The 57,047-nt window shown below is 71.0% G+C and carries 52 protein-coding genes (2 of these 52 cut by a window edge); 38 read left to right on the top strand and 14 right to left on the bottom strand.

Annotated features, from left to right (window positions below):
- The 8 genes in view from ACFVWW_RS00995 to ACFVWW_RS00960 are tightly spaced (at most 37 nt apart) and all read left to right on the top strand, a layout consistent with a single transcriptional unit that may run on beyond the window.
- Positions 1-240, top strand: partial view of a TOMM precursor leader peptide-binding protein gene (locus tag ACFVWW_RS00995; RefSeq protein WP_386875118.1) — the 3' end only. Its footprint begins 1,707 nt before the window's first position; only the last 240 of its 1,947 coding nucleotides appear in the window; the start codon falls outside the window, past its left edge; it ends in the stop codon at positions 238-240.
- Between the two features lie 37 nt (positions 241-277).
- Positions 278-1,876 carry a nitroreductase family protein gene (locus tag ACFVWW_RS00990; RefSeq protein WP_386875116.1) on the top strand — a complete coding sequence of 533 codons (1,599 nt, stop codon included), beginning with the start codon at positions 278-280 and terminating at the stop codon, positions 1,874-1,876.
- 21 nt (positions 1,877-1,897) lie between these two features.
- On the top strand, positions 1,898-4,696 hold the full coding sequence (locus ACFVWW_RS00985) for a lantibiotic dehydratase (RefSeq protein ID WP_386875114.1): 2,799 nt from the start codon (positions 1,898-1,900) through the stop codon (positions 4,694-4,696).
- Entirely contained in the window at positions 4,684-5,787 is a 1,104-nt protein-coding gene (locus ACFVWW_RS00980; RefSeq protein ID WP_386875113.1) for a lantibiotic dehydratase C-terminal domain-containing protein, read from the top strand. The genes ACFVWW_RS00985 and ACFVWW_RS00980 overlap by 13 nt, the downstream gene beginning before the upstream one ends.
- Entirely contained in the window at positions 5,784-6,896 is a 1,113-nt protein-coding gene (locus ACFVWW_RS00975; protein ID WP_384189522.1) for a peptidase M50, read from the top strand. The genes ACFVWW_RS00980 and ACFVWW_RS00975 overlap by 4 nt, the downstream gene beginning before the upstream one ends.
- 29 nt (positions 6,897-6,925) lie before the next feature.
- Positions 6,926-7,906 carry an ABC transporter ATP-binding protein gene (locus tag ACFVWW_RS00970; RefSeq protein WP_384189524.1) on the top strand — a complete coding sequence of 327 codons (981 nt, stop codon included), beginning with the start codon at positions 6,926-6,928 and terminating at the stop codon, positions 7,904-7,906.
- Complete coding sequence (locus ACFVWW_RS00965; protein WP_384189526.1) at positions 7,903-8,658, top strand: ABC transporter permease; 756 nt, start codon at positions 7,903-7,905, stop codon at positions 8,656-8,658. The genes ACFVWW_RS00970 and ACFVWW_RS00965 overlap by 4 nt, the downstream gene beginning before the upstream one ends.
- Complete coding sequence (locus ACFVWW_RS00960; protein WP_386875110.1) at positions 8,655-10,616, top strand: TOMM precursor leader peptide-binding protein; 1,962 nt, start codon at positions 8,655-8,657, stop codon at positions 10,614-10,616. Before ACFVWW_RS00965 ends, ACFVWW_RS00960 begins: the two co-directional genes overlap by 4 nt.
- Positions 10,617-10,694: 78 nt before the next feature.
- Here ACFVWW_RS00960 and ACFVWW_RS00955 read toward each other — a convergent pair whose 3' ends face one another.
- Positions 10,695-10,871 carry a thiazolylpeptide-type bacteriocin gene (locus ACFVWW_RS00955; protein ID WP_066952405.1) on the bottom strand — a complete coding sequence of 59 codons (177 nt, stop codon included), beginning with the start codon at positions 10,869-10,871 and terminating at the stop codon, positions 10,695-10,697.
- 168 nt (positions 10,872-11,039) lie between these two features.
- Between ACFVWW_RS00955 and ACFVWW_RS00950 the strand changes: the two genes are divergently transcribed.
- Entirely contained in the window at positions 11,040-12,332 is a 1,293-nt protein-coding gene (locus ACFVWW_RS00950; RefSeq protein WP_386875108.1) for an amidohydrolase, read from the top strand.
- Between the two features lie 21 nt (positions 12,333-12,353).
- Here ACFVWW_RS00950 and ACFVWW_RS00945 read toward each other — a convergent pair whose 3' ends face one another.
- Positions 12,354-12,947 (bottom strand): helix-turn-helix domain-containing protein, encoded by a 594-nt coding sequence (locus ACFVWW_RS00945; RefSeq protein WP_386875106.1) that lies wholly within the window; start codon positions 12,945-12,947, stop codon positions 12,354-12,356.
- A gap of 48 nt (positions 12,948-12,995) precedes the next feature.
- Here ACFVWW_RS00945 and ACFVWW_RS00940 point away from each other — a divergent pair, with 48 nt between their 5' ends.
- The 16 genes from ACFVWW_RS00940 to ACFVWW_RS00865 all read left to right on the top strand — a co-directional run bounded on the left by ACFVWW_RS00940 (position 12,996) and on the right by ACFVWW_RS00865 (position 23,529).
- Complete coding sequence (locus ACFVWW_RS00940) at positions 12,996-13,865, top strand: class I SAM-dependent methyltransferase (protein WP_386875104.1); 870 nt, start codon at positions 12,996-12,998, stop codon at positions 13,863-13,865.
- 136 nt (positions 13,866-14,001) lie between these two features.
- Positions 14,002-14,904 carry a RimK family alpha-L-glutamate ligase gene (locus ACFVWW_RS00935; RefSeq protein ID WP_384327518.1) on the top strand — a complete coding sequence of 301 codons (903 nt, stop codon included), beginning with the start codon at positions 14,002-14,004 and terminating at the stop codon, positions 14,902-14,904.
- A complete protein-coding gene (locus tag ACFVWW_RS00930; RefSeq protein ID WP_384189538.1) occupies positions 14,901-15,707 on the top strand; it encodes a RimK family alpha-L-glutamate ligase in 807 nt (268 codons plus the stop codon). Before ACFVWW_RS00935 ends, ACFVWW_RS00930 begins: the two co-directional genes overlap by 4 nt.
- Before the next feature lie 237 nt (positions 15,708-15,944).
- On the top strand, positions 15,945-16,919 hold the full coding sequence (gene ligD, locus ACFVWW_RS00925) for a non-homologous end-joining DNA ligase (RefSeq protein WP_386875101.1): 975 nt from the start codon (positions 15,945-15,947) through the stop codon (positions 16,917-16,919).
- A 209-nt stretch (positions 16,920-17,128) separates the two neighbouring features.
- Positions 17,129-17,575, top strand: a complete 447-nt coding sequence (locus tag ACFVWW_RS00920) for an Asp23/Gls24 family envelope stress response protein (protein WP_384327512.1) — start codon at positions 17,129-17,131, stop codon at positions 17,573-17,575.
- A 61-nt stretch (positions 17,576-17,636) separates the two neighbouring features.
- Entirely contained in the window at positions 17,637-18,095 is a 459-nt protein-coding gene (locus ACFVWW_RS00915; protein ID WP_386875099.1) for an SRPBCC family protein, read from the top strand.
- A 74-nt stretch (positions 18,096-18,169) separates the two neighbouring features.
- Positions 18,170-18,490, top strand: coding sequence for a gas vesicle protein (locus ACFVWW_RS00910; RefSeq protein ID WP_384189546.1), 321 nt, complete (start codon positions 18,170-18,172; stop codon positions 18,488-18,490).
- Between the two features lie 34 nt (positions 18,491-18,524).
- Positions 18,525-18,980, top strand: coding sequence for a gas vesicle protein GvpJ (gene gvpJ / locus ACFVWW_RS00905; protein WP_384327509.1), 456 nt, complete (start codon positions 18,525-18,527; stop codon positions 18,978-18,980).
- Positions 18,981-18,983: 3 nt separating this feature from the next.
- Positions 18,984-19,730: a GvpL/GvpF family gas vesicle protein gene (locus ACFVWW_RS00900; protein WP_384189550.1), complete on the top strand. Its 747-nt coding sequence runs from the start codon at positions 18,984-18,986 to the stop codon at positions 19,728-19,730.
- A 1-nt stretch (position 19,731) separates the two neighbouring features.
- Positions 19,732-19,998: a gas vesicle protein GvpG gene (locus ACFVWW_RS00895; protein WP_386875096.1), complete on the top strand. Its 267-nt coding sequence runs from the start codon at positions 19,732-19,734 to the stop codon at positions 19,996-19,998.
- Positions 19,991-20,881, top strand: a complete 891-nt coding sequence (locus ACFVWW_RS00890; RefSeq protein ID WP_386875094.1) for a histone protein — start codon at positions 19,991-19,993, stop codon at positions 20,879-20,881. The genes ACFVWW_RS00895 and ACFVWW_RS00890 overlap by 8 nt, the downstream gene beginning before the upstream one ends.
- 6 nt (positions 20,882-20,887) lie before the next feature.
- Positions 20,888-21,853, top strand: a complete 966-nt coding sequence (locus tag ACFVWW_RS00885; protein ID WP_386875092.1) for an SRPBCC family protein — start codon at positions 20,888-20,890, stop codon at positions 21,851-21,853.
- 8 nt (positions 21,854-21,861) lie between these two features.
- Complete coding sequence (locus ACFVWW_RS00880; RefSeq protein ID WP_384189558.1) at positions 21,862-22,221, top strand: gas vesicle protein; 360 nt, start codon at positions 21,862-21,864, stop codon at positions 22,219-22,221.
- Positions 22,218-23,021 carry a GvpL/GvpF family gas vesicle protein gene (locus ACFVWW_RS00875; protein ID WP_386875090.1) on the top strand — a complete coding sequence of 268 codons (804 nt, stop codon included), beginning with the start codon at positions 22,218-22,220 and terminating at the stop codon, positions 23,019-23,021. Before ACFVWW_RS00880 ends, ACFVWW_RS00875 begins: the two co-directional genes overlap by 4 nt.
- Positions 23,018-23,254, top strand: coding sequence for a gas vesicle protein (locus ACFVWW_RS00870; RefSeq protein ID WP_384189562.1), 237 nt, complete (start codon positions 23,018-23,020; stop codon positions 23,252-23,254). The genes ACFVWW_RS00875 and ACFVWW_RS00870 overlap by 4 nt, the downstream gene beginning before the upstream one ends.
- Positions 23,251-23,529: a gas vesicle protein K gene (locus tag ACFVWW_RS00865; protein WP_384189564.1), complete on the top strand. Its 279-nt coding sequence runs from the start codon at positions 23,251-23,253 to the stop codon at positions 23,527-23,529. The genes ACFVWW_RS00870 and ACFVWW_RS00865 overlap by 4 nt, the downstream gene beginning before the upstream one ends.
- A gap of 16 nt (positions 23,530-23,545) precedes the next feature.
- Here the strand turns inward: ACFVWW_RS00865 and ACFVWW_RS00860 are convergent, their stop codons facing one another.
- Positions 23,546-24,565: a cation diffusion facilitator family transporter gene (locus ACFVWW_RS00860; RefSeq protein WP_386875088.1), complete on the bottom strand. Its 1,020-nt coding sequence runs from the start codon at positions 24,563-24,565 to the stop codon at positions 23,546-23,548.
- A gap of 187 nt (positions 24,566-24,752) precedes the next feature.
- Between ACFVWW_RS00860 and ACFVWW_RS00855 the strand changes: the two genes are divergently transcribed.
- The 10 genes from ACFVWW_RS00855 (at position 24,753) to ACFVWW_RS00810 (ending at position 36,923) form a co-directional block, all read left to right on the top strand.
- Positions 24,753-25,673, top strand: a complete 921-nt coding sequence (locus tag ACFVWW_RS00855) for an AEC family transporter (protein ID WP_386875086.1) — start codon at positions 24,753-24,755, stop codon at positions 25,671-25,673.
- Between the two features lie 88 nt (positions 25,674-25,761).
- Entirely contained in the window at positions 25,762-27,531 is a 1,770-nt protein-coding gene (locus ACFVWW_RS00850) for an MOSC domain-containing protein (protein WP_386875084.1), read from the top strand.
- A 151-nt stretch (positions 27,532-27,682) separates the two neighbouring features.
- Positions 27,683-28,912, top strand: coding sequence for a PP2C family protein-serine/threonine phosphatase (locus ACFVWW_RS00845; protein ID WP_384189572.1), 1,230 nt, complete (start codon positions 27,683-27,685; stop codon positions 28,910-28,912).
- A gap of 166 nt (positions 28,913-29,078) precedes the next feature.
- Entirely contained in the window at positions 29,079-29,582 is a 504-nt protein-coding gene (locus ACFVWW_RS00840) for a hypothetical protein (protein WP_386875082.1), read from the top strand.
- 89 nt (positions 29,583-29,671) lie between these two features.
- Positions 29,672-29,998, top strand: a complete 327-nt coding sequence (locus ACFVWW_RS00835) for a nuclear transport factor 2 family protein (RefSeq protein ID WP_384189576.1) — start codon at positions 29,672-29,674, stop codon at positions 29,996-29,998.
- Positions 29,995-30,795: a TetR/AcrR family transcriptional regulator gene (locus ACFVWW_RS00830; protein ID WP_386875080.1), complete on the top strand. Its 801-nt coding sequence runs from the start codon at positions 29,995-29,997 to the stop codon at positions 30,793-30,795. The genes ACFVWW_RS00835 and ACFVWW_RS00830 overlap by 4 nt, the downstream gene beginning before the upstream one ends.
- Positions 30,796-30,837: 42 nt before the next feature.
- On the top strand, positions 30,838-32,901 hold the full coding sequence (locus ACFVWW_RS00825; RefSeq protein ID WP_386875078.1) for a transglycosylase domain-containing protein: 2,064 nt from the start codon (positions 30,838-30,840) through the stop codon (positions 32,899-32,901).
- Between the two features lie 84 nt (positions 32,902-32,985).
- The gene (locus tag ACFVWW_RS00820) at positions 32,986-34,305 is read left to right on the top strand and encodes a hypothetical protein (RefSeq protein ID WP_386875076.1); all 1,320 of its coding nucleotides are present in this window, start codon (positions 32,986-32,988) and stop codon (positions 34,303-34,305) included.
- Positions 34,306-34,415: 110 nt separating this feature from the next.
- Complete coding sequence (locus tag ACFVWW_RS00815) at positions 34,416-35,639, top strand: NAD(P)/FAD-dependent oxidoreductase (RefSeq protein WP_386875074.1); 1,224 nt, start codon at positions 34,416-34,418, stop codon at positions 35,637-35,639.
- A 174-nt stretch (positions 35,640-35,813) separates the two neighbouring features.
- Positions 35,814-36,923, top strand: coding sequence for a PP2C family protein-serine/threonine phosphatase (locus ACFVWW_RS00810; RefSeq protein ID WP_384189585.1), 1,110 nt, complete (start codon positions 35,814-35,816; stop codon positions 36,921-36,923).
- A gap of 54 nt (positions 36,924-36,977) precedes the next feature.
- Here the strand turns inward: ACFVWW_RS00810 and ACFVWW_RS00805 are convergent, their stop codons facing one another.
- From ACFVWW_RS00805 to ACFVWW_RS00765, 9 genes are all read right to left on the bottom strand, one after another.
- On the bottom strand, positions 36,978-37,319 hold the full coding sequence (locus ACFVWW_RS00805) for a hypothetical protein (protein WP_384189587.1): 342 nt from the start codon (positions 37,317-37,319) through the stop codon (positions 36,978-36,980).
- Positions 37,320-37,354: 35 nt separating this feature from the next.
- Positions 37,355-39,085, bottom strand: a complete 1,731-nt coding sequence (gene ctaD / locus ACFVWW_RS00800; protein WP_384189589.1) for a cytochrome c oxidase subunit I — start codon at positions 39,083-39,085, stop codon at positions 37,355-37,357.
- Positions 39,086-39,440: 355 nt separating this feature from the next.
- Complete coding sequence (locus tag ACFVWW_RS00795; protein ID WP_386875071.1) at positions 39,441-40,373, bottom strand: TauD/TfdA dioxygenase family protein; 933 nt, start codon at positions 40,371-40,373, stop codon at positions 39,441-39,443.
- 390 nt (positions 40,374-40,763) lie between these two features.
- Positions 40,764-42,650, bottom strand: a complete 1,887-nt coding sequence (locus ACFVWW_RS00790; protein ID WP_386875069.1) for a DUF2264 domain-containing protein — start codon at positions 42,648-42,650, stop codon at positions 40,764-40,766.
- Positions 42,647-43,675, bottom strand: coding sequence for a hydroxyacid dehydrogenase (locus ACFVWW_RS00785; protein WP_386875068.1), 1,029 nt, complete (start codon positions 43,673-43,675; stop codon positions 42,647-42,649). Before ACFVWW_RS00785 ends, ACFVWW_RS00790 begins: the two co-directional genes overlap by 4 nt.
- Positions 43,676-43,711: 36 nt before the next feature.
- The gene (locus ACFVWW_RS00780; RefSeq protein WP_384327474.1) at positions 43,712-44,596 is read right to left on the bottom strand and encodes a carbohydrate ABC transporter permease; all 885 of its coding nucleotides are present in this window, start codon (positions 44,594-44,596) and stop codon (positions 43,712-43,714) included.
- Positions 44,593-45,570, bottom strand: coding sequence for a carbohydrate ABC transporter permease (locus ACFVWW_RS00775; RefSeq protein ID WP_384327471.1), 978 nt, complete (start codon positions 45,568-45,570; stop codon positions 44,593-44,595). The genes ACFVWW_RS00780 and ACFVWW_RS00775 overlap by 4 nt, the downstream gene beginning before the upstream one ends.
- Positions 45,571-45,612: 42 nt before the next feature.
- Entirely contained in the window at positions 45,613-46,962 is a 1,350-nt protein-coding gene (locus ACFVWW_RS00770; RefSeq protein WP_386875065.1) for an ABC transporter substrate-binding protein, read from the bottom strand.
- 101 nt (positions 46,963-47,063) lie between these two features.
- Entirely contained in the window at positions 47,064-48,230 is a 1,167-nt protein-coding gene (locus tag ACFVWW_RS00765) for a substrate-binding domain-containing protein (RefSeq protein WP_384327468.1), read from the bottom strand.
- 289 nt (positions 48,231-48,519) lie between these two features.
- Here ACFVWW_RS00765 and ACFVWW_RS00760 point away from each other — a divergent pair, with 289 nt between their 5' ends.
- Both ACFVWW_RS00760 and ACFVWW_RS00755 read left to right on the top strand, forming a co-directional pair.
- Positions 48,520-51,717: an alpha-L-rhamnosidase gene (locus ACFVWW_RS00760; protein ID WP_386875063.1), complete on the top strand. Its 3,198-nt coding sequence runs from the start codon at positions 48,520-48,522 to the stop codon at positions 51,715-51,717.
- A 148-nt stretch (positions 51,718-51,865) separates the two neighbouring features.
- Positions 51,866-55,192, top strand: coding sequence for a S8 family serine peptidase (locus tag ACFVWW_RS00755; protein ID WP_386875061.1), 3,327 nt, complete (start codon positions 51,866-51,868; stop codon positions 55,190-55,192).
- Positions 55,193-55,287: 95 nt separating this feature from the next.
- On the opposite strand, the gene ACFVWW_RS00750 is transcribed toward ACFVWW_RS00755, so the two are convergent.
- Positions 55,288-55,458 (bottom strand): hydrophobic protein, encoded by a 171-nt coding sequence (locus ACFVWW_RS00750; protein WP_384189607.1) that lies wholly within the window; start codon positions 55,456-55,458, stop codon positions 55,288-55,290.
- 224 nt (positions 55,459-55,682) lie between these two features.
- Between ACFVWW_RS00750 and ACFVWW_RS00745 the strand changes: the two genes are divergently transcribed.
- Entirely contained in the window at positions 55,683-55,862 is a 180-nt protein-coding gene (locus ACFVWW_RS00745) for a CsbD family protein (RefSeq protein ID WP_384189608.1), read from the top strand.
- Between the two features lie 100 nt (positions 55,863-55,962).
- Here the strand turns inward: ACFVWW_RS00745 and ACFVWW_RS00740 are convergent, their stop codons facing one another.
- A protein-coding gene (locus tag ACFVWW_RS00740; protein WP_384180223.1) for an ATP-binding protein crosses the window boundary here: on the bottom strand, positions 55,963-57,047 show its 3' portion. Its footprint extends 184 nt past the window's final position; the window shows 1,085 of its 1,269 coding nt (coding positions 185-1,269); its start codon lies off the right edge, out of view — the gene reads right to left on this strand; its stop codon occupies positions 55,963-55,965.

The following is a 57,047-nucleotide window of genomic DNA, read 5'->3' as shown; positions in this document are numbered from 1 at the left end:
GCGGTGACCGGCGCCGGCTTCGACGTCGTGGTCGTGGACCAGACGATGCCCGAGCAGCGCACGCTGGGGCTGCACACCGTCAGCGTCCTCGTCCCCGGACTGCTGCCGATCGACTTCGGCTGGTCCCGGCAACGCGCCCGCACCATGCCCCGGTTGCGCACCGCCCTGCGTACGGCGGGACTGCGCGACCACGACCTGGGGCCGGACGACTTCAACCCGGCACCCCACCCCTTCCCGTAACCCACGTCCAGCAGAGACCAGCAGAGAGGAGGGTCCAGTGGGCTACGCCCATGACTATGCGGAAGCGATCATGCATCGCGGCCGGATCCCGATGGAGCCCGCCGATTTCGTCCCCGACTGGGCGGATCGGCCGAGGAAGGCCAAGTTCTACCCCGGCGTCGAGTCGTTCCCGCTGCCGGACGCGGACGTCCCCGCCGCCGCGACCGCCGCGGCCGGCTGCCTGCCCGCCGGGGAAGCCGGGGAGCCGGCCGGGGAGCTGCCGTTCACGCTGGACTCGCTGTCCGGAATGCTGCGGGACTCCTACGGGCTGACGGGACGCCGGCTCGGCGTCCAGACCAACACCGACCTGGCGGCGCTTCCGCACTACTCCCAGGCCAACTGGTCACGCGGCACCGCCTCCGGCGGAGGGCTGTACCCGGTCAGTGTCTACTGGGTCTCAGGACCCAGCGGGCCGGCCGCCCCGGGCATCCACTACTACTCCGCGCCGCATCACTCCATGCAGCGCCTGCTCGCCGGTGATGTGACCGGCGAGGTACGCGCGGCGCTCGGCGAGGGAGCGGCCGGCACCGACAGCGACCAGTTCCTGGTCCTGGGCATCAAGTACTGGCAGAACGCGTTCAAGTACAACAGTTTCTCCTTCCACGCGGTCAGCATGGATCTCGGCGCGATCCTCCAGACCTGGCGTATCTGGGCCCGCTCGCAGGGGCTGAAGGTCGAACCCGCCCTGTGGTTCGACGAGGCGAGGCTGAGCCGTCTGCTGGGCGTGGACAACGAGGAGGAGGGCATCTTCGCCGTCGTCCCGCTGACCTGGGAGGGCGCGCGGCCCACCGCCGTCGAGCTCCCCGCGCCCCCGGCCATCGCGCACACCGACACCGAGCGCTCCCGCACCGTCCTGCGCTTCGAGACCCTCCAGCGCATCCACGCCGCGACCGCCGAAGCCGCCACCGACCGGCCCGCACCGGGTGCGCTCGACCCGGCGGCCACCGTCCTGCCGGCCGGTATCGGCGCGCCCGTGACGCTGCCCGAGCCCCAGCTGCCGCGGGTGAGCGTGCGCACCGCGCTGCGGGAGCGCCGCAGCAGCTTCGGGCGCTTCGACGCCAGTAGCGCCGTCACCCCCGCGCAGCTGTCCGCCACCCTCGGCGCCTGCGCCGCCGCCTCACTGGGCAGCGACGCCGAGCGGGCCGACGCGCCGGGACTCGTCACGCTGTACGCCTTCGTCAACCATGTCGAGGGCGTCGAACCGGGCGCGTACGCCTACGACCCCGCCACGCATGCCCTGCGCCTGGTGGTGCCGGGAGCGCCGGGACCGTTCCTCCAGCGCAACTACTTCCTGTCGAACTACAACCTGGAGCAGGCGGGCGCGGTGATCGTCCCCACCATGCGGACCACCGCCGTCCTCGACGCCGTCGGCGACCGCGGATACCGGCTGGTCAACGGCACGATCGGCGCCATCGCCCAGACCTTCTACACCGCGGCCTCCGCCCTCGGGCTCGGCGCGGGCGTGGCCCTGGGCTTCGACAACATCTCGTACATCGAGGAACTCGCCCTCGAGGGCAGCGGCGAGGCTCCCCTGCTGATCATGCTGCTGGGCAACGAGCGGCCGCAGCCCGCCGACTTCCGCTACGAGATCGCCTGACCGGGGATGGGGAAAACTGCCATGACACCGGGCACGAGTACGACCACGAGTACGACAGAGACCAGCTGGGAACCCGGCCGCCGGTTCATGCTGCGCGTCGCGGGACTCCCGGTCGAGTCCGTGCACGCCCTGCGCTGCGGGGACAGCCGCCGCTGGGCGGACGACGTCCTCGCCGCCGAGGAGCGGCTGCGCACCCGCGGAGCAGAACTCAGCGACATCCTGCACGAGGTGGTGAAGTCCACCGATGTCTCCCCGGACGGGGAGGGCGGGACGCAGCGCCGTGAACTGCTCGCCCTGCGCCGCCAGATCTTCAACAACCGGCTGCCCGCCGCGCCCGACGCCGCGGCGCGGCTGGTCGCGGGGCTCGACCCCCGCGCGGCGGAGCTGACCGCCGACTGGGTACGGGACCGGCAGCACCTGGAGAAGCTGCGCGCCGAGGGAGCGCCGCTGCTCGCCGCCGACTTCGACAGGACCAGGGCCGCGCTGCGCGGCCTGCTGGCCGAGGACCGGCTGCGCTGCGGTCTCCTGCTGGCCTCCCCGACCCTGGAGGGACAGCTCGACGCCTACGTCGGCAAGGCCGCCTCCGGCGTACGGCCCGACAAGCGGATGCGGAAGATCGAACGGTCGGTGCTGTCGTACCTGTACCGGACGGCGTGCAAGACCAGCCCGTTCAGCACCTTCACCGGTGTCGCCACCGGCGTCTTCGGCGAAGGCGGCGGCGCGGGCGCGGGCGACGACGCCACGATCCGGATCGACGAGGAGTGGTCGAGCCATCCGCGGCTCAACGTCGTCGTGCTGGGCCGGCTCGCCGAGCTCGTCCTCGCCGACCCCGCGCGCCGCGGCGACCTGCCCGTGCGGCTGGCCTCGGGCTGGGAGCGCGACGACGACCGGATCCGGTACGTACGCCAGTGGACGACCGCGGGCGACGACTCGGCCGCGGTCACCTTCGACGCGGTCAAGGACCGGCTGTTCTTCCTGCGCCGCAGCGGGACGCTGGACCGGCTGCTCGGTCTCTTCGACGGGCGCGCCGAGCTGCGCTACCACGAGCTGGTGGACTGGCTCCGCACCGAGCACGACGCCGAGCCCGCCCAGTGCGAGACCTATGTGGCGGCGCTGCTCCAGCTCGGCATGGTGCGGGTGCCGTGCCTGGACACCGATGTCCACAGCCCCGAACCGCTGCGTTCCTTCCAGAGCGCCCTGAGCGCCCTCGACCGCCCCTGGGCCGACGCTCTGGCCGCCGCGCTCGACGGTCCGCTGCGCACCATCGACCGCTTCCCCTCGGCGGGCCGCGCCGACCGGGTGGCCCTGCTGCGCGAACTGCGCGCCGGACTGCTGGCCGCCCAGGCGCTGCTGAGCACCGGAGAGACAACACTGCCGCAGACGCTGCTGTACGAGGACGTGAGCGCGGGCCGCGACGTGACCTGCGGTCTCGGCGCGTGGACCGAACCGGCCGGCGGCGCGCTGCGCTCCGTCGAGCGGATCCTCCCCGCCTTCGACCTGACGCTTCCCCAGCGCGTCACCTTCAAGGGCTTCTTCCTGGCGCGCTACGGCCGCGGCGGCCGGTGCGACGACCTCCTGGGACTCGTCCACGACTTCCACGAGGACTTCTTCGACCAGTACCTCTCGTTCGCCGGCAAGCGCCGGCCGTTCGACGACCAGGGCGAGTACACACCGGAGGAGAACTGGCTCGGCCTGCCGGGCATCCGCGCGATCGACGCGGCGCGGAAGACGTTCATCTCCCGGATGCGCCAGGCCTGGGCGGAGTGCGGTGACGCGACCGAGATCCATCTCGGGGAGAGCGACCTCGCGCCGGTGGCGGACGAACTCGCCCCGGTCGCGACGGACTTCGCACCGCAGTGCCACCATCTTCAGCTGACCCGCAGGGACGGCGACCCGCTGATCGTGCTCAACCGCTCGTACGGCGGTCTCTCCTTCCCCTTCAGCCGCTTCACCCATGTCTACGACACTGACCCGGACGGCTCACCGGAGACGCCGGAGGCACCCGGGGCCTTCTCCCCGGCCCTGCGGGACACCGCCTCGGCCATCACCCCCGAGGGGGCGGTCCTGGCCGAGATCACCGGGGGCGCCGTCACCAGCAACCTCAACCTGCACAGCCCGCTGACCGACTACGAGATCGTCTGCCCCGGCGAATCCAGTACCGTCCCCGAGGAACGGCGCATCCACCTCGACGACCTGTACGTCGAGCACGACGCGGACACGGACCGGCTGGTCCTGCGCTCCGAGCGGCTCGGCCGCGAGGTCGTCCCCGTCTACCTGGGCTATCTCGTGCCGCTCGCCCTGCCCGAGATTCCGCGCACCCTGCTGCTGATGTCCCCGACCTCGATGGCGCCCCTGGACCTGTGGGGAGGCGTCCCGGAGGGCGAGGCGCGGGGCGGAGTGACCTCACGGCCCCGGGTGCTGCACGGCAATGTCGTCCTCAGCCGCCGCAGCTGGGCCACGACGGCCGGCGCCCTGCCCGCCCGCCGGCCCGGCACCGGTGATCAGGACTGGTTCCTCGACTGGCAGCGCTGGCGGCGCGAGCACGAACTGCCCGACCAGGTCTTCGCCACCGTGTCCAGCGGACCGAGGGGCGGCGCCGGAGCCAAGCCCCAGTACGTGGACTTCCACAGCTGTCTCTCCCTCACCGCCCTCGAAGCGCTGCTGACGAACCCGGACGACCGCGTCGTACTGCGGGAGATGCTGCCCGCCGAGGACGGGCTGCACGTGCGGTCCGGGCGCGGCAGCCATGTCGCCGAGCTGGCCGTGGAGACCTTCACCTCGACCCGACGTACGAAGGGCGCACCGACATGCCAGAGCTGACCCCCGGTCCCAGTACCGGGACCGGCGCCGGACCCGAGACGGCGCGCGCCGCGGGCGACTGGCAGGCCATCCACATCTTCTACGCGGCCAACCCGCAGCCCCTGCTGGTGAACTGCGTCCGGCCGCTGGTGGCGGAACTGACCGCCGATTCCCTCCTGGCCGGCCATTTCTTCATCAACTACTGGCTGGAGGGGCCGCACGTCCGCCTCCGGCTCCGGCCGGTCGACGCGGACGCCACCGCGGAGGTGCGCCGCCGCGCCGAGGAGGCCATCAGCGGCTTCCTGCGCGCCCGGCCCGCCCTCTACGAGGTCGACTCCGGCTTCCTCAACGAGTTCTACAACACCCTCTTCGAGATCGAGTTCCCCGAGGGCGACCGCGGCGAGTTCATGGACGCGGACGGCAGGATGAACCTGCGGCCCAACAACTCCTTCTCGTACGAACCGTATGAGCCCGAGTACGGCAAGTACGGCGGCCCGGCCGGCATCGAGCTCGCCGAGTGGCACTTCGCCCACTCCAGCGACCTCGTCATGGACGCCTTCCGCACCATGAACCTGCATCTGCGCACCGTGCTGCTCGGAACCTCCGCCCAGCTGATGATGGTCATGGCGGGCTGCTTCCTGCCCGACCGGGAAGAACTCGGCGGCTATCTGGACCGCTACTACGAGTTCTGGCACAACGCCTTCCCCGGGACCGGCTTCATCGGTTCGAAGGAGTACGACAAGAACTACGCCGGGATGGCCCCCGGCCTCGGCCGCCGCTTCGAGGGGATCCGGCAGGCCGTCCACACCGGTGACCTGAGCCGGCTGCCCGCCTTCCTGCGCGGCTGGGCCGAGCACTGCCTCGAACTGCGCGCGCGGGCCGAGGACCTGATCACCCGGGGCGAGCTGGTGTTCCGCTCCTGGGACGGTACGCGCGACGAGCAGGTCACCGACCCCGCCGTGGCGCTGCCGCTGCTGCTGTCCCCGTACATGCATATGACGAACAACCGGCTGCATGTGACGATCCGCGACGAGGCCTACCTCTCGCACGTCCTCGGCAGGGTCCTGCGCGAGGACCCCGCCGGCGCACCCGCCCCGGCGGCGATCCCATGACCGCCACACCCGGGGAACTCCTCTCCCACCGTCCGGCGCTGCGCCCGGACATCCTGCTCAGCCCCGCCCTGCTGCACGGCCCGGCCACCGTCCACCTGATCAAGGAGCCGGACAGCGGCGCGGCCTTCGAGGTCGGCGTGAAGGAGTACTTCCTCATCTCCCGGCTCGACGGCGTCCGCAGCCTGGGAGAGATCGGAGGGGAGTACGCCGAGGCGTTCGGGAAGCGTCTCGCCGAGGCGCACTGGCAGCAGCTCCTGAAGCTGCTCGGCACCCGCGGGCTGCTGGCCGGGGCGCCGCCCCGGCCGGCGCCGGCCGCCCCGGCGGCCACCCCGCTCAACGGCACCCTGCTGCGGGGCACGCTGCGGCTGGTCGCCGACGCCGACGCCACCACCGGCCGCCTCCACCGGCGGCTGCGCCCCGTCCTGCGAGCCCCGGTACTGCTCCCGCTGACCGGGCTCATGGTGGCGATGGAGGTCCTGCTCGCGGCGAACCTGCCGGAGCTGGGCCGTGACACCTGGTGGCTGGTCCGGCAACCCGTCGCGCTGGTGGCGGTGTTCACCCTGCTGTGGCTGAGCACGGCGCTGCACGAACTGGCCCATGGCGTGAGCGCCCGGCACTACGGGGGCACCGTCAGCGAGATCGGGCTGCGCTGGCGGCTGCCGGCGGCCGTCATGTACTGCACCGTCGACAACTACCGCTATCTGCGCACCCGGTGGCACCAGTTCGCCGTCGCGGGCGCCGGCGCCTTCGCCAACCTGCTGTTCCTGCTGCCCTTCCTGGCCTGGTGGGCCGCGCTGCCCGAGGGTGACCCCACCCGCCGGGTGCTGTCCGGTCTGCTGCTTCTCGGCAGCGTCCAGGCACTGGTCAACCTGCTCCCCTTGCCTCCGCTCGACGGTTACACCATGCTCGGCCACGCCCTGCGCGTCTCCCAGCTCGGGCCGGAGAGCGGGCGGTACCTGCGGCTCTGCTTCAGCGACCGGCCGGCCGCCGCCGCGTACCCGCGCCGGGCCCGCGTCCTCTATCTCTGCTACGGGCTGGGATCGACTCTTCTCGTCGTCCTCATCCTCGCGGCCCTGGCAACAGGCCTCTACTTCCACCTAGTTCACTGACCCACAACCCCCGAGGGGCGCAAAACCACATGAGCGAGGCCAGGACCATGGCGTCCGTGCCGCACGAGGCAGCCACCGGCGCAGCGATCGTCGTCGAGGAGATACGCAAACGATACGGGGACCGGCAGGCGGTCGACGGGGTATCACTCCAGGTGAACCGCGGGGAGTTCTTCGGACTCCTCGGCCCCAACGGCGCGGGCAAGACCACCCTCGTCGAGATCATGGAGGGCCTGCGCCAGGCGGACTCCGGAACCGTGACGGTTCTCGGGCAGTCGCCCTGGCCCCGGAACGTGGCGCTGCTGCCGCGGCTGGGTGTGCAGACCCAGTCCTCCGCCTTCTTCGTACGCCAGACCGCGCGCGAACACCTCCGCACGGTCGCCGCGCTGTACGGGGCGGGCCGCGAGGACGCCGACCGCACTCTCGGCATGGTCGGGCTGGCCGAACAGCGCGACGTCATGGTCGAGAACCTCTCCGGCGGCCAGCGGCAGCGCCTGGCCATCGCCTCGGCGCTCGTCCACGACCCCGAGCTGATCTTCCTGGACGAACCCACCGCCGCCCTGGACCCGCAGGCCCGCCGCGATCTGTGGAAGGTGCTGCGCGAGCTCAAGAGCGAGGGCCGCACCATCGTCTACACCACCCACCATCTGGACGAGGCCGAGGCCCTGTGCGACCGGGTGGCGATCCTGGTCGCCGGCTCCGTCGTCGCCCTGGACTCCCCGCACCACCTGGTGAGCGCCGCCGCGGCGCCGACGCGGGTGATGATCCCCACCGAGCGGATGAGCGAGGCGGACGCGACCGCCATTCCCGGCGTCGACCGGGTCACCGTGCAGGGCGGCTCCCTCGTCCTGGAGACGGCGGTCTCCGGGAAGGTCCTCCAGGCGGTCGACGCGCTCACCGGCCTCGACGGCGTCCAGACCCGCACCGCCACCCTCGAGGACGTCTACCTCGAACTCACCGGCACCCCCATCGCAGCCACTGACGAGACCGACGACACGGAGCAGCAGGGATGAGCGCGTACGCAGCACTGACGGGGGCCGGCTACCGGGCGCAGATCCGGGACAAGGCCACTCTCTTCTTCACCTTCGCCTTCCCGCTGCTCTTCCTGGTCGTCTTCGGGCTGATCTTCCGGGGCCAGGAGGTGGAGGAGACCGGCCGCCCGTACATCTCCTACATCGCGCCGGGCGTCATGTCCTGGGGCGTCGCCAACGCCGCTGTCTTCGGGGTGGCGTTCACCCTGATGCAGTGGCGCCGCGACGACCTGCTGCGGCTGATCCGGATGACCCCCACCCGGCTGCCCTCGGTCCTGGGCTCCCGCTATGTCATCGCCATCGGGGTGGGCGTCGTCCAGGCGGTGGTGTTCATCGCGGTGGCGATGCTGCCGCTCTTCGGCATGCGGCTGGACGGCCGGTGGCCGCTGGCGCTGCCCGTGCTGGTGCTCGGCATCACCGCGTTCCTCACCATCGGTGTCGTCATCGGCTCCTACGCCGACACCCCCGAGGCGGTCGCCGCCATCGCCAACTTCCTCATGGTGCCGATGGCGTTCCTCTCCGGATCCTTCCTGCCGCTCGACATGATGCCGTCCTGGCTGCAGTCCGTCTCGCGCGTGCTGCCACTGCGCTACCTCAACGACGCGGTGTCCGCGGCCCTCTCCGGCCGCGGCGGTCTCGACGACATCGCCCTGGGCTGCGGGGGACTGGTCGTGTTCACCGTCATCTTCGGCGCGCTCGCGCTGAAGACCTTCCGCTGGAGCAACTCGACATGACGACGGACACGACCGCCTCGCCGGCCGCGGTACGGGACGGCACACCGCTGGAGACGGCACGGGCGCAGCTGCAGCTGGCCCTCGCCGAACGGCTCGCCCCGGCCGGCGGCCCGACGGTGGTGCCGCTGGGCGCCGGTGATGTCCTCGGCCACCGCGGCGACGACCGCTTCGCGGACGTGCGCGCCACCTCCACCGTCCATCTCACCGCCCAGGCGGTGCTGGTGGGGCCCTGGGGCGGCGACGGCAGCGCCCCCGCGTGCGGCCAGTGCCTGGCCATGCGCTGGCAGCGGCTGCGCACCCGCACCGAGCGGGACGCCCTGGAGACCGGAAAGCGGACCAGCGCGGCCGGCGACTGGCCGTGGCTCACCCCGTACGCCCTCGACGCGGTGGACGCCCTCTACCGCGCGGTCGTCCTCTCCGACAGCGTGCTCCCACCGGGGCCCGGCGCGGCCGACCGGAGCCTGCCGCAGGTGTCCCGGCTCGACCTCACCACGCTCGAGGTGCGGACGTACCCGCTGTTCACCGATCCGCTCTGCCCGCACTGCGGGCCGCGCGGCACCGACAGCCCCGACCAGGCACGCCTGGGACTGGTGAGCCGGCCCAAGCCCGCTCCCGACGCCTACCGGCTGCGCGCGGCGTCGTCCTACCCGATGCCGACCCTGGCCCTGGCCAACCCCGTCTCCGGGGTGCTCGGCTCCGGCACCTGGATCAATGTCACCTCGCCCACCACCGCGCCCGTCGCCGGCAGTGTCTTCATGCGCGGATACGCGGGCCTGACCGATGTCACCTGGAGCGGCCAGGCCAACGGCTTCGACGCCAGCCGTGACCTCGCCTATCTGGAAGGCCTGGAACGGTACGCCGGAACCCACCGGCGCACCGGCACCACGCTGCTCACCGCGGCCTACAGCGCCCTCGGCGACGACGCCCTCGACCCCGCCGAGTGCGGCTTCTACGCGCCCGAGACCTACCGCGACGACCCGATGGTCAGCCCCTTCGACCCCGACCGGCCCATTCCCTGGGTCTGGGGATACTCCCTGCGCGACGAACGGCCGGTCCTCGTACCGGCGCGGCTCGTCCACTACAGCGCGGGCCTGGCCTCGGACAACTTCGTCTTCGAATGCTCCAACGGCTGCGCCATCGGCAGCTGTCTGGAGGAGGCGGTCCTCGGCGGTCTGCTCGAACTCATCGAGCGGGACGCCTTCCTGGTCGCCTGGTACGGAGCCACCCCGCTCACCGAGATCGCACTCGACTCGATCGGTGACAGGACGGTCCGCACCATGATCGAGCGGGCCGGTCTGCAAGGCTATGACGTGCATGCCTTCGACAACCGGATCGACCTCGCGGTACCGGTCGTCACCGGCCTGGCCGTACGGCGCGACGGCGGCCCCGGCACCTTCTCCTTCGGCGCGGGCGCGAGCCTGGATCCCGCGGCGGCGCTGGAGGGAGCCCTGTCCGAGGTGCTTACCTACATCCCGCACCTGCCCCGCCAGGTCGAGGAGCGGCGCGGCGAACTGGAGGCCATGGCCGAGGACTTCGGGAAGGTCCTGCATCTGAAGGACCACGCCCAGCTCTACGGTCTGCCGCGCATGGCCGAACATGTCCGTACGTACCAGGAGCCGGCCGCCGTCCGGCCGATGGCGGAGGTCTACCGCAGCTGGGAGGAGCGGGACCGGCCGCGCACCGGCGACCTGCGCGACGATGTGACGCACTGCCGGGACGAGCTCGTACGGGCGGGGCACGATGTCATCGTCGTCGACCAGACCACCCCGGAACAGCACCGCATAGGGCTGCGCACGGTGTCCACGATCGTCCCCGGCCTGCTGCCGATCGACTTCGGCTGGACGCGCCAGCGGGCTCCGCACCTGCCACGCCTGCGCACCGCCGCCCACCGGGCGGGGCTGCGCGGCACGGAGCTGACCGAAGCGGAGATCCGCAAGGTGCCACATCCGTTCCCGTAACCCCCATGCACGCACAAAAACGAGCGGCCCCTGCGCGGAAGGTAGCAGGGGCCGCTCGTCGTGAGCGAAGCGCGAAAATCAGGCGCTGCAGGAGGTGGTGCTGGTGGTGGAGGAGCAGGTCGACGTCGAGCTGCAGCTCGTGGAGCCCGCGAGAACGACCTCGCTCGCGTCCGAGTAGTCCGAGATCTCGAAGGTCTCCGACTCGAGCTCCATGATCTCGTCGGCGAGGGAGGCGAGGATGCTCTTGTCAGCCATGGGGACTCCTTGGGGGAAGCCTGGCCACCGGGGGGCTCCCCGGGGGTCCGTCGTCGTGCTGCGCACCATTCCAGCCGACCCCGCTGGCAGATCGGCAGGTCTTCCACTGACCGCGCTCGTCAGTGGTCTGTTCGTCAGGTGCCTGGCCGGTGGCGCACCATGTACCGCGTGAGCCCCGTCGCGTACACCGCAGAGAACACAGCCGTCCTGGACGGGGTGCGGGAGGTCCTCCGCCCGGCGGTCGCCTTCTACCTGGATCTGCACCGCCACCCCGAACTCTCCGGCGAGGAGCGGCGCACGGCCGCCCGGCTGGGGGAGTGGCTGCGGGACGCGGGGTACGAGGTCACGGGCGAGGTCGGCGGCCACGGAGTCGTCGGAGTCCTGCGCAACGGGGACGGGCCGCGCGTCATGATCCGCGCCGAACTCGACGCGCTGCCCCTGCGGGAGCGGACCGGCCTTCCGTACGCGAGTGAGGGCCCGGCCATGCACGCCTGCGGACACGACCTGCACACCGCCGCGGCGGCGGGAGCCGCGTCCCTGCTGGCCCGCGCCAGGGACAGCTGGCGCGGGACCGTGGTGATCGTCGGCCAGCCGGCCGAAGAGACCCTCGCGGGAGCGCGGGCCATGCTGGAGGACGGGCTGTACGAGCGCTTCGGGCGGCCCGACATCGTGCTCGCCCAGCACACCGCCCCACTGCCGGGAGGCATGGTCGCCCATGCCTACGGCCCGATGCTGGCCGGAAGCGTCAGCTTCGAGGCGGTCATCCACGGCCGGGCCGGCCACGCCGGCACCCCGCAGCTGGCGGTGGACCCCGTGCTCACCGGGGCCGCCGCGGTCCTGCGGCTCCAGGGCGCGGTGTCACGCGAGTCGGCCCCCACCGAGTCCGTCGTGCTCAACGTGGGCTCCTTCCACGCGGGGACCGGCAACAACCTCGTCCCGGACCGGGCGACGCTCGGCATCACCGTCCGCGCCCTGTCGGAGCGCGCGCTCGACCGGATGGCCGGCGCGGTGGAACGGATCGTCAGGGCCGAATGCGCCGCGTCCGGTTGCCCGCGTGACCCGGAGATCACGGTCGTGTCCCGCTCCCCGGTCACCCACCCCGACCCGGCGGCCACGGCCGCCGTGCGCGAGGCCCATCTGCGCCTCTACGGCCCCGAGCGCGTCGCCGCCTGGCCGCCGGCCATGGCGACCGAGGACTTTCCGCTCTACGGGGACGCGGGAACGTCCCTGCACGGAATGCCGGGCATTCCGCTGTCCTACTGGATGCTCGGCGCGGTGGGCCCCAAGGCGTGGTCGGAGACCCCCGGCGCCGCCGAGGAGAAGCTTGCCGCCCTCCCGCCCAACCACTCACCGGAGTTCGCGCCGGACGTCCGCACCACGCTTCCCACCGGCATCACGGCGCTGACGAGCGCGGCCCTGTCCTGGCTGAGGACCGGCGCCCCGGCGGCGGACAGGGGCTGAAGCCGCCCGACGGCCCCCCGCCTATGGGCCGGGGTGCTGACCGCACGGGTGGAGGTGGGCGCGTTCACCGTCGTGGTCGAGGATGATGAGGATCTCGACCGGGCCGTCGTGGGCTCCGATGGCGTGCGGAACCATGGTGGAGAACTCCGCAGCGCTGCCGGGCTCGACCAGGATGGTCCGTTCCCCCAGTTGCAGGCGAGCAGTTCCCGACAGCACCGTGAACCAGTCCCGGCCGGGATGCACGCCCATCTCACCGATGCCGACCGGCCGCGAAGGCGCGGTGATACGCATCTTGGCGACGGTCACGCCGTGCGGTGCCCGCTCCCGGGTGAGCATCCAGGTGGTCACCCCGCGCACATGGTCGCGTTCCGGCCTGATCACCACGTCGTCGTCATCGACGGACTCCACCAGCTGGTCCAGGGTGGTGCCCAGGGCCCGGGCGATGGGCACCAGCTGATCGAGGGCGATCCGTCGGTGACCGGTCTCGATACGGCTCAGGGTGGAAGGGCTCAGGTAGCAGCGGGCGGCGAGGGCATCCAGCGACCAGCCCCGGGCCAGGCGCAGTCCTTTGATCCGCCGGCGGATCAGGCTGTCGAGATCCGGTTCTTGCGTCATAGGCAAGAGCTTATGCCATTCACGCATGGGGCTCGTAGGGTCGCACCCATGGAACTCCGCGATCACACTCACCACCACCCGCACGGTCCGCACCAGGGGGGCGACTCGGCGGCGATGGCCGAGCTGCTGGATCTGGACGCCGCCGTCCTGCACTCCTATCTGTCCGACGTGACCAGCTGGATTCAGCGGCAGGCCACGGACGTACCGCTGCGCCGCATCCTGGATCTGGGCGCCGGAACCGGGACCGGGACCATCGCCCTGGCCCGGCGCTTCGGCGCAGCCGAGGTGATCGCCGTGGACCGGGCCGAGGAGCTGCTGACCCGCGTCCGGGCCAAGGCCGCGGACCTCAAGATCGCCGACCGTGTCCGTACGGTCCGGGCCGATCTGGACGCGGCCTGGCCCGCCGTCGAACCGGTCGACCTGGTGTGGGCGTCCAACTCACTGCACGAAATGGCCGCCCCCGACCGGGTGTTCAAGGACGCCTTCGCCGCGATCCGCCCCGGTGGCCTGCTGGCCGTGGCCGAGATGGACGCACTGCCCCGGTTCCTGCCCGAGGACATCGGCCTGGGACGCCCTGGCCTCGAATCACGCTGCCACGAGGCCCTGGAACAGGAGCGGGGCGACACGCAACCGCGCCTCGGTCCTGACTGGGGCCCGCATCTTGAGCGGAGCGGCTTCGCGATCCTCGGCAAGCGGACGTTCACGATCGACCTGACACCCCCGCACCCGCCCGCCACCGGCCACTACGCTCACGCGTACCTGCGCCGTATCCGGCCGGTGCTCGAAGGCCGGATGGCCGCCGACGACCTGGCCGCCCTCGACACGCTCCTCGACAGTGACGGACCCGACGGCGTCCTGCACCGCCACGACCTGGTCGTCCGTGGCACCAGAACCGCGTGGGTCGCCCGCCGCCCGTGAGCCGGTCACCACGGGGCGGGTGACGGGGCGTCGGGGGCGGTGCGGCGGGAGGTGACGCGGGGGCGGATCATGAACCCCGAGGTGTCACAGTCTGCCGGACAGCATCCTCAGACGTCCGGGGTTACGGGGAAGGTCGATGAGACTCTGCTTTCTGGTGGAGGAGCAGTACCGCTACGACGGCATGCCCGTGGAAGTGATCCGCCAACTCGACGCCTGGGGACACCGGGTGGATGTGCTGCGGCCCGGCAGCTCGCTGATACGGGTGTCCGAGGAGATACGGGCGGGCAGCCACGACGCCTGGGTGCTCAAGACGGTGTCCGGGGGGCCGGGACTGACGCTGCTGGAGACCGCCGCGGCGGTCGGGCTGACCACGGTCAATGACGCGCGGTCGATCCGCGGGGTCCGGGACAAGGTGCTGGCGGCGGCCATCGGGCGGAGCGGCGGGCTGCCGGTACCGCTGACATACGCGGCCGCGCGGCCGGAGTCCCTGGCGGAGATCCCGGACGCGGAGTTCCCGCTCGTCGTCAAGCCCGCCGACGGGAGCTCCGGGCGCGCGGTACGGCTGGTGGCCTCGCCGGACCTGCTGGCCGGGATGCGGCACGAACTGGCCGGGGAAGGGATGCTGATAGCCCAGCCGTATGTGCCGAACTCGGGAATCGACCTCAAGGTCTACTGCGTCGGCGGCGAGCTGTACGCGACCGAGCGGCGTTCCCCGCTCCACCCGGACCGGCCGGCGCCCGAGCGGCGCGTACCGCTCTCCGCCGAGGTGGCCCGGATCGCCGCCGAGGTGGGGGCGGTCTACGGGCTGGATCTGTACGGCGTCGACGTACTGCTCGGCCCGGACGGTCCGGTGGTCGTCGATGTGAACGACTTCCCGAGCTTCCGGCAGGTGCCGGACGCGGCGGCGCGGGTGGCGCGCGCCGTTCTGGAGCTGGCCCGTACCGGCGGCGCCGTACCCGGTACGGCGGCCCGCACCCCTCTCCAGGAACCGGTGCGGGTTCCGGCGCAGCTGCCCGCGACGGCGGGTGAGGGCCGATGAGGATCTGTCTGATCACGCCCCGGCCCGACCACCCGCTGCTGGCCGCCACGACCGCCCTGCTGACGCCCCGCCACCACGTGGAGTCGCTGGATCCGGGGGCGGAGGACGGCCCGCCGCGTGAGCCGGCCGGCCCCGGCACGCTCGCCGACGTCTATCTGCTGAAGGCACGGACACCGCGCGCGCTGGCCCTGGCCCGGTCGATCGAGGAACGCGGCGCCCCCGTACTGAACTCGGCCGCGGCGACCGGTCTCTGCCAGGACCGGACGGAAATGGCCGAGCTGGCCCGGCGCGCCGGGCTGCCGTTCGCGGAGACCAGGACCGTGGCGGCGCTCCGGCTGCTCGCGGCCGAGGCGGAACCCACCCGCCCGCTGGTGGTCAAGAGCCGGCACAGCCGACGGCACGACCTCGTTGCCCGGGCCGACGACGCCGCGCGCCTGCGCGCCCTGTGCGCCGACTGGCCGGACGAGCCGGTGGTGGTGCAGCCCTTCACCGCCAACAGCGGCTGGGACCACAAGCTGTGGGTCGTCGCCGGTCAGGTCTTCGGCGCCCTGCGCCGGTCGGAGCTGGCGGACGGGGGCCGGGGCCCGACGCTGCCGCTCGCCCTCGGTGAACTGCCGGACGGCTGGCTGGACCTGGTGCGCGAGGTCGGCTCCGTCTTCGCGCTGGATGTGTACGGCGTGGACGTGATCGACGCGGGCGACGGCGCCCCGCTGATCGTGGACATCAACGCCTTTCCCGGCATACGGGGCCAGGCCGGTGCACCGGAGGCACTCGCCGCCCTGGCGCTACGGGCGGGCGCCTGATGCCGCGGTGGCCGACGGGCGCCACGAGGTCGGGTGCCACGACGCACCCCCCTCCGGTGCGTCGTGGCTCGCCGGCTGCCGCGGAAACGATCCTCCGCGTCGGCGCGTCCCGCGCGCAACGCCTTTCCGCGCTCACCGAAGGGCCGTGACACCGGGCTGCCGGGACGGCGTCGGCCGGGACGGCGATCACCGGCGGCCGATCTGCGGGAGCATACGGCCCGGGGGATCATCGAAGGCATGGCGCCGACCGCACCGCTTCCCGCCATCAGGCCGATGCTCGCCCTCTCCGGCGCGCTGCCCGGTGAGGGTGAAGAGGAGCACTGGGCCTTCGAGGTCAAGTTCGACGGGGCCCGGTGCGTCACCGCCGCGCCGGGCGACGGGACGGTACGGCTGAGCACACGCGGCGGCAATGACGCGAGCGCGACATACCCGGAGCTCGCGGCGCTCGGTGAGCAGCTTCGCGGCCGGCCGGCGGTGCTCGACGGCGAGGTCGTGGTCCTGGACGACCAGGGGCGGCCCGATTTCGGGCTGCTGCAGCGCCGGATGGGCGTGGCCGACCCGCGCCGCGCGGCGCACCTGTCGGGGCAGTACCCCGTTCACCTCATGCTGTTCGACGTCATGTACCTGGACGGCCGGTCCCTGCTCGGCTCCTCGTACCGGGAGCGGCGGTCCGTCCTGGCCGGCCTCGGCCTCGGCGGTCCGCACTGGTCGGTGCCCGCGTTCGTCGAGGGGCACGGGCACCAGGCCTGGGAGACCTCGCTGCGGGCCGGCTTCGAGGGCGTCGTCGCGAAGCGCCTGTCGTCCCCGTACGCCCCGGGCGTCCGGTCGACTGACTGGCGCAAGACCAAGCACGTCGTGACCCTCGACGTGATCATCGGGGGCTGGTCGGAGGGCCGCGGCGGCATCACCGGCCTTCCCGGCGCGGCCCTGATCGGGGTGGCGGAGCGGGCCGGACTGCGATTCGTCGGAGCCGTCGGCTCGGGGCTGTCCGACCGCGAGCGGCGCGACCTCGCCCGCTACCTGGCCGTGATTCCCCGTGACACCTCCCCCTTCATCAACCCGGTCGGGGTGCCGGCTCCGCACTGGGTCGAGCCCCGCCTCGTCGCCGAGATCACCCTGTCCGGCTGGACGTCCGCGGGCCATGTCCGCCACCCCGTATGGCACCGGCTGCGCCCCGATCTGACACGGCTCCACGATTCCCGGCCGCCCTGACGACTGCCCGTCAGGCCGGTCCGTGGCCGGGCACTGCGCTCACCATTCGCGCCGGACTCACCCGAATGGCGCCGTGCGGGCAAGCCGGGCAGAGTGGGAGGAAGGGGTCGCGGCCGTGAGCGGAGAGCCTTGCGGTCGGCGGCATTTCACTTGCGCCTGTCTCAGCGGAGGCACCGGCGGAAGTTCTCCTTCAGGAAGGGAATTCCCTCATGGCAGCCAACGAACCAGCGATGGCGGGCATGTCCACCGGCAAGGGCGGCGCGGTGAAGGGAAAGACGACCATCGCCGACTCGGTCGTCTCCGCCATCGCCGGTATAGCGACCCGCGAGACGTCCGGTGTGTACGCGATGGGCGGGGGCGCGTCCCGTTCGCTCGGGGCCGTGCGCGAGAAGGTATCCGGTGCGGACGATCCCGGGCGGGGCGTCTCGGTGGAAGTCGGCGAGAGGCAGGCGGCGATCGACCTCGACATCGTCGTCGAGTACGGTACGCCGATCGCCGAAGCCGCCGGGAATATCCGGTCCCATGTCTCGGACTCGGTGGAAAGCATGACGGGGCTGGAAGTCGTGGAGGCCAATGTGAACGTTCTCAACGTCCACGTGCCGGGATCCGACGACGAGAGTGACGACAGTTCGGCGCACGCGGCACGCGTGCAGTGAGCACGACTCTCCCCTTCCGCCCGGCGGGTCACGGGGCACATGTATGCCCTTGGAGGCACCCATGGCCGTACGGCATCAGCTGATCAGAAGGCCCCCGGCCGCCGTGTGGGCGGTGCTGGAGGACGGCAATCGGTACGCGGACTGGGTGGTGGGCACAGCCCGGTCCCGCCCGGCCGACGGAACGTGGCCCGAGCTCGGATCGACGATCGAATACCAGGTCAGGATCGGCCCGTGGACGGTCGGCGGGCACACGGTCGTCCGGCGGTACGAACCACCCCACCGGCTCGAACTCGAGGCGTACAGCGGCCCGCTCGGTACGGCCAGGATCGCCATCGAGGTCCAGCCGTGGGGACAGGACACGCTGGTCGTCGTGGACGAGCATCCGCTGCGCGGCCCCGGCGGGACGGTGCACAACACCGCCGTCGACACGCTGATCCAGATCCGCCACCGCAGCATGCTCGGACGGCTCGCCGCCGTGGTCGGACAGACATCACGGGACACCGCGGAACGCGGCGAATGAACCGGCCCCGCGGGCGGCGTACTCGATAGGCCCGCCCAGGATGCGGTGGGCGGGATAGTGATCAGACTTGTCATATGGCAGAAGAACGTCGAACACGGGCCCGGCCCACGTCCACGGCGCCCCGTCGGCGAGCCACCTCCGAGCAGGGGCCTGAGCATGCCGCTCATGCCGCCCGCGAGCGACTGGCGAGCTTGATCAGCCATCACACGGAGGGCGTGTCAGGGGTGCGGCGCACCGACGACGGATGGTGCGTCGTCGTGGACGTCCTGGAGGTTCCCCGTATCCCCGACACCACAAGCCTGCTCGCTTCGTACGAGGTGCAGCTCAACCAGGACGGCGAACTCATGGAGTACCGCAGGGTCCGCCGCTACCGAAGAGGCGCCGCCGACGAGTGACCGTGGCGATCCGACCAGCCGAGAGGACGCACCCATGAGAACGACCACCTACTCCGACGAGGTCGCGTACGTACCGCGCGCCGGCACGTTGTACGACGTGCTGGAACTCATCCTGGATCGGGGCATGGTGATCGATGTGTTCATCAGGGTCTCCCTGGTCGGCATCGAGATCCTCAAGATCGACGCCCGCATCGTCGTGGCGAGTGTCGACACCTACCTCCGGTTCGCCGAGGCGTGCAACCGGCTGGACCTGGAGCGCGATTCGGGCAGCACCACGATCCCCGAGCTGTTGGGTGGCGGCGGCGGGCTGGCCAGGTCCGTCGGCAAGCGCAAGGTGAAGCAGGCGGCCGAGTCCGTGGGGAACACGGTGCGTCAGGCCGTCGGCGGCGGGGACAAGGACTCCGACGAGGAAGAGGAAGAGGAGACGCGGCCACGGCGGCGCGCTCCTGCCCGCTCCGCCACCCGCCGCCGCCGTCCCTCGGAGGACTGACCGGTGGAAGACAGCGGCGTGTACGTCTACGCCATCGTCCGGGCGAAGCAGCCGGCTCCGGCGGGAGCCGGCGGAGTGGGGAGCCCGCCCCTGCCGCTGCGCGTGCTCACGCAAGGGCCGCTCGCCGCCGTCGTCAGTGACGTTCCGCCGAAGCTGCGCGCCCGCCGCCGTGACCTCCTCGCGCATCAGGAGCTGCTGCTGCGGCTCACCGAGAGCGGGCCCGTGCTGCCGATGCGGTTCGGCATGGTCGCGCCGGACGAGGCGACGGTCCACGAGCAACTGGCCGCCGCCGAGGGCCGCCACCTGGCGGCCCTGGAGCGGCTGGCCGGACGGGTCGAGGTGAACGTCAAGGCGCTCGCGCCGCCCGACGCGCTGGCCGGTCTCGTACGTGAGGACAGGAATATCCAGCAGCTCCGGGAGGCCGCGCGGCGGCATCCGGGATACGAGGCGAATCTGCGCCTGGGTGAGGCGGTGGTGACGGCGCTGTCGCGCCGGGCGGCCGAGGCCGGCCGCCGGGCCGTGCTGGAGCTGACACCCCTGGCCCACGCCGTGGCCGCCGGCCCTGAGGTCTCCGGTTGCGTGCTCAATACGTCATTTCTCGTCGACAGGGCGGCCGGCGACCGATTCAGGGTGGTGGCGCGGGAGTTCGCCGCGCTCCGTCGTGACCATGTGGAACTACGGGTCGCGGGACCGCTGCCCTGCTACAGCTTTGTCGCGCCCGAGGGCCCTCTCGTGAGAGCGGGAGCCTGACATGGGACTGATCAGCGGAATTCTCACCCTGCCGTTGGCGCCGGTCCGCGGGGTGGCCTGGGTGGCGGAGCAGCTCCTGGACGCCGCGGACCGCGAGGTGCACGACCCGGCCGTCATCCGCGCCCAACTTGCCTTGCTGAATGAGGAATTCGAAGAAGGAAACCTCAGCGTCGAGGCATTCGAAAAGGAAGAGGAACGGCTACTCGACCGGCTCTACGAGGGTCGGCCGGACCAGGCGAGCGAGCGAAGGTGGCACTCTCATGGATGACCAGACCAAGGTAACTCTGGCTGCCGCAGTGGTCGGTGGCTATGTGCTCGGCCGTACGAAGAAGGGCCGGCTCGCGCTGACCGCCGTGACCTACCTCGCGGGCAGGCGCTTCGGCCTCGAACCGCGCCAGCTGGTCGCCGAGGGCGTGCGCCGGCTCGGTGAGGTCCCGCAGGTTGCCGAGCTCCAGCAGCAGCTGAAGTCCGAAGGCCTCGACGCGGCCCGCAACGCGCTGACGGCGGTCGCCAACCGCGGTATGGCCTCTCTCGCCGACGCGATCAGTGACCGTACCCTCAGCCTCGGTGGGAAGAAGGCCGCGGAGGACGAAGGAGAAGAGGGGGACGAAGAGGCGGAGGGCGAGTACGAGGAAGAGGAAGAAGAGGAGCCGGAGGAGGAAGAGCCCGAGGAGGGAGAAGAGGCGGAAGAGGCGGAGGGCGAGTACGAGGAGGAGGAAGAGGAGGAGGAAGAGGAGGAGCCGGAGGGCGAGTACCAGGACGAAGAAGAGCCTGAAGAAGAGCCCGAAGAAGAAGAGCCCGAAGAAGAAGAGGAGGAGCCGGAAGAAGAGGAGGCTCCGCCCAGGCGCCGCAGGCCCGCGCCCGGGAAGCGGCAGCCCAGCAGGACGCCGGCGAAGAAGACAGCTCCGGCGAAGAAGTCCGCTCCGGCCAAGAAGTCGGCGCCCGCGAAGAAGTCGGCGCCCACCAAGAAGTCCGCCCCGGCCAAGAAGTCCGCTCCCGCCAAGAAGTCCGCCGCGAAGAAGACGGCCCCCGCCAGGAAGACGGCGGCGAAGAAGACCTCGCCGGCCAAGAAGACGGCCGCGAAGAAGTCGGCGTCGTCGTCGCAGCGTGCGGCCAAGAGGACATCCAAGCGCGCCGATCGCGGGAGGTAGCCGGTCATGGCCAAGACAGAACAGGACACCCCTGACGCCGGCGATTCAGGTCTCGACCGGCTGCGTGAAGAACTCTCCCGCTACCTGAGTGCCCAAGTGGACCACGTGGTCGAGAAGGCCGGCGAGAAGCTGACCGGGGTCACCGGAAAGCTCACCGACGTCGCGGCGAACGGCGGAATGCTGCCCGCGATCGGTTCCAGCCTCCTCAAGGGCGAATCGCCCGTGAAGGCCTTCTTCGCCCAGAAGGCGAAGGGGGTGAAGGACAGCATCGTGGGCAAGGCCAAAGAGCTGGTCGGTGGCGGCAAGGGCAAGGGCAAGGCCGGCGACACCAAGGTGACGAGCATCATCGAGGTCCTGGACCTGGGAGTGCCGCTCCGTTTCGCGTACGACCACTGGACGCAGTACGAGAAGTTCGGCAGCTTCACCAAGGGCGTGCGCAATGTGTCGCAGAGCGATGAGGTGACGACGGACTGGAAGGTCAAGGTCGGCCCGTCGACGCGCGGCTTCAAGGCGACCGTTCAGGAACAAGTGCCTGACGAGCGCATCGTATGGACCTCGGAAGGCGCCAAGGGCACGACCCGTGGAGCTGTCAGCTTCCATGAGCTGGGGCCGTCCCTGACCCGCATCGTCCTCGTCGTCGAGTACTACCCGTCCGGATTCTTCGAGAAGACCGGCAACCTGTGGCGCGCTCAGGGCCGGCGCCTGCGCCTGGACTTCAAGCACTTCCAGCGGTACGTCACGCTCACCGAAGAAGAGCCCGAGGACGCGTGGCGCGGTGAGATCCGGGACGGCGAAGTCGTCCGTACGCACGAAGAGGCCATGGAGGAGGAAGAGGCCGAGCAGGAGGAGGAAGAGGAGGAGGACGGCGAGGTCGCTGACGAGGACGAGGTTGAGGAAGGCGAAGAGGACGAAGAGGGCGAGTGGGAGTACGAGGACGAGGATGAACCGGCCGAGGACGAGGAAGAGGAGTGAGCGGCCCTGTGACCGATATCGACTTCAGGCAGGGCGGTGGTGTCACCCCCGGCCCGAGTACCACCAACCTCGCCGACATTCTTGAACGCGTCCTCGACAAAGGCATCGTGATCGCCGGTGACATCAAGATCGACCTGCTCGACATCGAGCTGCTGACCATCCGGCTGCGTCTGTTCGTCGCGTCCGTGGAGACCGCCAAGAAAGCCGGCATCGACTGGTGGGAGACCGACCCGGCCCTCAGCTCCCGCGCCGCCCGCAGCGCCCTGCAGGACGAGAACCATGAACTGCGCACGCGCCTGGCGGCCCTCGAATCCGCTCATGAGCAGGCCCCGCCCCCGGCCAGGAGCAAGGAGAGACAAGGGACATGAGCACGCCCGTACCCGGCCTCGCCGACACCACCGCCACCTATGTCTTCGCCGTCTGCCGCCGTCTCGAACCGGCCGTCCTCACCGCTCTCCCCGGGCTCTCCGGGAACGCGCCCGTCCGCACGCTGTCCTTCGGGACGCTCACGGCCGTCGTCCAGCGGGTCGAGGCAGCCCACTTCACCGAAGAAGCCTGGCAGGAACGCCTGTCGGACCAGCACGAACTGGAACGGTGTGCCCGCGCCCATCACGAGGTGGTGTCCGCCGCCGCCACCTGTGGACCCACGGTTCCCCTCGCGCTGGCCACGCTCTACCGCGGCGACGAGCGTGCCCGCCACGCCCTCGACCAGGACGCCGACCGCTTCCACACCGCCCTGCGGCGTATCGAGGGACGCGTCGAGTGGGGAGTGAAGGTGTACGCGCCGACGGCGCCCCGGCAGCCCGTCGCACCGGAGCCGGCGCCGACCGGGCGCAGCCGGCCTTCCGCCGGTGCGGGCCGCGCCTATCTGGACCGTAAACGAGACGTCCACCAGCGGCGCGAACAGCAGCACGACGAGGCACTGCGCACCGCCGACACGGTGGACACCGCGATGCGCGCTCTGGCCGCCGCCTCACGGCGACTGCGCACGCACGCCCAGGAACTGACGGACGGACGAGGACTCCAGGTTCTCAACGCGGCCTATCTGGTCGCGGCGGACCGTACCGACGAAGTCTCCCGCGCGGTGCGGTCACTGCGCCGTCTGACCGGGGCGCACATCGAGATGTCAGGACCGTGGGTGCCCTACTCCTTCGCCGGCGAGGTGTGACAGTGACGAAGCGCGAGCCGGTGCCCTGGAACACCCCCGAGCCGCTGTCAGGTCCCATCGGCGTTCCCCTCGTCGATCTTCTCGACCGTGTCCTGGCGACCGGAGTGGTGGTCAGCGGTGATCTGGTCATCGCCATCGCCGATGTGCCCCTGGTCCGGCTGTCGCTGCACGCCCTGCTGTCCTCGGTCAGTGAACGCGTTCCCGCCCCCTGGGCGGACGGAGGCCCCCTATGACCAGCGCACGGTTCGACGTGGATCGCGAGCAGATGGGGCGCGACCTGGTCGCGCTGGTCCTGACGGTGGTGGAACTCCTGCGCCAGCTCATGGAACGGCAGGCGATCCGCCGCGTCGAGCAGGGCGACCTCAGCGACGATCAGGTGGACCGGATCGGTACGACGCTCATGCTGCTCGACGAGCGTATGAAGGAGCTGTGTGACCAGCACGGACTGACGGCCGAAGACCTCAACCTCGACCTCGGCCCGCTGGGAACACTGCTGCCACGCAACTGACGGCCAGGTTCTTCGCTCACGTCAGATGATGCGCGAGGACCACATGCGGGTCGGGGGCGCCCGGTACCGGGGCGGGATCGGCGTGCACCAGGGCCGCGGCCAGTCTCGGTACGGCGTGCAGCAGCGCGTGTTCGGCGTCGACCGCCACCTGGTGCGCGGCGCGGACGGTCAGCTCCCCGTCGACGACGATGGCGACCTCGGCGCGCAGGTGGTGACCGATCCACCGCAGTCGCAGTTCGCTCACCGCCCGTACGCCCGGCACCCGTTCCAGGGTGTGTTCCGCGGTGTCGACGAGGGCGGGGTCGACGGCGTCCATGATCCGGCGGAACACCTCGCGGCAGGCGTCGCGCAGGACGAGCAGGATGGCGGCGGTGATGACCAGACCCACGATCGGGTCGGCGAGCCGCCAGCCGAGCGCGGCGCCGCCCGCGCCCAGCAGGACGGCGAGTGAGGTGAATCCGTCGGTGCGGGCGTGCAGTCCGTCGGCGACCAGCGCGGCGGAGCCGATCTCGCGTCCGACGCGGACGCGGTAGCGGGCCACCCACTCGTTGCCGAGGAAGCCGATCACCGCCGCTGCCGCGACGGCGGGCAGATAGCTGATCTCCCGCGGGTTCAGCAGCCGGTCGACGGCGGTCCAGGCGGCGAACCCGGCCGAGGCGGTGATGGTGAGCACGATGACGAGGCCCGCCAGGTCCTCGGCCCGCCCGTAGCCATAGGTGAAGCGGCGGTTCGCCGCGCGGCGGCCCAGCACGAACGCGACGCCCAGCGGCAGGGCGGTCAGCGCGTCCGCGGCGTTGTGGACGGTGTCTCCGAGCAGGGCCACCGACCCGGACAGCACCACCACGGCCAACTGCGCCGCCGCCGTCACACCGAGCACGGCGAGCGAGGTCCACAGCGTCCGCATGCCCTTGGCGGAGGCCTCCAGCGCACGGTCGGTCCTGTCGGCAGCCGTGTGCGAGTGCGGTGTCAGCAGGTGTCCCGCGCGGTGCCGCAGCCGTGCCCACCGGTGGGGGTGTCCGTGCTGGTCATGACTCATGGGACCGGCCTTCCGACGCGGGCCAGAGGGGGACAAGTCGATGATGTCATGATGCCCACCGCCGTGTGCGGGACCGGTGCGCGAGATCACGTTGACCTCGGGGGACGTTCCTCGGGAGGGTTGGCTGCATGACACACGGATCCGTACCGCCGACCGGGATTTCCCTTCTCTGTGACCGGGGCGCGCAGTGCGGGGAGTTCTGACCGGATTCGCGGTCATCGCGGTCGTCATCGGGGTCGGTTATCTGATCGGCCGGCGCAGATATCTCGGGGACAACGGACGTGAGGTGCTCACCAAGCTCGCCTTCCACGTGGCCACACCGGCGCTGCTGTTCACGACGCTCGCGCAGGCCGATCTGTCGGTGGTCCTCTCCAGCCGCCTGCTGATCACGGCGATCAGCACCGCGGCCGCCGCCGGGGTGTTCGTGGCGGTCGCCGTGGTCTGCCGCTGGGGCGTGGGGCGTACCACGATCGGGGCGCTGTGCTCCAGCTATGTCAACGCGGGCAATCTCGGTATCCCCATCGCGGTGTACGTGCTCGGCGACGCCTCCCTCGTCGCTCCGGTCCTGCTGTTCCAGCAGATTGTGGTCACCCCGGTCGCGTTGACGGTGCTCGACCTGTCGGGTCCTGGGGAGAAGCGCCCGGTGTGGCAGCGCCTGACCACACCGCTGCGCAACCCGATCGCGGCCAGTTCCCTGTGCGGGGTCGCGGTCGCGGCCACGGGGTGGACGGTGCCGGGACCGGTCCTGGATCCACTGATACTGATCGGGAACATGTCGGTCCCCGCCGTGCTGCTGGCCTTCGGCATCTCGCTGCGCGGCAGCGCTCTGCCGGGCCGTGGCCCCGACCGGCACCCGGTCCTGCTCTCCGCGGCCCTGAAGTCCGCGGGCCAGCCCGTGGTGGCCTGGATGCTGGGGGCCTGGGTCTTCGGGCTGCACGGCGCGGCCCTGCTGGATGTCGTGGTCACCTCGGCCCTGCCCGCCGCCCAGAATCTCTTCACGTACGCCTCGCGCTACCGGGTCGCCGAGCGACTCGCGCGGGAGTCGATCCTGCTGTCCACGATGCTGTCGGTGCCGGTTCTGGTCACGGTGGCGGCGCTGCTCGGGTGACCCCCGGTGCACGGTGACCCGCTGCGCGGGCCGGCGCCTTCCGTGCCACCCTGGATGGGAGCATCCGACCTGAGGCGAGGCGAGAGCGTTGGCCAAGCTGACCGCAGTGAACGTGGGTCTGCCGCAGGATGTCCTCTGGCGCGGTCGTACGGTGTACACCGGTGTGTGGAAGCAGCCTGTCACCGGGCCCCGGATGGTGCGGCGCCTCAATATCGACGGGGACGGCCAGGGGGATCTGGCGGGGCACGGCGGCGAGTACCGCGCGGTGCTGGTCTACCAGACCGATTCGTACCGCTACTGGGAGAAGGAGCTGGGCCGGGACGATTTCGTGCCCGGACAGTTCGGGGAGAACTTCACGGTCGACGGCCTGCCGGACGACGAGGTCTGCATCGGTGACCGCTACCGCATCGGCGGCGCCGTGTTCGAGGTGACCCAGCCGCGGGTGACGTGCTATCGGGTGGGCCTGCGGATGGGCGAGCCACAACTGCCCGCCCTGCTGGTGTCCCACCGGCGCCCGGGCTTCTACCTCCGCGTGCTCGTCGAGGGAGAGGTGGAGGCCGGGCAGGAGATCACGAAGATCTCCTCCGATCCCGTGGGGATGACGGTCGCCGAGATCGACGCGCTGCTCTATCTGCCGGGACATCCCCGGGACGGGGTCGACCGCGCGCTGAGCATTTCCGCGCTGAGCCCCGGCTGGCGGACCTCCCTGCGGGCCATTCTCGAACAGGCGGATCACGAGCCGTCAGGGACGGCAGGCAACACGGGCCTGACCCCGGCCGCGAGTGGCCCGCCGCCGGCCTGGGCCGGCTTCCGGCCCCTGCGAGTCGCCGGGATCCATGCGGAGAGCCGCAGCGTGTTCTCCCTGTCGCTGGCCGCCGCCGACGGCTCGGCCCTTCCCGCGTGGGAACCCGGGCAGGCCGTTACGCTGCGGCTCCAACCGGAAGGCGGCGCGGCGCCGCTGATCCGCAGCTATTCGCTGTCCGGCCCGCCCGGCGCCGACCGGTACCGGATCAGCGTGAAGCAGGAGCCGCACGGCGCCGCCAGCAGCCACCTCCGTACCCGGGTCGGCGTCGGCGACACCCTTGACGTCGCCGCGCCGCGCGGTTCGTTCTTCCTCCGGGACGGCGAGGAGCCGGTGCTGCTGCTGTCCGCCGGAGTCGGTGCCACGCCCGTACTGGCCATGCTGTACGCGCTGGCCGACGAGGGGTCCGGTCGGCAGGTGTGGTGGCTGCACGGGGCGCGCGACGGGACGGAGCACCCGTTCGCCGACGAAAGCCGCGCCCTGCTGGACCGGCTGACGGACAGTCACTCCTTCGTCTGCTACAGCCGTCCCGCCGACGACGACCGCGAGGGCGTCGACTACACCGCGAGGGGACGGCTCTCCGCCGGCCTGGTCGGCGGTCTCGGCCTGCCCCGGGACGCCGACGCGTATCTCTGCGGCCCCCCGGACTTCATGAGCGATCTCGCCTCGGTCCTCGATTCGTCCGGGCTGGAGCCGGCCCGGATCCACACGGAGGCCTTCGGCGCGGGCGCCGCTCTGACACCCGGTGTGGTCTCCGGGCCGGCCCGGCCGCCCCACCCGCCCGACGGTTCCACCGGCACGGGGCCCGTCGTCTCGTTCGCCCGCAGCGGCCTCACGGTGCGCTGGGATCCGGACCGGGCGAGCCTGCTCGAACTGGCGGAGGCATGCGACGTACCCACCCGGTGGTCGTGCCGCACAGGAATCTGCCACACCTGCGAGACCGCTCTGCTCTCGGGCGCCGTCGGCTATTCCCCGGACCCGATCGACCAGCCGGCCGACGGCAACGCGCTGATCTGCTGCTCCCGTCCCACGGACAGTGTGGTGCTCGATCTGTGATCCTCGCGCGACCGGGCGTGCGAGGGTTTGAGGCGATTTTCGACTTTTGTCAGCATAATGACTCTATGCAATTGGCTCGCGCTGTGCGCGGAAGCAAGGCAGGGGAACCAGCGGGGGACGAGAGTGGGCGGCGTCCCGGGCTGAGGTGCCGATGACGGGGCGCCTCGTGGGTGTGGACCGGTCGGAGGGGTTCGGCGAGCGGCTGCTGGGACAACTCCTGGACCGTGCGCACGAGATGCCGCCTCAGCTCATCGCTCCCCTGGTGGCGGAAGAAGTGCGCCTGGTCGGGGGGCGGGATGTCTCGATCCTCCTGCAGGACTACGGCCAGCTGCTGCTGGTTCCGCTCGCGGGGGAAGGGCTCCTGGTCGGAAGCCCCGTTTCCATCGACGATTCCCCGGCTGGTGAGTGTTTCCTCCACGCGACCCCGGTCGAGCGTCAGCGGGGCGACGGCGTGCGCTTGTACCTGCCTCTGCTGGACGGCAGTGACGAGGTCGGGGTCATGGCGCTGACGCTGGACACGGTCGATGACGACGACCGCCGGCTGCTGCGACGCCTCGCCGGACTGGTCGCCGACATGGTGGTCACCAAGAACGGCTACACGGACCAGTTCTTCCAGGCGCGGCGCCGGCAGCCGATGAGCGTGGCCGCGGAGATCCAGTGGTCGTTGCTGCCCCCGCTGACGATGGTCACGCCTCAGGTCTCCGTCGCCGGGATCATGGAGCCTGCCTACAACGTCGCCGGCGACAGTCTGGACTACGCCCTCAACGACGAGGTCCTGCATCTCGCCATCATCGACGCCATGGGGCACGGCCTGAACGCCGCCATGCTGGCGACGGCCGCCGTGGGGGCCTACCGGCACGCCCGACGGGCCAACGTGGGGCTCGCCGAGCTGTACGCGTTCATGGACCAGGTCGTCGAGGAGCAATTCACCCCGGAAAGCTTTGTCACGGCGCAGATGATGCGTCTCAATATCGTCAGCGGCCGGCTGGAGTGGGTCAACGCCGGCCACCCGGCGCCGCTGCTCATCCGTGATCACCGTGTCATTCAGGCGCTGCAGGGGCCGGGAACGCTGCCGGTCGGTTTCGGTGGTGACACGCCGCAGATCAGCACGCAGCAGCTCCAGCGCGGCGACCGGGTGCTGTTCTACACGGACGGGCTCGTCGAAGAACACGTCTCCGGCGGGGAGCCGTTCGGCGAGGCGCGCCTGACCGACGCCATCGAGCGCGTCGGCCCGTCCAGTACGAGCGTGCAGCAGATGGTGCGGGCCCTCTCCCACACGCTGACGCGGGCGAGGGACGGGTCCACGAGCGACGACGCGACGCTCTTCCTGGTCGAGTGGCGCGGAGGCAGTGCCAGCCACCTCGCCAAGCCGGACCTCTGACGGGGCTGGGGCCGGAGTCGGGTCCGGGGTCGGGTCCGGGGTCGGGACGCGGGTGGGGCGTAGCGGTGCTACGCATGGGGGTAGCGTAGTTAACGTATTGGTGTTAGCGTTGATCCGTCGGGTTGCGGAGAACGCCACCCACCGCGTCTGGCGAAGTGAGGTTCCCGTGTCTCATCATTCCCTTCCGGCCCGCGTCCACCGGCTCGCGGCGCCCCGGCCGGCCCCCTCTCCCGATCTGGGCGCCTATCTGGCCTCGGGCGTCGTCACCGGAGCGCTGATGGGCGGCGTGTGGGGCCTGGTCTGGTCCCTGCACCGCGCCGTCACGGCCGACGCGGCCACCACGCCGTGGCTCATATCCGCCGCCCAGGTGTTCACGCACGAAGCCGCCGTGATCGTCGCCTCCGGCCTGCTGGGCGCCCTCGTGACGCTGGGCAGCGCGGGTACGGACCGAGTGCTGCGCCCGCTGGGACGCCGCTTCCCGAAGGCGACCACGGCCGTGGCCCTCCTTCCCGCCCTGGTGGTGGCCGTGGCCGCGATGGAGACGGCGGCGCGCGTCGTCCCGGTGCGCTCCGCCGGCGAGGAGGCCCTGCGGCTGCTCGTGCCGCTCCTCGCGGCGGTCGGCCTGTTCTCCATACGGGCGAAGGCTTCGCACCGGGGGACGGCGTTGTGACAACCCACCCCGTCCGCTCACCTCGCACCAGCTCACCTCGCACCAGCTCACCTCGCACCAGCTCACCTCGTACCGAACGGGAGACCACCATGAACAGCTCCGACCTGCCCCCCGCCGTCCGGCGCGCCGTGGACGCCGCCAACTCCGGTGACATCGACGGTTATCTCGACAGCTTCACCGAGGACGGCGCGGTCGACGACTGGGGCCGCACGTTCAAGGGGCGTGCGGCGATCCGCGGATGGAGCGACAAGGAGTTCATCGGCGTGGACGTCAGCCTGGCCGTCACCGGGGCACGCCGGTCGGGCGACACCGTGACGGTGAGCGCGACGGTGGGCGGGAACGGGTTCAACGGGCCGTCCGACTTCGCGTTCACGGTGGACGGCGACCGTATCTCGCTGATGCGGATCACCGGATGACGAGTGGACGGGCACGCATCCTGGAAGTGGCGGCCGATCTGGTCGCACGGTCCCCGAACGGGGACGTCTCCACCCGCTCCGTGTGCGAGGCCGCACAGGTGGGCGCGCCGGCCCTCTACCGGCACTTCGGCGACAAAGAGGGCCTGCTGTCCGCCGTGGTCGACCATGGCTTCGACGCGTACCTGGCGACGAAGCGACGGCGCAGCCCCGGCGCGGACCCCGTCGACGACCTGCGAAACGGCTGGGACAGCCATGTGGACTTCGCCCTGAAGAACCCGAACCTGTACCGGCTGATGCATTCCCCCGCGATGCGCACTCCGCCGGCCGCGGCGCTGGAGTCCCACCGCATACTCACCCGGGACCTGGAACGGGCGGCGGCGCAAGGGCGGTTGCGCCTCGCCCCGGAGCTGGCGGCCCAGATCATCATGTCCGCCAACACCGGCGTGGCACTGATGCTCGTCGCCCGCCCTTCGGCCTTCCCCGACACGAGCACATCGCGGCGCGTGCGGGACGCCGTGCACGCCGTCGCTCTCGTCACCCCGGACGTGCCCGGCCCGGCCACGGCCCCCGATCTCTCGTGGAGCGGCGTGGAAGAGACACACATGCCGTCCACCGCGGCCCGGCTGCGCGCACTGCTGAACCGGTCGCCGGACTCGGTGCTCAGCCCCGCCGAGGCGGAACTGATGAGCGAATGGCTGGACCGGCTCTCCAACGCTCCAAGCCGCACCATAGGCTCCCAAACCTTCCCGCCGGGCGTTGAAACATTCCGCTGGGCCCAACGCGTCAGTGAGGTGTAGGCCAAAGCTCGGAACACCTTCTTGTCAGGAGATCTCGCAGGTATGCAGCACGCACCCCGCCGCGACCGCCGCACGGAGCGGACGACGAGCGGACGCGGAGCCGCCACCCCTTCCCCCCGGCGTGGACGGACCGCTCGTACGAGATTCCTGCGGATCCCGCGGCTACGCCGCCCGGACTACCCACGCGCGAACCGTTCCGGCCCCCGGCGATGGCTGCCGTCCTGGCGCCAGCTGTCCGGCCTGTTACTGATCGGCGCGGCCGGCCTCACCGGGCTGGTGATGTACGCCTACGCGCAGACAGAGATACCGGAACGCCTCAACAGCTTCGCGACCCAGCAGGACAACGTGTACTACTGGGCGGACGGCTCGCAGATGGCGCGTAGCGGCTGGGTCAGCCGGCAGGAGATGCCCCTGTCCAAGGTGCCCGACGACGTCAAGGGCGCCGTACTGGCCGCGGAGAACGCGGGGTTCTATTCCGATCCCGGTGTCTCCGCCTCCGGAATGACCCGCGCGCTGCTGCGGATGGTCGGCGGTGGTGACACCCAGGGCGGCTCCACCATCACCCAGCAGTACGTCAAGAACGCCTATCTCAACCAGGATCAGACCTTCTCCCGGAAGTTCGACGAGCTCCTCCTCGCGGTCAAGGTCGACAACCAGCTCAGCAAGGACCGGATACTGGAGGGCTATCTCAACACCAGCTGGTTCGGCCGGGGGACGTACGGCATCCAACGCGCCGCGCAGGCCTACTACGGGAAGGAAGTCACCGACCTCGACGCCAGTGAGGCCGCGTTTCTGGCGTCCCTCCTCAAGGGAGCCTCGCTGTACGACCCGGCGATCAGCGCGAAAACCCACCAACGGGCGGTGGAGCGGTGGAGCTGGATTCTCGACCGGATGGTCACGACCGGCGTCCTGTCCCCTTCGGAGCGGGCCGCCTATACGGTCTTCCCCGAGCCGAAGGCCCCACCCCAGGACTCCACGGCGGGCGGACAGCCGGGCTATCTGGTCGCCCTCGCCACGACCTATCTCAAGCAGTCGGGCCGTATCTCCGACGCCGCGTTCGACCTGGGTGGCTATCAGATCTACACCACCTTCGAGAAGCCGCGGACGGCGGCTCTGACCAAGTCGGTGCGCGCAGCCCGCGAGACCTTGGACCCGAAGAACCGGAAGGCCGACCGGCACGCGCGCACCGGCGCCGCGTCCATCGCCCCCGACGGGCGCATACTCGCCGTGTACGGCGGCCCCGACTCTCTCGTGCAGGGCTTCAACGAGTCCAACGCGGTCACGGTCCCCGCGGGGTCGGCGTTCACGCCGTTCGTGTACGCGGCCGCGCTGCGCGACGGCGTCGAACGCGAGCGCGGTGAGCCCCGCACCCCCGTGTCTCCCTCCACCACCTATGACGGTGCCGACGATCTCGCCGTGCGTACCCCCGAAGGCCCCTACTGGGACCGGAACGGCAAGGTGGTCAAGGGGCAGAACGACGGCGACCGCTCCTGGGGGTGGCTCAGCCTGAACGACGCGATGGTCCACTCGGCCAACACCCCCCTGCTGCAGCTCGGGATGGACGTCGGCCTCGACCGCGTGGGCCGCGCCGCCCAGGACGCCGGGATCCTCGCCTCCAGCCTCGGGCCGCGGGTGCCCGCCTTCGCCCTGGGCAACTCCACGCCGAGCGCCATCCGGATGGCCGCCGCGTACGGGACGTTCGCCGCGGGGGGCCTGCACACGGAGCCGTACTCGGTGGCGCGGGTGTCCCGTAACGGAGAGCCGGTGCGGCTGGCACGTCCACGGAGCGACCGGGCCTTCAGCGCCAAGGTGAGCGGGCAGGTCACGGACGCTCTCCGGGGCGCCCTTCAGGACGACAGCTCCGGACCCGCGAACGGCCTGGACGCCTGGGCCGCCGGCAAGATCGGCACCACGCAGGACCACACCGCGGGCTGGTTCGCCGGCTACACCGCGCAGGAGGCGACGGCCGTCGTCGTCTACCGCATGGACCTGAAGAATCTCGAACCGCTGCCGCTCACCGGCCTCGGCGGAGCCGACGACGCCGATCTGACATACCCGGCCCGCATCTGGGCCGACTACCTGAAGACCGTGACGGGTCAGGAGTGAACCGACCGCCGTGCCCGCACCTCTTCTCATCGACGGTGTCTCACCACCGCCGTCTCATCGACTCCTTCAGGAAAGCGATTCCGTATGACCCGCACCACTCGTGCCAGATGGCGAGCGTTCCCGCGCTCCGCCACCCGTGCCCATGTCGCCTTAGGGGCGGTGCTGGCCGTCGTGGCGGCCGCGGCCGCCGTCCCGCTCGTCGACGGCGACGCGGGCGCGGCCTCGCCGGCAGCGCGGCCGCCCACGGCCGCCACCGCTCACGGGAGCGCCGGGCCGCGCGCCCGCCCCGGCGCGTCGGCCAGGGCAGGAGCGGACCGTGACGACGAGGAGTGGGACGGGAAGGTCAAGGTGCTGGGGGACGGCTCCACCTCCTACACCGGCCCCAAGCCGGGACAACTGAAGCCCGAGCGCCTCAAACCGGGGCAGAAACCACCCCAGTTCGTGGTGTTCTCCTGGGACGGCGCTCTGGAGGACGAGCAGGGACTGTTCTCCCGCTTCCGCGAGGCGGCGAAGGAGAGCGGCGCGCACATGACCTTCTTCCTCACCGGCATCTATCTGCTGCCCGAGTCCAAGAAGCGGCTCTACAAGCCGCCGCAGCACGGCGCCGGGGCCGCGGCCATCTCGTACCCGACGCCCGGGCACATCCGGATGACCCTGGACCAGCTCCGGAAGGCCTGGACGGAGGGCCACGAGATCGGCTCGCACTTCAACGGCCACTTCTGCGGCGACAAGGGCGGCGGGGACTGGAGCGAGGGGGAGTGGAAGAGCGAGATCGACCAGACCTACTCCTTCATCAAGGAGTGGAAGACGAACACCGGGTTCACCGACCTCGCCCCGCTGCCCTTCGACCCGGAGCGGGAGATCGCGGGCGGCCGCGCGCCCTGCCTGGAGGGACAGAAGACGCTGATACCCGCCGGCAAGCCCTTTGGCTGGCGCTACGACGCGAGTTCGTCCGGGGACTTCCAGATCTGGCCCGCCGAGAAGGACGGCGTCTGGGACTTCCCCCTCCAGCTGCTGCCCTATCCGGGGCGTGATTTCCAGGTGCTCTCCATGGACTTCAACCTCCTCTACAACCAGTCCGGCGACAGCACCCAGGGCGATCCGTCCATGTGGCCCACCTGGCGCGGCGAGACCCGGGACGCCTACATGAACGGCTTCGAGCGGGTCTTCAACGGCAGCCGCGCACCGCTGTTCATCGGCAACCACTTCGAGGACTGGAACGGCGGCATCTACATGGACGCCGTCGAGGACATGATGCGGGAGGTGTGCCCGCGCGAGGGGGTGCGCTGTGTGTCCTTCCGTGAACTGGCCGACTGGCTCGACGCCCAGGACCCCGGCGTGCTCAGCCAGTTGCGCTCCCTCGACCCCGCCCAGGCCCCGAACTGGCAGTCACTGATCCGCTGAGGCGCGGCCCCGGACACGCCCTGGGCCCGGCGACGGGGACGGCATAGCCTTCGTCCCTGACGCGAGGCCGTGACCCGCTGCCCCGCGACGGCGATCCAACTGGAGCTGGAGTGAGTGAAATCCGTCAAGTGACCGTCGTCGGCGCCTCGGCCGCGGGCGTGAGCACCGCCGAGGGGCTGCGCCGGGCCGGCTACGAGGGGCGGATCACCCTCATCGGAGAGGAAGCCCATCTGCCGTACGACAGGCCGCCGTTGTCCAAGCAGCTGCTGTCGGGCGACTGGGAGCCCGAGCGGCTGCGGCTGCGCGGCGAGGAGGCCCTCGCCGGCCTGCGGCTGGACCTGCGGCTCGGCGTCCCGGCACAGTCCCTGGACGTGGCGGCCCACGAGGTCGTCCTGGCCGACGGCGAGCGGGTCGGCTACGACGCGCTGGTGGTGGCGACGGGCGCCGCCGCCCGTCGGCTGCCCGGCACCGAAGGCGTCTCCGGAGTGCATGTGCTGCGCACCCTGGAGGACGCTCTCGGGCTGCGGGAGGCGTTGCGGGGCGGACCGCGGCTCGTCGTGGTCGGGTCCGGTTTCGTCGGCTGCGAGGCCGCCGCCGTCGCCCGCCGGATGGGCGCCGAGGTGACCATGGTCAGCGATGTCCCCGCGCCCCTGGCCGACGTACTCGGTCCGGAGCTGGGGACGATGCTCGCCGAGGTGCACCGCGAGCAGGGGGTACGCCTGGAGCCGGGCGTGCTCGTCGAGGGGATCCGGTCCGAGGGGGGCCGCGCCACCGGGGTGCGCCTCGCCGACGGCCGGACACTGGAGGCGGACGCGGTGCTGGTCGGAATCGGTGCCCGGCCCAATACCGGGTGGCTGGCGGGCAGCGGTGTCCCGGTGGGAAACGGTGTCGAGTGCGACGCCACGCTGTACGCCGGATCGGATGTGTGGGCGGCCGGCGATGTCGCCTGCTGGCTGCATCCGCGTACCGGCATCCCGACCAGGATCGAGCACCGTACGAACGCCGCCGAGCAGGGGCTGGCGGTCGCCCGCAATATCCTGGCGGGGCCCGGAGCCGCGGTTCCGTTCGACCCTGTCCCGTACGTCTGGTCCGATCAGTACGACCTCAAGGTGCAGATCTTCGGCCGCACGCGGGGCGCCGACCGGATGCGCGTCGTGGAGGGCGGCCTCGCCGAACGCAAGCTGATCGCGCTGTACGGGCTCGGCGGCCGGGTGTGCGGGGCGGTCGCCGTCAACATGGCGCGGGCGGCTCGGGCCTATCGCGCCCTGGTGGCCGAGGGCGCCGACTGGGAGACCGTGGCCGGCGCGGGCCGGGATCCGGAAATGGCGCGGTAACCGGACGCCGACGCGCGGAATCCTTCTCATATGCGCATAATCGGTCACATATGATGTGAATACAGTGATCGCCCTTCGGGGAGGCCGGCTGCGGCCACACGTCGGGGCGCGCGGCCGTGGTCGGCCCTGCCCGGCACTGGCGGGATTTCTGGTGAGGTCCCTAGGAACAGCGACATGGCACGTACACAGTCAAGGCACCACGCGCCGGACGAGCTGGTGACGGGGCCGGGGCCGCAGCTCTCACGAAGGGTCGCCCTGATCGCGGCCATTACTCCCTTCGTGGTCATCGCGACCGACCTGTTGGTCGCGGTCCTGGCCGGACCGGGGCTGCGCTGGCTGTCGATGCTCGCCGCGGCCCCCGCCCTGGCCGCCGCACGCTACGGCCCCCGCAGCGTGATCGCGTTCGGGGCCGTCTCGCTCGCCATCGGAGTGACCCTGGGTATGCGCCCGGGGTCACCGAGCGTCGACGACCAGGCCTTCGTGCTGGCGGCGCTGGCCGTGATCACTGTGGCCAGCGCGCTGCTGAGCGCGCTGCGGCAGCGCCGTGAACGGGAGCTGATCGCGGTACGGTCCGTGGCCGAGGCGGCGCAGCAGGCCATTCTCGCGCCCGTGCCCGAACGGGTGGGGTCGTTGCGCATCGCCGTGCGGTACAGCGCGGCGGCCGCCGAGGCCAGCATCGGAGGCGACCTGTACGGCGTCGTCCTGACCCCCTTCGGCCCCCGGGCCATCATGGCCGACGTGCGGGGCAAGGGGCTGCCCGCCGTCAGCACCGCCGCCCTCGTCCTGGGTGTCTTCCGTGAGGCCGCGCACGACGAGCCGGACCTGCTCCGCGTCGTGGACCGGGTCGAGAACAGCCTCCGCCGCAATCTCGGCAGCGACGACTTCGTGACCGCGGTCCTCGTCGGTTTCCCCTCCCCGGACCGGCTCCACATCGCCAACTGCGGTCATGTGCCGCCCCTCCTCGTCCACCGCCAGGTGGTCACCGTCGTGGAGCCCGAGTCGACGGTTCCTCCGCTCGGACTCCTCGAACTCAGTGAGGCCAGGCCCGCGCTGGTGAGCGTCGCTTTCGAGGAGGGCGACCAGCTGCTGCTGTATACGGACGGGGTGACGGAGGCCCGGAACCACCAAGGGGTCTTCTTTCCTCTCCCCGAACGCCTGCAGCAGCACCTCACGGCGGATTTCACCGGCACGCTCGACGCCCTGCACGCGAGGCTGCTCGATCACAACGGCGGACGCCTCAACGACGACGCCGCGCTCCTGCTGATCCAGCGCGCCGCTCCGTGAGCCCCCGGGCCGGGAGCCCTCCCCGGACGCGGGACCGCGTCGCCGCGCCCGGTGTCATCGGGCGAGCAGCGTGACCGCGGCGCAGGTGCCGCTCGCCGCGCCGACCGCGACGACGGTCGCCGCCACGCAGCGCGTTCTGAGCTGCAGGTAGCGTTCCGTGTACTCCTCGCGCAGCTCGGCGGCCCGGTTGGCGATCCGGACGAGCATCTCCCGGGAGGCGGCCACCCCGTCGGCGGTGTAGACGCGCTCCACCTCCTCACGCTGGGCGGTCGTGAGCCACGGCAACTGCTCGGTGAAGCGGACCGTCCGCCTCCGGACGTCCTCGACTTCGGCGCTCCACAGGAGGTAGCCCTCAAGCCGGACGAGTCCGCGGGCACTGTCCTTGTCGGGCTCCACGCGTTTCTCCTTGCTCTGGGATCCGGAAAGGGGTCTCACTCCTGCTTGTCGCCCGGCGCGACGATCGTGGCGGTGCCGGGACGGTTGAGGGCCTCGTCCAGGGACCGGATGGCCGGGTAGTGAAGGTCGAACGCGGGGGACTCGGAGCGGATCCGCGGCAGGGTGAGGAAGTTGTGCCGCGGCGGCGGGCACGAGGTCGCCCACTCCAGCGAGCGGCCGTAGCCCCACGGGTCGTCGACCTCGATCTTCTTGCCGTATTTGGCGGTCTTCCAGACGTTGTAGAAGAACGGCAGCATCGACAGTCCGAGCAGGAACGAGGCGATGCTGGAGATGGTGTTCAGCGCGGTGAATCCGTCGGTGGCGAGATAGTCCGCGTAACGGCGCGGCATGCCCTCCGCGCCCAGCCAGTGCTGCACCAGGAAGGTGCCGTGGAAGCCGATGAACAGCGTCCAGAACGTGATTTTTCCGAGCCGCTCGTCCAGCATCTTCCCGGTGAACTTCGGCCACCAGAAATGGAATCCGGCGAACATCGCGAACACCACGGTGCCGAAGACCACGTAGTGGAAGTGCGCGACGACGAAGTACGAGTCGGAGACATGGAAGTCCATCGGCGGCGAGGCCAGAAGGACGCCGGTCAGACCACCGAAGAGGAAGGTGACCAGGAATCCGATCGACCAGAGCATCGGTGTCTCGAAGGACAGCGAACCCTTCCACATGGTGCCGATCCAGTTGAAGAACTTCACCCCGGTCGGTACCGCGATCAGGAACGACATGAAGGAGAAGAACGGCAGGAGCACACCGCCGGTCACAAACATATGGTGCGCCCACACCGTGATCGAAAGACCCGCGATGGCGATGGTCGCCGCCACCAGGCCGATATAGCCGAAGACCGGCTTGCGGCTGAAGACCGGAAAGATCTCGGTGACGATGCCGAAAAAGGGCAACGCGATGATGTACACCTCCGGATGGCCGAAGAACCAGAAGAGGTGCTGCCACAGCAAGGAGCCGCCGTTGGCGGCTTCGAAGACATGCGCACCGAATTTCCGGTCCGCCTCCAGCGCGAGCAGCGCGGCGGCCAGCACGGGGAAGGCGAACAGGACCAGCAAGGCGGTCAGCAGCACGTTCCAGGTGAAGATGGGCATCCGGAACATCGTCATACCGGGGGCGCGCATACAGACGATCGTGGTGATGAAGTTGACCGAGCCGAGGATCGTACCGAAGCCGGAAAAGGCCAGACCCATGATCCACAGGTCGCCGCCGACCCCCGGTGAACGGACGCCGTCCGTCAGCGGGGAGTAGGCGAACCAGCCGAAGTCCGCCGCACCCTGCGGGGTGAGAAATCCGGCCACGACAATGAGAGAGCCGAAGAGATAGAGCCAGTACGCGAAGATATTCAGCCGTGGGAACGCCACATCGGGCGCCCCGATCTGCAGCGGCATGATCCAGTTAGTGAATCCGGCGAACAGTGGCGTCGCGAACATCAGCAGCATGATGGTGCCGTGAATCGTGAACGCCTGGTTGTACTGCTCGTTGGACATGATCTGCGTGCCGGGGCGGGCCAGTTCCGCGCGCATGAAGAGCGCCAGCAGACCGCCCACGATGAAGAACGCGAACGAAGTAGTGAGATAAAGTGTCCCGATCGTCTTATGATCGGTGGTGGTCAGCCACCCCACGACGACTTTGCCCGGCTCCTTGCGCCGTACCGGCAACTCGTTCTCGTACGTGTCGTCGGCCTCGGCCGACTCTTCCGTGCCCGTCGTCGTCACTGCGACGTTCCTCCGGTCAATGGTCGCGTGTGGATTCGGCAAGCAGCATGGCGTTGCTTTCACCGGTGCGGTGCGACCTCTTGCTTTCCGGCGCGTCGCTACGGGACGGTCCTGCTCACCTTCCTCGGCCGTGGTGGGAGGCAGGAATAGCCGGGTGATAGCGAAAAGGGCCGGTCACGGCTGTGGTGCCGTCCGTTCGCCGGCCACCTCCGGCGCGCGGCCGGAACGCCCGCCCGCGCGACGGCCGGGGCGTCGCTTTCACCCGATAGAGCGGCTCGGGTGCCCCCGGGCCGTTGACCGTTCCGGCAGGTCGCGGCGGGACGGACGGCCACGCCGGGCCGGCCCTTGTCCACGGTCAGAACGGCCGGTCGCCGACGATGGCGACGCGCTCGGCCACCCGGCGGTGCGTACCGTAGTCGCTGACCGCGTAGTGCTGGGTGGCGCGGTTGTCCCAGAAGGCGATGTCGCCCGCCTCCCAGCGGAACCGCACCTGGAACTCGGGCACATGGGCCTGCTGGAACAGCAGCCGCAGCAGCCGGTCGCTCTCCTCCGGCTCGAATCCCACGATCCGGGTGGTGAAGGAGGCGTTGACGAACAGCATGCGCCGGCCCGTCTCCGGATGACGTCGCACCACCGGGTGCTCGACCGGCGGGAACAGCTCCTGGAACGGGGCCAGCCGGGCGGCGGGGGAGAAGCGGGCGAAGCCCGGGACGAAGTCGTGGACGGCGCGGGCGCCGTCGATACGGTCCTTCACCTCCCGCGGCAGGTTGTCGTACGCCGCCGCCATGTCGGCCCACAGCGTGTCGCCGCCCGCCGGCGGCACCTCGCGCAGTTGCAGCACCGCGCCCAGCGCGGGCCGCTCCCGGAAGGTCACGTCCGTGTGCCAGACGTTCTCGTACGTGGGGACCGCGGTGCGGTCGAGGCGGACCACGTCCCGGGCGGCGCCGGTGGCCAGCAGCGGATTGGTCTCCAACTCGCCCCAGTTGCGGGCGAACGCCCGCTGCGCGTCGGAGGACAGGTGCTGCCCCCGGAAGAAGAGCACCTTCCACTCCAGCAGGGCGCGGTTGAGCTCCTCCCGTACGGCGGGCGACAGCGGACCCGACAGGTCCAGGCCACGGATCTCGGCGCCGATGGTGCGGCCCTGCGGGACGACGTCGAAGAGCTCGTACGGACGGTCGGTCCACTCCTCCGGGAGGCGGCGCAGCTCGCGGTGGCCTTCGTACAGGCCGTCGGCGGGGATGCGGTGGTCGCGTAGTGCGGAGGGGGTGGGTCCGGCGGTGGTGGTCACGGGTCTCCTCTGGAGTTCGAGCCGACGGGAGGGTACGGGCCGACCTGGGGGAACGGGAGCGGGGCGCGGACCGGCCCGGAGAACGCGGAGGGCGCTGACGAGGCGGACCGGCCCGATGACGGGCCCGGCGTTCCGGGGGTACCGGTGGTCAGCGACAGGAGCGGGCCGGGGGAGAACCCACCCGGCCGCGGCGACGCAGGAAGCTGTGGCCGCGAGGCGCGCACTCACCGTGGGGGCCGCTGTGGCGCGGCTCCGCTGCACGGCAGTTCGAGTACGTTCCCATGCCAGGCACCGTACCGCAGCCGAGGATTGCGGTCCGCCCCGCCCCGGGACGACAGGGCGCGCCGGAGCGGGGCGGGCGTGACGCGTGGTGCGTGCGATCCGAGGGAATCAGCCGTGGTCGACCGTCAGGGGCTCGAAGGCGATACGGGTGGCCGACCCGTCGTCCGCCCACCTCACCTCGACCGTGTCCCCGTCCACGCGCACCTCGCTCACCGCCCCGGACAGCGGCGTGGCACCGGGCTCGGCGGTGAGCGTGGCGAGGGCGGCGAAGACCGCCGTGCCCTCCACGTGCGCGGTCAGCCGGGGGACGACCGCCCAGCGGGTGAACGCCGTGCCCTGCGGCGCCCGCAGCTCGTCCGGGGTCTGCCAGCCGTGGAGCGCGTGCAGGGCGGACCGTACGGCTTCGTCCGGGCCGGTCGCCCAGCCCGTCTGCCGCACCCGCGCCCCGGGCGGGGCGCCGAGCACGCGGTGCACCCGCAGTTCGTACCGGCCCCGGACCACCGTGACACTCTCCACGCGCAGTCCCGGCACCATGGGAGCGCCCGACGCGAAGACCGGCCGGTGCCAGGAGGCGGCCCAGCCCCAGCCGTCACCGTGTCCGGCGCCCAGCGGGCGGATACGGCGACGGCCGCTGAGGTCCCCCGCGATCTCCACGGCCAGATGATTGTCCGCGACGTTCGCCGGCGCGGTGGGGCCGGTCCGGGTGGAGTAGGCCTCCCGGCCGTAGTGCGGGTCGTCCTGCGCGGCCGACTCGCCCTCGTGCGGGCGGACATGGTCACTGCCGTGATTGTGCAGCCGGACGATCCCGTCCGCTCGGGTGGACTGTACGAGCAGCCCCGGCGCAGGCAGGGCGAGCACCCGGTCGGGCCCCTCGCTGGGCGCGGGCTCCTCGGTGGCCGTCCACAGCGGATGCCCCTCGGGCGCGAGCAGCGCGACGAAGGCCTTGGATGCCCAGTAGGGCGAGGCGGGGCCCGAATAGTGCTGGAGCGTGGCGTCGTGCGGGCCGTGCCAGCCCAGGCTGAGCAGCCCGTCCGTGCCCGTCGCGCCACGGTCGAGGAAGTAGCGCAGCGATCCGTTCACCAGCCGCCGTGAGACGCCGGGTGTGAGCGGGGTGTGTCCGGTCACGGCGCCCAGCGCGACCGCCGCGCTCGCCGCGAACCGGTAGGTCAGCGAGCGGCCGAAGTGGATCGGTGCGCCGTCGGCGCCGAACAGCAGGGAGAAACTCTCCAGATGCTCGCGCAGCCGGGCGCCGTAGTGCGCGGACAGCTCCGCGTCGTCCGCCAGATGGGCGTGCAGGACGGGATAGAGGTGCAGGGCCCAGCCGTTGTAGTGGTCGAAGGCGCGGCCGTCGCCGTCGGCGTACCAGCCCTGGCCGCGGTACCAGCCCTCCAGCAGGTCGAGCCCTCGCTCCTGCGCGCGTGCCGTCTCCGCGTCGCCGCGGCCGACCGACTCCAGGAACCCGGCCACGGAGTAGGGGAACAGATACCAGTTGTTGGGCGCCGGGGTGTGCCGCAGCGAGCCGCGCAGCCACTCCTCGGCGCGGTCCCGCACCCCGGAGTCCAGCCGGTCCCACAGCCACCTCCTGGTCAGCCGCAGTCCGATGGCGACGGACGCGGACTCGACCATGGGCTGGCCCTGCACGTGGTGGTCGAGGATCAGCGGCCAGGACTCGGCGTCGTCCCGTCCCGGCGTCCTGGTGCCGGCCGCGAGTCCGTCCGCGTACCGGTCGAGCCAGCCGTGCGGATCCTCGCCGTCCGCGCCCGCCACCCGGAAGGCGGCGGCGAGGAACGTACGGGCGTAGCCCTCCAGGCCGTCCGAGCGCACCCCCGAGCGGGAGGGCCGTCCCGGCAGGTCGAGCAGGGCGCGGCCCGGGGTGGCCCACTGCCAGGCGGCGTGCAGCAGGCCGTCGGCGGCGGCCTCCCAGTGCGCCCGGGTGTAACCGGTGCGCGGGCTCAGCGCGCGGTCCTCGGCGGGGAGTTCGAGTGGTGACGTCATGCGAGGAATGCCAGCCTTTCGCGTCGTACGGGGTGAGCGAAGCCGTCGCCCGCGGCCCAGCGGGCGACTTCGCCGACCGCCAGGTCGGCCAGCCGTCGCAGCTCATTGCCCTGCGAGCCGGCGAGATGCGGGGTGATCGTTACGTTCTCGCACTCCCACAGCGGATGTCCCGGCGGCAGCGCGTCGGGATCCGTGACATCGAGGACCGCCCGGATCCGGTCCTCGCGGAGCACGCCGGTGAGGGCGTCCTGGTCGACGACGGCGCCGCGCGCGGTGTTGATGAGCACGCTGTCCCGGCGCATCGAGCAGAGCAGTTCGCGGCTGACGAGCCCACGGGTGGCGGGCAGCAGCGGGGTGTGGACGCTCACCACGTCGCTGCGCGCGAACAGTTCGCCGAGGGCGGCCGGGCGGACGCCGAGCGCGGCCGCCTCCTCGTCGCAGACGTACGGATCGTGCAGCAGCACCCGCAGGTCGTACGGGCGCAGCAGCTCGATGACCCGCCGGCCGATCAGCGAGGCGGACAGAATGCCCACGGTGCGGCCGTAGTTGCCCAGCTCGGTGGGGGCGCGCAGCCACTCCTCACGGCGGCGTGTGGCGCGGTAGTCGCGAGCCCGTTCCAGGACCCGCTTTCCGGAGAGCAGGATCATCGCGACGGTGTACTCCGCCACCGGCAGGGCGTTGGCGGCGGCGGCCGAGGACACCTCGATGCCGCGTTCCCAGCAGGCGTCGGTGATATGGCCGCGGACCGATCCCGCGGTGTGGACGACGGCGCGCAGCCGGGGCGCCGAGTCCAGGACGGCCGTGTCGAGGGGCGGGCAGCCCCAGCCGGTCACGAGGAGTTCCACGTCCGCCAGCGCGGCGCGGGCCCGGTCGGTGGTGAGGTCGTCGAGGACGGGCGGCGGCACGAGGTCGCACACCGCGCCGAGGGCGGTCAGGGCCTCGGGGCCGAGGACGGCGGCGGCCGCATCCGGTTTCATGGCCAGGGCGGCGCGCGGACGGAAGCGTTCGGTCGGTGCGGTGGGCATCCTTCTCCTGGTACGTGGGGACGGGCCGGCGGCCCGCTACTTGACGGCGCCCGCGGTGAGGCCGGACCGCCAGAAGCGCTGGAGCAGCGCGAAGGCGAGGATCAGCGGCAGGATCGCGAGCAGCGAACCCATGATCACCACGGGGTAGTACTCGGGAGAGACGGTGGCGGAGCTGTTCCAGGTGTAGAGACCGAGGCTCACCGGATACAGGTCCTGGTCGGAGAGCATCACCATGGGCAGGAAGAAGTTGTTCCAGATCGTGGTGAGCTGGAAGAGGAAGACCGTGACCAGCCCGGGACCGAGCATCCGCAGGGAGACCCGCACATAGGTGGTCAGTTCACCGGCGCCGTCCACGCGCGCCGCTTCGAGCACCTCGTCGGGCACGTATCCCTGGCTGAAGATCCGCCCCAGATAGACGCCGAAGGGGTTGAAGAGCACGGGGATGAAGACCGACCAGAAGGTGTTCACCAGGCCCGTGCCCGACGCCATCAGATAGAGGGGCAGCGCGAGGACGGTCTGCGGCACCATCACGGCCGCGAGGACCAGGCCGAACAGCTTCTCCTTGTGGCGGAAGCGGTACTTGTCGAAGGCGTAGCCGCAGGCGATGGAGACCAGGGAACCGATCGCGGCGCCGACGACCGCGTACAGCAGACTGTTGCCGTACCACCGTCCGTACAGTCCGCCGTCCATCGCGAACAGGTCCTTGAGATTCTGCACGAAGGACATGTTGCCCAGCGACAGCAGATCGCTGCTGAACAGGGCGTCCCGGTCCTTGGTGGCGGCCAGCACCAGCCAGAGCACCGGCAGCAGGGTGTAGAGGACGGAGATGCACACGACGAGGTTGACGACGGGGCGGCCGAGCAGACGCGGGCGCGGCGGGACGCCTGCGCGTCGGGCGCCGGTGCTGCTGATCGCGCTCATCGGACGGCCTCCTCGGGGGCGTTGGCGCGGTTGGTCCAGCGGGTGACGCCGTAGGAGAGGGCGATCGTGCAGACCAGCAGCACGACCGAGGCGGCCGCGGCCAGACCGTAGTTGTTACGGGTGAAGGCCGCGTCGTAGATGTACATGCTGGGCGAGAAACGCGAGCTGATCATCGGTGTGGACTGGCCGATCAGCATGGGCTCGGTGAAGAGCTGGAGCGAGAAGATGAGGGTGAACATCGCGACCATGACGATCGATGGACGCACCAGCGGCGTCTTGACCTGCAGGGCGGTACGGACCGGACCGGCGCCGTCGACGACCGACGCCTCGATGACCTCGCGCGGCACGGCCTGCAGCGCGGCGTAGAACACGACCATGTTGTAGCCGAGGTTGCTCCACAGCGCGATGTTCACGAGGGACGGCAGCACGGTGTGCACGCCGAGGAAGTCGATGGTGATGTCGGCCCTGCCGAACAGATCGATCACCGGACTGATGCCGGGCGTGTACAGATACAGCCAGATGAGGGCGGCGATGATGCCGGGCACGGCGTGCGGCAGGAACAGGGCGAGCTGGGCCCACGACCGCAGGCGCACCACACCGGAGTCGAGCAGCAGCGCCAGCGCGAGGGCGCCGATCACCATCAGCGGTATGTAGACCACGCAGTACAGGACGACGGTGCCGAGCCCGGCGAGGAAGGTCGGGTCGGTCAGGACGGCGGTGTAGCTGCGCAGTCCGGCGAAGACCGTGCGCTCCGGGCCGAAGCCGAGGCCCGGCTGGTCGTCGCTGAAGAAGCTCAGCCACACGGTGGTCGCGACGGGGATCAGGAAGACCGTCACCAGGAGTACGAAGAAGGGGGTCATCAGGACGCCGCACGCGCCGAGTTCACGGCGCCGGGCGGACCTGCGGCCGCCGCGCGCGGGCGCGGCGGTGGCGTCGGCGGTCGGGCGCACGGGGGTGGCGAGGGAATTGCTCATGGGGTGTCACCTGCCTCTCTGCTGCGGGGGTGGGGGCGCGGATCAGCTGCTGCGTTCGGTGGTGGTGAGGCCCAGCGCCCTGAGGTCCGGCATGGTGCCGTTCTGGGCCGCGCGCACCGCCTCGATCAGCGAACCCTGGCCCCCGCTCGCCCGCGCGAAACCGTCCTGCATGACCTCCCCGGTGGCCGTCATCCGCGGTCCCCAGAGCCAGCCGTCCCGTACCTTGTGCGCCTCCTCCTCGAAGAGGCGGTAGATGTCCTGGCCGCCGTAGTAGGTGCGGTCGAAGGCTTGGCGGCCGACGGCGACGAGGCCGGGCGCGGCCGGATACTGGCTGCTGGTGCCGCTCGCGAGCCGGGCGCGCAGCGCGTCGGGGTGCGAGACCTGCCACTCGATGAACTCCATGGCGGCCTCCGGCCGCGTGCTGTCCTTGGTGACCGCGAAGGTGGAGCCGCCGTGGGTGCCGACGACCGGCCTGTCCGGATCCCACTGGGGGAGTGGCGCGATGGCCCAGGCGCCCTTCTGCCCGGGCCGCGCGTTCATCTGCGCCCCGGCGTCCCAGGCGCCGCTGAGCCGGGTGAGGACCTGGCCGTTGCCGATCTGCGCGTCGCCCTGCCGGCTGTCCACCGGGTTCAAGAAGACCAGGTCCTGGTCGATCAGCCGCTGCCAGTACGCCGCGACGCGCCGGCTCGGCGCGTCGGCGAGCGAGACGTTCCAGGCGCCGTCGGCGGTGTCGAACCACTGGGCGCCGGCCTGCCAGGCGAACGCGGCGAATTGCGGGGCGCCGTCCGTGGGGAAGAGCGCGATGCGCCGATCGGGGGCCTTGCGGCGCACCGTCCTGGCCACGTCCTCGAACTCCTCCCAGGTGCGGGGTACGCCGAGTCCGTACTGCTCGAAGAGGTCGGTGCGGTAGTGCATCACCATCGGTTCGATGTCCAGCGGCACGCTGAAGGCGCGCTTCTCGAAGGTGGTCAGGCCGAGCGCCTGCGGCAGCAGCTTGGCGCGCAGTCCGTCACTGATCAGCCCGGTGATGTCACGGGCGACGCCGTCGATGGCGAAGCCGGGGAGCTGGGGATATTCGATGGTGGCGACGTCCGGGGCGTTGCCCGCACGGGCGGCGTTGCTGAGCTTCGCGTAACCGCCCTGGCCGCCGGCGGGGATCTGCTGGAATTCGACCTGGACCCGGTCGTGGGTGCGATTGAACGCGTCCACCACCTCCTGGCTGCCCCGCAGGGCGGACCAGAAGGTGATGTGCGTGGTGGTCCTGCTGGTGGTGGTGTTCGTGCTGCGCGATCGTGAGTCCCCGCCGCCACCGGTGCAGGCGCTCAGCGCACCTGTCAGGGGCAGCGCGGCGATCGTGGCGAGCACGGATCGACGGCTTTGTCGACCAGGCATGGGCGCCTCCCGCGGCTCCGGTTCGAGACACGGGGAATCCTGATCGGCTGATCGGAACTGGTCAATAGATCGCTCAGAAGAAAATGAAAGCGGTCAAACGCTCAGTCTTCTGCGGGGGTTGGCCGGGGGATGGACCGGGCAGCCGGCTTCTGCGCGGAGCCGCGTACCTTCAGCGTCGGCAGCAACTCGATCCTGCGCACCGGACCGGCGGCGCCGAGCGGCCGGGCCAGCCGGTACAGGAGCAGTTCGGCCGCCGCCCGCCCGATCTCCGCCTTCGGCGGGGCCACCGCGGTCAGCGGGGTGCCGCCCAGGGCCGCGACCACATCGTCGTACGCCACCACCGAGCAGTCCCTGGGCACCCGCACCCCTTGCTCCGCGAGCCGCTGCACCAGCATCAGCGCGTCCACGTCGCCGTGCAGCACGGCGGCCGTGGCCCCGCGTTCCCGCAGGAGCGCGGCGAGATCGAGGGGGGTACGGTCGTGCGGGACAGCGGCCAGGTCGGGTCCTGGCGGCCCGGGCACCGCGTCCGGCGAGCTGAGGACCACCGACCAGTCCTCCACCTCGGGCCGGGCGGCGGCGATCTCGGCGAAGGCCGCGCGGATACGGCGCGCCGTGGGGCTGTCGTCGCGAGCGGCCAGCACGATCCGCCGGTGGCCGAGCGCCACCAGATGATCGACGGCGAGATACGTCCCGTACCAGTGATCGGAACACACCGAGTCCAGGGCGTGCAGCGCACTGCCGGGCCGGGGCCGCCGCTCCATCAGGACGGTCGGCACGTCCACCTCCGCCAGCCAGCCGTAGTCCGCCTCCTCCGAGACCGCGCTGCGCCACCTCGGGGCGATCAGCAGCCCCCGCGCTCCGGCCGCCAATGCCCCCTCCACCAGGGGCCGTTCCGCGCCGGCCGCCTGCGAGGCGATATGCAGCGCGATCCGCATCCCGGACTCCTCCAGCGCCGTCCGTGCGCCGTGCAGCGTCTCGTAGAGGTACGAGTGCCGCTCCGGCACCACCAGGGCGACCGCGCCGCCGTCCGCGGCCGGCTCCCCGGACCGCGCCGCCGGGACGGCCGCCACCTCCTCGACCGGCCCCGCCGGACGGGCCACGCCGTGTCCGCGCCGCAGCCTGCCGGCCCTGGCCAGCTCCTCGACGTCCCGCCGGACCGTGACCACCGAGACCTCCAGCTCGGCGGCGAGCACGCTCACCTTGACCGCACCGCGCGACCGCACGACCGCCAGGATCCGCTGACGCCTGAGTTCGACCGGCTCCCGCATGGTGTCTGATCCCCTCGCTGTACCGCTGCGCATTGTTCGTTTGACTGCTTCATGTGACCGCTCGGTCGCAGCATAGCGATCGGCCGTCGCCCGTGGGGGCAATCGGTGATGAAAGGTTTCAATCGACCTCCTGGAACGCGGAAGCGGCGTCAACTGCACCGTCGGCGAACCGCACTTGGCAATCTTCTGGCCAAAGGAAGACCGCTGCAGAACTCTTGACGCGGCACACGGGCCTCCCTAGTTTCACGTGAGTGAAACGATTCACTGTCGAGTCGCATCGGAGCCGAGTGTGATCAGCAGAAGACGACTGCTCAGCACCACCGCCACCGCCCTGGGGACGGCCGTCGCCGCCGGAGCCGCTCCGGCCGCGCTGGCGGCGCAGGGGCGGCCGGCCGCCCCGAAGGCCGTGCGTATCGGCCGGCCCGCCGTCGAGTACGTCGAGCATCCGCTCGGTCTCGACGTGCCGCGTCCCCGGCTGAGCTGGCCCCTCGTGTCCGAGGAGACCGGACAGGCGCAGAGCGCCTACCACGTGCGCGTCGCCACGGCCCCCGAGCGCCTCGCCGAGCCCGATGTCTGGGACAGCGGAAAGATCACGTCAGGGGAGTCGGCCCTCGTCCCGTACGCGGGCCCGGCGCTCCTGCCCCGTACGCGCTACTACTGGTCGGTGCGCGTCTGGGACACCGAAGGCGCGGTCTCGGAGTGGAGCGCGCCGTCCTGGTGGGAGACTGGACTCGGCGGCGGCTCGGAGTGGTCGGCGCGCTGGATCGGGGCGCCCGCCGCGCTCGTCGGCGCCCCCGCGCTGGACGGCGCTTCGTGGATATGGTTCCCCGAGGGCGACCCTGCCTCGAGCGCCCCGGCGGCGACCCGCTGGTTCCGCGGCCGCGTCGACATCCCGGCCGGCGTCACCCGCGCGCGCCTGGTCATGACGGCCGACGACGGCTACACCGCGTATCTGAACGGCGATCAGGTCGCGCACGCCGACGCGGACGGCCCCGCCGAGAACTGGAAGCGCCCCGCCCTCACCGACGTGACCAGTCGGCTGCGACCAGGCGCCAACGTGATCGCCGTCTCCGCCACCAACGCCACGGCCGGGCCCGCCGGGTTGCTGGGCGTGCTGGAGCTCACGACCGCCGACGGCGTGCGGACCGTCGCCACCGACGGCACCTGGAAGGCCGCCGACCAGGAGCCCTCCGGGGACTGGCGGTCCGCCGGCTACGACGACGGCTCATGGCCCGCGGCCACGTCCCTGGCCCGGTGGGGCTCGGGGCCCTGGGGCGAGGTACGGCCCTCGTACTCACCCGCCGCGCAGCTGAGGCACGAATTCCGGCTCGGGAACAAGCCCGTCGCGAGGGCGCGTCTGTACTCCACGGCGCTCGGCCTGTACGAGGCGTACCTCAACGGCGAGCGCGTCGGCGAGGACCGGCTCGCGCCCGGCTGGACCGACTACCACAAGCGGGTTCAGTACCAGACGTACGACGTGACCGGCCTGGTCGGCTCCGGTGCCAACGCGCTCGGGGTCACGCTGGCGGCCGGCTGGTACGCCGGGAACATCGCCTGGTTCGGCCCGCACCAGTACGGCGAACGGCCCGCGCTGCTCGCTCAGTTGGAGGTCACGTACGCCGACGGCTCCACCGAGCGGGTGCTCTCGGGCACCGACTGGCGCGCCGCCACAGGACCGGTCACCAGCGCTGATCTGGTGATGGGGGAGGACTACGACGCCCGGCTGGAGACCGACGGCTGGACCCGCGCCGGGTTCGACGCGAGCGGATGGAGCGCCGCCGAACCCGTCGACGGAGTCACCGCCGCGCTGGTGTCCGAGGTCGACGGCCCCTCGCGGGTGGAGCGTGACCTCCCCGCCCTGACGGTGGCCGAGCCCACGCCCGGCGTCTTCGTCTTCGACCTCGGCCAGAACATGGTCGGCTCGGTCCGCCTGACCGTCTCCGGCGCCGCGGGAACCACCGTGCGGCTGCGCCACGCCGAGGTCCTCAACCCCGACGGCACGATCTACACCACCAATCTGCGCACCGCCCGCGCCACCGACACGTACACCCTCAAGGGCCGCGGCACGGAGACGTACGAACCGCGCTTCACCTTCCACGGCTTCCGCTACGTCGAGGTGACGGGCTACCCCGGCCGGCCGCCGCTCAGCGCCGTCGTGGGACGCGTCATCCACACCTCCGCGCCCTTCACCATGGACTTCCGGACGAATGTCCCGATGCTCAACCAGCTGCACAGCAACATCGTCTGGGGCCAGCGAGGCAACTTCCTGACCGTTCCCACCGACACCCCCGCGCGCGACGAGCGGCTCGGCTGGACCGGCGACATCAATGTCTTCGCGCCCACCGCCGCCTACACCATGGAGTCGGCCCGCTTCCTCACCAAGTGGCTGTGGGACCTGCGCGACGACCAGGCGGACGATGGCGCCTTCACCGATGTGGCGCCACTTGTCGGCGGGGTCGGCAAGGGCGTGGCGGGCTGGGGGGACGCCGGAGTCACCGTGCCCTGGGCGCTGTACCAGGCGTACGGAGACGTGCGGGTGCTGGAGCAGTCCTGGTCCGCGATGCTGAAGTGGCTCGACTACCTGGAGGGGCACAGCAGCGGCTTCCTGCGCCCCGCCGAGGGCTACGGTGACTGGCTCAACATCCAGGACGAGACCCCCAAGGACGTCATCGGCACCGCCTACTTCGCGCACAGCGCCGACCTGGTCGCGCGGGCCGCCGAGGCGCTGGGCAAGGACCCCGAGCCGTACAGGACGCTGTTCCGCGCGGTCCGCGACGCCTTCCGCGCGGCCTACGTCTTTGCCGGGGGCCGGGTGAAGGGCGACACCCAGACCGCGTACGTACTGGCCCTCTCCATGGACCTGCTGGCCGAGAGCGACCGCAAGCCCGCCGCGGACCGTCTGGTCGAGCTCGTCAGGACCAAGGACTGGCATCTGTCGACGGGCTTCCTCGGCACCCCGCGGCTGCTTCCCGTGCTCACCGCCGCCGGCCACACCGATGTCGCCTACCGGCTGCTGCTTCAGCGGACCTTCCCCAGCTGGGGTTACCAGATCGACCGGGGCGCCACCACGATGTGGGAGCGCTGGGACTCCATCAAACCGGACGGCAGCTTCCAGGACGCCGGTATGAACTCCTTCAACCACTACGCGTACGGCTCGGTGGGGGAGTGGATGTACGCGAACATCGCCGGCATCGCGCCCGGTGGCCCCGGCTTCCGGAAGATCATCGTCCGGCCGCGCCCCGGCGGCGGCGTGACGGAGGCGGAGGGGCGCTTCGACTCGGTCTACGGACCGGTCACCACGCGCTGGAAGGCAGGCTCCGACGGCTTCCAGCTGGACGTTTCCCTGCCCGCCAACACCACCGCGGAGGTGTGGATCCCCGCCGGTGACGCGGTGGACGTCGGCCACGGCAGGGCGCGGTTCCTGCGGAGGGAGGACGGCTGCGCCGTCTTCGCCGCCGGCTCCGGGAGGCACCACTTCTCCAGCTGACCGACCGGAACTCTTCAGCTACGGAATCAAGTTGACGGTGTGTCGGCTCGGCCCTCGACAAGCGCACGGGACATACTGAGTATGTGCATACTCGGTATGCAGTGCCTCGGGGGTTCGACCAACCATGACTTCATCCGTTGGGGGAGAGTTGCTCAGAAACAGACACAAGGCGGGCGCGGCCATGGTGGCCGCGCTGCTCACCGCGGGACTCGTGACAGGAGCCGCCTCCGGGACGGGCGGGGGAGAGATACCCGCCCCGGAGGCGCGGCAGGCGCAGGGCGGCTCGTCCGTGGTCACCCTGATCACCGGAGACCGCGCCTTCGTGGACGCTCAGGGACGGATCACGCGGGTGCAGCCCGCGAAAGGCCGTGAGGGCATCCGAATAGCCGTCAACCGGGTCGCGGGCGACACGTACGCACTGCCGTCCGACGCGTCCCGGCTGGTGGCCCAGGGCCGGGTGGACCGGCGGCTGTTCAATGTCACGGGCCTGATCGAGGCCCAGTACGACGACGCGCACCGGGAGACCCTCCCGCTGATCGTGTCGTACACGAAGGAGAAGGCGCGGGCGAAGCCGGCCATCTCGGCGGCGGACGTCTCGGTACGCCGGAGCCTGCCCGCGGTCGGCGGCGAAGCCGTGACCGCGCCGAAGACGGGTTCGCCCGAGGTGTGGGAGGCGCTCACCGCTCCCGGTGGGCAGCAGCGTGCGGCGCGTACGGTGGCGCCCGGCATCGAGCGCGTCTGGCTGGACGGCAAGCGCCGGGCCAGTCTGGACAAGAGCGTTCCGCAGATCGGCGCGCCGGCGGCCTGGAAGGCCGGGTACGACGGCAAGGACGTGAAGATCGCCGTCCTCGACACCGGGGTGGACGAGACCCACCCCGACCTCAAGGACGCCGAGGTGGCGCAGCAGGACTTCTCCGGCGCGGGCAATGTCGTCGACCACTTCGGCCACGGCACCCATGTCGCGTCGATCGCGGCGGGATCCGGTGCCACGTCCGGCGGAGCGTACAAGGGCGTCGCGCCCGGTGCGAAGATCCTTGACGGCAAGGTGCTCGACGACTCCGGTTCCGGTGCGGAGTCGGGCATCATCGCGGGGATGCAGTGGGCCGCCGATCAGGGCGCGAAGGTGGCCAACCTCAGCCTCGGCGGTACGGACTCCGTGGAGGTGGATCCGCTGGAGGCCGCCGTCGACCAGCTGTCCGCCGACCGAGGCATCCTGTTCGTCATCGCGGCGGGCAACGAAGGCCCCGGAGCCGGCACCGTGGGCTCGCCGGGCAGCGCGGCGGCCGCCCTCACCGTCGGCGCGGTCGACCGAGAGGACAGGATCGCCGACTTCTCCAGCGCGGGTCCGACAGCCGACGGCACGCTGAAGCCGGACATCACCGCGCCCGGCGTGGACATCGTCGCGGCGAAGGCGGCCCAGGGGCAGATCGGTGACCCGGCGGCCGACGGATATGTGGCGATGTCGGGCACCTCGATGGCGACCCCGCATGTGGCGGGCGCCGCGGCGATCCTCGCCCAGGAACACCCGGACTGGACCGGCGAGCGGATCAAGCAGACGCTGACCGCCTCCGCCGCGCCGGGACCGGGGCTGACCGCCTATCAGCAGGGCACCGGCCGTACCGATCTGGCCAGGGCGATCACCCAGACGGTGGTGAGCGAGCAGACCTCGGTGGGCTTTGGTCAGCAGGAGTGGCCGCACACCGACGACACGCCGGTGACCAAGAAGATCACCTACCGCAACAGCGGCAAGGAGCCGGTCACCCTCGACCTGGCGCTGGAGACCCTCGGTCCCGACGGGCAGCCGGCCCCGGCCGGCTTCTTCACGGCCGGCGCCGAGCAGGTCACCGTGGCCGCGGGCGGCACCGCGAGCGTCGATCTCACCGCGGACACCCGGATCGGCGGCCTGGACGGCGTGTACTCCGGTGCGATCACCGCCAGGACGGCCGGCGGCGAGAGCGTCCGTACGTCGTTCGGCGCCGTCCGCGAGGTGGAGTCGTACGACCTCACGCTGAAGTTCCTCGACACCCGGGGCAAGCCCGCCCAGGCCGAGACCACCGTCTACGGCCACTCCGGCGACTTCTGGGAGAACCCGTACGACACCGACGGCGACGGCGTCGCCACGATCCGGGTGCCCAAGGGTTCGTATCTGATCGACGCTCCGGTACAGACCCCCAAGGGCGGCGACGCCTTCCCGGACATCGCCCTGATGGTGCAGCCGAAGATCTCGGTCACCAAGGACGCCACGATCACCTTCGACGCCCGTAATGCGAAGCCGGTCAGCATCACCGCACCCGAATCGGCGAAGCCGGCCGGGACGTACCTGAACTACTCGCTCGAGTCGGCGGACGGCGGCTTCGGCAGCACCTGGTTCCTGGACTCGTTCAAGGGCTTCAGGACCGCACAGGTCGGCGCGGCGCTGCCCGCCAAGCAGTTCAGCACCCAGACGGGCGGCAACTGGCAGAAGGGCAGTACCAACTACAACCTCCTGTACAACCGCACCGGGTCGCTCCACACCGGCTTCAGCCATACGGCCACCAGGAGTGAACTGGCGCTGGTGAACCTGAAGATCGGCGCCTCGGCCAAGGGCCGCGAGGGCATCGTCAACGCGTTCTGGAGCGCGCCGATGTTCGGGGTCGGCACGATCACCGAGCCGTTCGCCCTGCCCGCCACGGCGAAGACGTACGTCACCGCTCCCAAGGGCTTCCTGTGGGAGTTCCACGTCGGTCAGGAGAGCTCGTCGGACGACGGTGGAGGGGTCTTCCTCCAGTCCGATCCGCCCGCGGTGTACGCGGCGAAGAAGACCTACGAGAAGACGTACAACGTCGGGGTGTTCTCTCCGAAGGTGGACAAGAACTACACCGCCCGGCGGTACGGCAACGAGCTGGAGGTCTGCATCCCCGAGTTCACCGACGGGGCCGGGCACTTCGGCAGCTCCGACGTGACCGGGCAGCGGACGGTGATCTCCGTCGGCGGCACGAAGGTCCTCGACGAGGAGGGCGGGCTCTGCCAGTTCGTCACCGGGCTGCCGGCCACCTCGGCCGCCTTCCGGATCAGCACGGACGCGTCCCGCTCCACCACGGTGGCGGGCGTCAGCACCCGGATCGCCGCGGCCTGGGCGTTCACCTCGAAGAAGCCCGCCGACGACACGGTCGGGACGCTCCCGCTGTCCACCGTCCGCTTCGCCCCGAAGCTCGATCTGACCAGCGCCGCGGCGGCCGGCAAGAAATTCAGGGTTCCGCTGTCCCTCCAGGGCCCGGCCGCGGGCAAGGGATTCGCGTCGCTCTCCGTCCGGGTCTCCTACGACGGCGGCGTCACCTGGACCAAGGTTCCGGTCGCCACCGCCAAGGACGGCAGGAAGAGCCTGTCCCTGAGCCACCCGAAGAAGGCCACGTCGGTCTCCTTCAAGGCCAAGCTCACGGACAAGGACGGTAATACGTACGACACGACCATCGTGAAGGCGTACCGGCTGAAGTAATTCCCGGCAGCACGACGGGGAATACCCCGTGAAAAGGCGGGTGGGACCGGACCAGCTCCGGTCCCACCCGCCTCAATACCGGTCGAGCGCGGCGCTTACCAGCGGTACCAGCGGCCACGCTTGCCACCACTTGCCGCAGGGCGGACAACGAAGCCCAGCAGCCACACGACCAGAATGATGATCGCGATCCACCACAGCGCCTTGAGTGCGAAGCCCGCACCGAAAAGGATCAGGGCGAGCAGAAGAACGAGAAGCAGGGGAACCATAGTTATCAACCTCCGAACCGTCGTCTGCCCGCAGGTTGTCCGGCTATGCGGGCACTTTTATGTGTTTCTCGACCTGTTCCCGGGGCATACGGGCTCGCCTATCTACCGAACGGGTGCGAAACTTCAATAGGAGTGAGACCGCCGACGGTGAATGTTTGGCCGTCGCGTTCCGGGTGAGACGCATAATCGCCCACTGATTTTCCAGCTGTCAGGACGTGATCCATATGACTGACCAGAAGAACGAAAAGGCCAAGGCGAAGGTCGAGCAGGCCAAGGGCAAGGTCGAAGAGACCGCCGGCCGCGCCGTGGGCAATGAGCGGATGACGGCCAAGGGCCGCGCCGAACAGAGCAAGGGCGATGTGCGTCAGGCGAAGGAGAAGGCCAAGGACGCCTTCAAGCACTGACCGTACGATCCGCGTCGGGCCCGGCAGACCTCGGTCTGCCGGGCCCGACGCGGTGCGCCCGCCCCGTCCCAGAAAAAGGTCGGTCGCATTCTTCCGGGCCTCAGGTGCGGCCGTAGCGGATGGTGTGGTCGGCGAATTCCAGTGCCATGTCGTCGCTGACCGTGGGGCGGGTACGCCGGATGGTCCTGAGGTAGTCCTCGGTGGTGGGATGGGCCCGCTTCCCGCTGTCGAGGCTGCGCTCGAAGATGGCCTGGGCGACCGTGCGGGCGGCCTGCTTGATGTCGGCGGGGGTGAATCCGTCGCTGACGTCGGCGAGGACCCCGGTGTCGGCCTCGGCCTGGGCCTTGGCGATGTAGCTGGCCCACAGGGCCTTACGGGCCTCGTGGTCGGGCGGCCCGACGGGCAGGACATAGTCGAAGCGGCCGTGGCGCAGGAACGCCGGGTCGAGGGCGGCGACGGTGTTGGTGGCACAGATGAGGAGCCTGCCGTCGCGGTCGCGGAACCGCACGATGGATTTGAGGAGCTCGTTGACCACGCTGACAGAGGCGGGATCGGCCAGATTGCGGGTGCCGGCGACCTCTTCGACCTCATCGATGAAGACCAGTGCGTGGTCGAGCTGTGCGATCTCCTCGAAGCGGCGGCTGAGTCCGTTCGCCAGCCCGTCCTCCAGCGTGAGCCGGGACGGGAAGAGCTCCACGAACGGCCAGCCGAGCCGGCTGGCCACTGCCTTGGCGAAGGTGCTCTTACCGGTCCCCGGGGGGCCGAAGAGCACCACGGCCTGGGGCGGCTCGACACCGTGCTGGTCCGCGAGCTCGGGATTGGCCAGCGGCAGCACCAGGCGCCGTTCGATGAGCTGCTTCTCGTCGGCCATCCCGGTCAGCTTCTCCCAGAGCCCGGCCGCGGGCACCATCGCCCCCAGCGAGGACAGCACCGCGGAGTCCTGGGCGGTCACGGACTGTGCCTTCTCGTAGTACGTGAGTCCCCGGTGCGGGCGGAACCCCGAGTTGCCGAGCGCGGAGGCGCCCGTCTCCTCCTCCGGCAGCACCGCCGCCACGGCCTTGGCCCCGGCGCCCCGCAGACGGTGCTCCAGGGCGGAGAGCAGTGTGGTGCCCAGGCCCAGGTTCCGCCAGGCCGGGTGCAGCGCGATCCGCAGCACCCAGGCACGGTCGCCGTCCACCCGGCCCA

The sequence above is a fragment of the Streptomyces sp. NPDC058198 genome (assembly GCF_042882605.1).
Lineage (GTDB): Bacteria > Actinomycetota > Actinomycetes > Streptomycetales > Streptomycetaceae > Streptomyces.
The sequence above is the reverse complement of the archived record's forward strand: the minus strand, read 5'-3'. Positions and strand labels throughout refer to the sequence as shown.

What these genes read in the sequence shown, in the direction of transcription:
- ACFVWW_RS00985 (WP_386875114.1), top strand. Translation starts at nt 1,898, where the DNA reads ATGACACCGGGCACGAGTACGACCACGAGTACGACAGAGACCAGCTGG.
- ACFVWW_RS00980 (WP_386875113.1), top strand. Translation starts at nt 4,684, where the DNA reads ATGCCAGAGCTGACCCCCGGTCCCAGTACCGGGACCGGCGCCGGACCC.
- ACFVWW_RS00975 (WP_384189522.1), top strand. Translation starts at nt 5,784, where the DNA reads ATGACCGCCACACCCGGGGAACTCCTCTCCCACCGTCCGGCGCTGCGC.
- ACFVWW_RS00970 (WP_384189524.1), top strand. Translation starts at nt 6,926, where the DNA reads ATGAGCGAGGCCAGGACCATGGCGTCCGTGCCGCACGAGGCAGCCACC.
- ACFVWW_RS00965 (WP_384189526.1), top strand. Translation starts at nt 7,903, where the DNA reads ATGAGCGCGTACGCAGCACTGACGGGGGCCGGCTACCGGGCGCAGATC.
- ACFVWW_RS00960 (WP_386875110.1), top strand. Translation starts at nt 8,655, where the DNA reads ATGACGACGGACACGACCGCCTCGCCGGCCGCGGTACGGGACGGCACA.
- ACFVWW_RS00955 (WP_066952405.1), bottom strand. Translation starts at nt 10,871, where the DNA reads ATGGCTGACAAGAGCATCCTCGCCTCCCTCGCCGACGAGATCATGGAG.
- ACFVWW_RS00945 (WP_386875106.1), bottom strand. Translation starts at nt 12,947, where the DNA reads ATGACGCAAGAACCGGATCTCGACAGCCTGATCCGCCGGCGGATCAAA.
- ACFVWW_RS00940 (WP_386875104.1), top strand. Translation starts at nt 12,996, where the DNA reads ATGGAACTCCGCGATCACACTCACCACCACCCGCACGGTCCGCACCAG.
- ACFVWW_RS00935 (WP_384327518.1), top strand. Translation starts at nt 14,002, where the DNA reads ATGAGACTCTGCTTTCTGGTGGAGGAGCAGTACCGCTACGACGGCATG.
- ACFVWW_RS00930 (WP_384189538.1), top strand. Translation starts at nt 14,901, where the DNA reads ATGAGGATCTGTCTGATCACGCCCCGGCCCGACCACCCGCTGCTGGCC.
- ligD (WP_386875101.1), top strand. Translation starts at nt 15,945, where the DNA reads ATGGCGCCGACCGCACCGCTTCCCGCCATCAGGCCGATGCTCGCCCTC.
- ACFVWW_RS00920 (WP_384327512.1), top strand. Translation starts at nt 17,129, where the DNA reads ATGGCAGCCAACGAACCAGCGATGGCGGGCATGTCCACCGGCAAGGGC.
- ACFVWW_RS00915 (WP_386875099.1), top strand. Translation starts at nt 17,637, where the DNA reads ATGGCCGTACGGCATCAGCTGATCAGAAGGCCCCCGGCCGCCGTGTGG.
- ACFVWW_RS00910 (WP_384189546.1), top strand. Translation starts at nt 18,170, where the DNA reads ATGGCAGAAGAACGTCGAACACGGGCCCGGCCCACGTCCACGGCGCCC.
- gvpJ (WP_384327509.1), top strand. Translation starts at nt 18,525, where the DNA reads ATGAGAACGACCACCTACTCCGACGAGGTCGCGTACGTACCGCGCGCC.
- ACFVWW_RS00895 (WP_386875096.1), top strand. Translation starts at nt 19,732, where the DNA reads ATGGGACTGATCAGCGGAATTCTCACCCTGCCGTTGGCGCCGGTCCGC.
- ACFVWW_RS00890 (WP_386875094.1), top strand. Translation starts at nt 19,991, where the DNA reads ATGGATGACCAGACCAAGGTAACTCTGGCTGCCGCAGTGGTCGGTGGC.
- ACFVWW_RS00885 (WP_386875092.1), top strand. Translation starts at nt 20,888, where the DNA reads ATGGCCAAGACAGAACAGGACACCCCTGACGCCGGCGATTCAGGTCTC.
- ACFVWW_RS00875 (WP_386875090.1), top strand. Translation starts at nt 22,218, where the DNA reads ATGAGCACGCCCGTACCCGGCCTCGCCGACACCACCGCCACCTATGTC.
- ACFVWW_RS00865 (WP_384189564.1), top strand. Translation starts at nt 23,251, where the DNA reads ATGACCAGCGCACGGTTCGACGTGGATCGCGAGCAGATGGGGCGCGAC.
- ACFVWW_RS00860 (WP_386875088.1), bottom strand. Translation starts at nt 24,565, where the DNA reads ATGAGTCATGACCAGCACGGACACCCCCACCGGTGGGCACGGCTGCGG.
- ACFVWW_RS00845 (WP_384189572.1), top strand. Translation starts at nt 27,683, where the DNA reads ATGACGGGGCGCCTCGTGGGTGTGGACCGGTCGGAGGGGTTCGGCGAG.
- ACFVWW_RS00835 (WP_384189576.1), top strand. Translation starts at nt 29,672, where the DNA reads ATGAACAGCTCCGACCTGCCCCCCGCCGTCCGGCGCGCCGTGGACGCC.
- ACFVWW_RS00830 (WP_386875080.1), top strand. Translation starts at nt 29,995, where the DNA reads ATGACGAGTGGACGGGCACGCATCCTGGAAGTGGCGGCCGATCTGGTC.
- ACFVWW_RS00825 (WP_386875078.1), top strand. Translation starts at nt 30,838, where the DNA reads ATGCAGCACGCACCCCGCCGCGACCGCCGCACGGAGCGGACGACGAGC.
- ACFVWW_RS00820 (WP_386875076.1), top strand. Translation starts at nt 32,986, where the DNA reads ATGACCCGCACCACTCGTGCCAGATGGCGAGCGTTCCCGCGCTCCGCC.
- ACFVWW_RS00810 (WP_384189585.1), top strand. Translation starts at nt 35,814, where the DNA reads ATGGCACGTACACAGTCAAGGCACCACGCGCCGGACGAGCTGGTGACG.
- ACFVWW_RS00790 (WP_386875069.1), bottom strand. Translation starts at nt 42,650, where the DNA reads ATGACGTCACCACTCGAACTCCCCGCCGAGGACCGCGCGCTGAGCCCG.
- ACFVWW_RS00785 (WP_386875068.1), bottom strand. Translation starts at nt 43,675, where the DNA reads ATGCCCACCGCACCGACCGAACGCTTCCGTCCGCGCGCCGCCCTGGCC.
- ACFVWW_RS00780 (WP_384327474.1), bottom strand. Translation starts at nt 44,596, where the DNA reads ATGAGCGCGATCAGCAGCACCGGCGCCCGACGCGCAGGCGTCCCGCCG.
- ACFVWW_RS00775 (WP_384327471.1), bottom strand. Translation starts at nt 45,570, where the DNA reads ATGAGCAATTCCCTCGCCACCCCCGTGCGCCCGACCGCCGACGCCACC.
- ACFVWW_RS00770 (WP_386875065.1), bottom strand. Translation starts at nt 46,962, where the DNA reads ATGCCTGGTCGACAAAGCCGTCGATCCGTGCTCGCCACGATCGCCGCG.
- ACFVWW_RS00765 (WP_384327468.1), bottom strand. Translation starts at nt 48,230, where the DNA reads ATGCGGGAGCCGGTCGAACTCAGGCGTCAGCGGATCCTGGCGGTCGTG.
- ACFVWW_RS00750 (WP_384189607.1), bottom strand. Translation starts at nt 55,458, where the DNA reads ATGGTTCCCCTGCTTCTCGTTCTTCTGCTCGCCCTGATCCTTTTCGGT.
- ACFVWW_RS00745 (WP_384189608.1), top strand. Translation starts at nt 55,683, where the DNA reads ATGACTGACCAGAAGAACGAAAAGGCCAAGGCGAAGGTCGAGCAGGCC.